Annotated in this window: 63 protein-coding genes (2 of these 63 cut by a window edge); 53 read left to right on the forward strand and 10 right to left on the reverse strand. The window is 46.0% G+C overall.

What is annotated here, in order from left to right:
* Positions 1–1,837 carry the 5' portion of a RemA C-terminal-like gliding motility protein gene (locus tag HZF10_RS07795; protein WP_176005639.1) on the reverse strand. 6,203 nt of this gene lie to the left of the window's left edge, so the window shows 1,837 of its 8,040 coding nt (coding positions 1–1,837); the start codon lies at positions 1,835–1,837; the stop codon falls past the left edge of the window.
* 370 nt (positions 1,838–2,207) lie between these two features.
* Between HZF10_RS07795 and HZF10_RS07800 the strand changes: the two genes are divergently transcribed.
* Both HZF10_RS07800 and HZF10_RS07805 read left to right on the forward strand, forming a co-directional pair.
* The gene (locus tag HZF10_RS07800) at positions 2,208–2,921 is read left to right on the forward strand and encodes a tetratricopeptide repeat protein (RefSeq protein WP_246282508.1); all 714 of its coding nucleotides are present in this window, start codon (positions 2,208–2,210) and stop codon (positions 2,919–2,921) included.
* Positions 2,921–4,279, forward strand: coding sequence for a UDP-N-acetylmuramate--L-alanine ligase (locus tag HZF10_RS07805; protein WP_176005640.1), 1,359 nt, complete (start codon positions 2,921–2,923; stop codon positions 4,277–4,279). Before HZF10_RS07800 ends, HZF10_RS07805 begins: the two co-directional genes overlap by 1 nt.
* A gap of 32 nt (positions 4,280–4,311) precedes the next feature.
* Here HZF10_RS07805 and HZF10_RS07810 read toward each other — a convergent pair whose 3' ends face one another.
* Positions 4,312–4,887 (reverse strand): DUF1287 domain-containing protein, encoded by a 576-nt coding sequence (locus HZF10_RS07810; RefSeq protein WP_176005641.1) that lies wholly within the window; start codon positions 4,885–4,887, stop codon positions 4,312–4,314.
* 206 nt (positions 4,888–5,093) lie between these two features.
* Between HZF10_RS07810 and radC the strand changes: the two genes are divergently transcribed.
* From radC to HZF10_RS07825, 3 genes are read left to right on the forward strand one after another with little or no spacing between them, the layout of a single operon-like run.
* Positions 5,094–5,789 carry a RadC family protein gene (gene radC, locus HZF10_RS07815; protein WP_176005642.1) on the forward strand — a complete coding sequence of 232 codons (696 nt, stop codon included), beginning with the start codon at positions 5,094–5,096 and terminating at the stop codon, positions 5,787–5,789.
* 51 nt (positions 5,790–5,840) lie between these two features.
* Positions 5,841–6,527: a YjjG family noncanonical pyrimidine nucleotidase gene (locus HZF10_RS07820; protein ID WP_176005643.1), complete on the forward strand. Its 687-nt coding sequence runs from the start codon at positions 5,841–5,843 to the stop codon at positions 6,525–6,527.
* Positions 6,528–7,295: a hypothetical protein gene (locus HZF10_RS07825; protein WP_176005644.1), complete on the forward strand. Its 768-nt coding sequence runs from the start codon at positions 6,528–6,530 to the stop codon at positions 7,293–7,295.
* On the opposite strand, the gene HZF10_RS07830 is transcribed toward HZF10_RS07825, so the two are convergent.
* On the reverse strand, positions 7,292–8,569 hold the full coding sequence (locus HZF10_RS07830; protein ID WP_176005645.1) for a replication-associated recombination protein A: 1,278 nt from the start codon (positions 8,567–8,569) through the stop codon (positions 7,292–7,294). The genes HZF10_RS07825 and HZF10_RS07830 overlap by 4 nt on opposite strands.
* A gap of 203 nt (positions 8,570–8,772) precedes the next feature.
* On the opposite strand from HZF10_RS07830, the gene HZF10_RS07835 reads away from it, so the two are divergent.
* Positions 8,773–9,579, forward strand: a complete 807-nt coding sequence (locus tag HZF10_RS07835; RefSeq protein WP_176005646.1) for a rhomboid family intramembrane serine protease — start codon at positions 8,773–8,775, stop codon at positions 9,577–9,579.
* A gap of 149 nt (positions 9,580–9,728) precedes the next feature.
* Here HZF10_RS07835 and rlmB read toward each other — a convergent pair whose 3' ends face one another.
* Both rlmB and HZF10_RS07845 read right to left on the reverse strand, forming a co-directional pair.
* Positions 9,729–10,466, reverse strand: a complete 738-nt coding sequence (gene rlmB, locus HZF10_RS07840) for a 23S rRNA (guanosine(2251)-2'-O)-methyltransferase RlmB (protein WP_176005647.1) — start codon at positions 10,464–10,466, stop codon at positions 9,729–9,731.
* A 111-nt stretch (positions 10,467–10,577) separates the two neighbouring features.
* Complete coding sequence (locus HZF10_RS07845; protein WP_176005648.1) at positions 10,578–12,242, reverse strand: BamA/TamA family outer membrane protein; 1,665 nt, start codon at positions 12,240–12,242, stop codon at positions 10,578–10,580.
* Positions 12,243–12,649: 407 nt separating this feature from the next.
* On the opposite strand from HZF10_RS07845, the gene rpsL reads away from it, so the two are divergent.
* From rpsL to rplQ, 32 genes are all read left to right on the forward strand, one after another.
* Entirely contained in the window at positions 12,650–13,033 is a 384-nt protein-coding gene (gene rpsL, locus HZF10_RS07850) for a 30S ribosomal protein S12 (protein WP_169528676.1), read from the forward strand.
* 25 nt (positions 13,034–13,058) lie between these two features.
* Positions 13,059–13,535, forward strand: coding sequence for a 30S ribosomal protein S7 (gene rpsG, locus HZF10_RS07855; protein WP_176005649.1), 477 nt, complete (start codon positions 13,059–13,061; stop codon positions 13,533–13,535).
* Between the two features lie 6 nt (positions 13,536–13,541).
* Positions 13,542–15,665 (forward strand): elongation factor G, encoded by a 2,124-nt coding sequence (gene fusA, locus HZF10_RS07860; RefSeq protein WP_176005650.1) that lies wholly within the window; start codon positions 13,542–13,544, stop codon positions 15,663–15,665.
* Positions 15,666–15,676: 11 nt separating this feature from the next.
* Complete coding sequence (gene rpsJ, locus HZF10_RS07865) at positions 15,677–15,982, forward strand: 30S ribosomal protein S10 (protein ID WP_169528673.1); 306 nt, start codon at positions 15,677–15,679, stop codon at positions 15,980–15,982.
* Between the two features lie 264 nt (positions 15,983–16,246).
* Complete coding sequence (rplC, locus tag HZF10_RS07870; protein ID WP_176005651.1) at positions 16,247–16,864, forward strand: 50S ribosomal protein L3; 618 nt, start codon at positions 16,247–16,249, stop codon at positions 16,862–16,864.
* Positions 16,864–17,493, forward strand: a complete 630-nt coding sequence (gene rplD / locus HZF10_RS07875; RefSeq protein ID WP_176005652.1) for a 50S ribosomal protein L4 — start codon at positions 16,864–16,866, stop codon at positions 17,491–17,493. Before rplC ends, rplD begins: the two co-directional genes overlap by 1 nt.
* 7 nt (positions 17,494–17,500) lie before the next feature.
* Complete coding sequence (gene rplW / locus HZF10_RS07880; protein WP_176005653.1) at positions 17,501–17,791, forward strand: 50S ribosomal protein L23; 291 nt, start codon at positions 17,501–17,503, stop codon at positions 17,789–17,791.
* Positions 17,792–17,803: 12 nt separating this feature from the next.
* Positions 17,804–18,628: a 50S ribosomal protein L2 gene (gene rplB, locus HZF10_RS07885; protein ID WP_176005654.1), complete on the forward strand. Its 825-nt coding sequence runs from the start codon at positions 17,804–17,806 to the stop codon at positions 18,626–18,628.
* A 6-nt stretch (positions 18,629–18,634) separates the two neighbouring features.
* Positions 18,635–18,913 carry a 30S ribosomal protein S19 gene (gene rpsS / locus HZF10_RS07890; RefSeq protein WP_176005655.1) on the forward strand — a complete coding sequence of 93 codons (279 nt, stop codon included), beginning with the start codon at positions 18,635–18,637 and terminating at the stop codon, positions 18,911–18,913.
* A gap of 6 nt (positions 18,914–18,919) precedes the next feature.
* A complete protein-coding gene (gene rplV / locus HZF10_RS07895; protein WP_176005656.1) occupies positions 18,920–19,333 on the forward strand; it encodes a 50S ribosomal protein L22 in 414 nt (137 codons plus the stop codon).
* 6 nt (positions 19,334–19,339) lie between these two features.
* Positions 19,340–20,104, forward strand: coding sequence for a 30S ribosomal protein S3 (gene rpsC, locus HZF10_RS07900; RefSeq protein ID WP_176005657.1), 765 nt, complete (start codon positions 19,340–19,342; stop codon positions 20,102–20,104).
* 23 nt (positions 20,105–20,127) lie between these two features.
* Entirely contained in the window at positions 20,128–20,553 is a 426-nt protein-coding gene (rplP, locus tag HZF10_RS07905; protein WP_176005658.1) for a 50S ribosomal protein L16, read from the forward strand.
* A gap of 18 nt (positions 20,554–20,571) precedes the next feature.
* Positions 20,572–20,763: a 50S ribosomal protein L29 gene (gene rpmC / locus HZF10_RS07910; RefSeq protein WP_176005659.1), complete on the forward strand. Its 192-nt coding sequence runs from the start codon at positions 20,572–20,574 to the stop codon at positions 20,761–20,763.
* Positions 20,764–20,775: 12 nt separating this feature from the next.
* On the forward strand, positions 20,776–21,036 hold the full coding sequence (gene rpsQ, locus HZF10_RS07915; RefSeq protein WP_176005660.1) for a 30S ribosomal protein S17: 261 nt from the start codon (positions 20,776–20,778) through the stop codon (positions 21,034–21,036).
* 2 nt (positions 21,037–21,038) lie between these two features.
* Complete coding sequence (gene rplN, locus HZF10_RS07920; RefSeq protein ID WP_007803649.1) at positions 21,039–21,407, forward strand: 50S ribosomal protein L14; 369 nt, start codon at positions 21,039–21,041, stop codon at positions 21,405–21,407.
* An 11-nt stretch (positions 21,408–21,418) separates the two neighbouring features.
* A complete protein-coding gene (gene rplX / locus HZF10_RS07925; protein WP_176006067.1) occupies positions 21,419–21,733 on the forward strand; it encodes a 50S ribosomal protein L24 in 315 nt (104 codons plus the stop codon).
* A gap of 2 nt (positions 21,734–21,735) precedes the next feature.
* Positions 21,736–22,287 (forward strand): 50S ribosomal protein L5, encoded by a 552-nt coding sequence (gene rplE / locus HZF10_RS07930; protein WP_176005661.1) that lies wholly within the window; start codon positions 21,736–21,738, stop codon positions 22,285–22,287.
* 5 nt (positions 22,288–22,292) lie between these two features.
* Positions 22,293–22,562: a 30S ribosomal protein S14 gene (gene rpsN, locus HZF10_RS07935; RefSeq protein ID WP_176005662.1), complete on the forward strand. Its 270-nt coding sequence runs from the start codon at positions 22,293–22,295 to the stop codon at positions 22,560–22,562.
* 132 nt (positions 22,563–22,694) lie between these two features.
* A complete protein-coding gene (gene rpsH / locus HZF10_RS07940; protein WP_176005663.1) occupies positions 22,695–23,093 on the forward strand; it encodes a 30S ribosomal protein S8 in 399 nt (132 codons plus the stop codon).
* Between the two features lie 19 nt (positions 23,094–23,112).
* Positions 23,113–23,655: a 50S ribosomal protein L6 gene (gene rplF / locus HZF10_RS07945; RefSeq protein ID WP_176005664.1), complete on the forward strand. Its 543-nt coding sequence runs from the start codon at positions 23,113–23,115 to the stop codon at positions 23,653–23,655.
* 11 nt (positions 23,656–23,666) lie between these two features.
* Entirely contained in the window at positions 23,667–24,020 is a 354-nt protein-coding gene (gene rplR, locus HZF10_RS07950) for a 50S ribosomal protein L18 (protein ID WP_176005665.1), read from the forward strand.
* Positions 24,021–24,026: 6 nt separating this feature from the next.
* Complete coding sequence (gene rpsE / locus HZF10_RS07955) at positions 24,027–24,551, forward strand: 30S ribosomal protein S5 (protein WP_176005666.1); 525 nt, start codon at positions 24,027–24,029, stop codon at positions 24,549–24,551.
* A gap of 11 nt (positions 24,552–24,562) precedes the next feature.
* Complete coding sequence (gene rpmD / locus HZF10_RS07960) at positions 24,563–24,745, forward strand: 50S ribosomal protein L30 (RefSeq protein WP_176005667.1); 183 nt, start codon at positions 24,563–24,565, stop codon at positions 24,743–24,745.
* Between the two features lie 10 nt (positions 24,746–24,755).
* Positions 24,756–25,208: a 50S ribosomal protein L15 gene (gene rplO, locus HZF10_RS07965; protein WP_176005668.1), complete on the forward strand. Its 453-nt coding sequence runs from the start codon at positions 24,756–24,758 to the stop codon at positions 25,206–25,208.
* 13 nt (positions 25,209–25,221) lie between these two features.
* The gene (gene secY / locus HZF10_RS07970; RefSeq protein WP_176005669.1) at positions 25,222–26,559 is read left to right on the forward strand and encodes a preprotein translocase subunit SecY; all 1,338 of its coding nucleotides are present in this window, start codon (positions 25,222–25,224) and stop codon (positions 26,557–26,559) included.
* Between the two features lie 4 nt (positions 26,560–26,563).
* Positions 26,564–26,779: a translation initiation factor IF-1 gene (gene infA / locus HZF10_RS07975; RefSeq protein ID WP_007136545.1), complete on the forward strand. Its 216-nt coding sequence runs from the start codon at positions 26,564–26,566 to the stop codon at positions 26,777–26,779.
* A gap of 14 nt (positions 26,780–26,793) precedes the next feature.
* Positions 26,794–26,910 carry a type B 50S ribosomal protein L36 gene (ykgO, locus tag HZF10_RS07980; protein ID WP_002987490.1) on the forward strand — a complete coding sequence of 39 codons (117 nt, stop codon included), beginning with the start codon at positions 26,794–26,796 and terminating at the stop codon, positions 26,908–26,910.
* 2 nt (positions 26,911–26,912) lie between these two features.
* Positions 26,913–27,287 (forward strand): 30S ribosomal protein S13, encoded by a 375-nt coding sequence (gene rpsM, locus HZF10_RS07985; RefSeq protein ID WP_176005670.1) that lies wholly within the window; start codon positions 26,913–26,915, stop codon positions 27,285–27,287.
* A gap of 9 nt (positions 27,288–27,296) precedes the next feature.
* Positions 27,297–27,680, forward strand: a complete 384-nt coding sequence (rpsK, locus tag HZF10_RS07990; RefSeq protein WP_169528651.1) for a 30S ribosomal protein S11 — start codon at positions 27,297–27,299, stop codon at positions 27,678–27,680.
* Positions 27,681–27,771: 91 nt separating this feature from the next.
* On the forward strand, positions 27,772–28,377 hold the full coding sequence (gene rpsD, locus HZF10_RS07995) for a 30S ribosomal protein S4 (protein ID WP_176005671.1): 606 nt from the start codon (positions 27,772–27,774) through the stop codon (positions 28,375–28,377).
* 20 nt (positions 28,378–28,397) lie between these two features.
* Complete coding sequence (locus tag HZF10_RS08000) at positions 28,398–29,390, forward strand: DNA-directed RNA polymerase subunit alpha (protein WP_176005672.1); 993 nt, start codon at positions 28,398–28,400, stop codon at positions 29,388–29,390.
* A gap of 32 nt (positions 29,391–29,422) precedes the next feature.
* Complete coding sequence (rplQ, locus tag HZF10_RS08005) at positions 29,423–30,013, forward strand: 50S ribosomal protein L17 (RefSeq protein WP_176005673.1); 591 nt, start codon at positions 29,423–29,425, stop codon at positions 30,011–30,013.
* A gap of 200 nt (positions 30,014–30,213) precedes the next feature.
* On the opposite strand, the gene HZF10_RS08010 is transcribed toward rplQ, so the two are convergent.
* Positions 30,214–30,864, reverse strand: a complete 651-nt coding sequence (locus tag HZF10_RS08010; RefSeq protein WP_176005674.1) for a hypothetical protein — start codon at positions 30,862–30,864, stop codon at positions 30,214–30,216.
* 185 nt (positions 30,865–31,049) lie between these two features.
* On the opposite strand from HZF10_RS08010, the gene carA reads away from it, so the two are divergent.
* Positions 31,050–32,156: a glutamine-hydrolyzing carbamoyl-phosphate synthase small subunit gene (carA, locus tag HZF10_RS08015; RefSeq protein WP_176005675.1), complete on the forward strand. Its 1,107-nt coding sequence runs from the start codon at positions 31,050–31,052 to the stop codon at positions 32,154–32,156.
* Here carA and HZF10_RS08020 read toward each other — a convergent pair.
* From HZF10_RS08020 to HZF10_RS08030, 3 genes are read right to left on the reverse strand one after another with little or no spacing between them, the layout of a single operon-like run.
* Positions 32,153–33,043 (reverse strand): hypothetical protein, encoded by an 891-nt coding sequence (locus tag HZF10_RS08020; RefSeq protein WP_176005676.1) that lies wholly within the window; start codon positions 33,041–33,043, stop codon positions 32,153–32,155. The two genes, carA and HZF10_RS08020, sit on opposite strands and share 4 nt — an antisense overlap.
* A complete protein-coding gene (locus HZF10_RS08025; RefSeq protein ID WP_176005677.1) occupies positions 33,043–34,473 on the reverse strand; it encodes an MBOAT family O-acyltransferase in 1,431 nt (476 codons plus the stop codon). Before HZF10_RS08025 ends, HZF10_RS08020 begins: the two co-directional genes overlap by 1 nt.
* Before the next feature lie 46 nt (positions 34,474–34,519).
* Positions 34,520–35,404 carry a hypothetical protein gene (locus HZF10_RS08030; RefSeq protein ID WP_176005678.1) on the reverse strand — a complete coding sequence of 295 codons (885 nt, stop codon included), beginning with the start codon at positions 35,402–35,404 and terminating at the stop codon, positions 34,520–34,522.
* 162 nt (positions 35,405–35,566) lie between these two features.
* Between HZF10_RS08030 and eno the strand changes: the two genes are divergently transcribed.
* The 13 genes from eno to HZF10_RS08095 all read left to right on the forward strand — a co-directional run bounded on the left by eno (position 35,567) and on the right by HZF10_RS08095 (position 54,758).
* Positions 35,567–36,859: a phosphopyruvate hydratase gene (gene eno, locus HZF10_RS08035; protein WP_176005679.1), complete on the forward strand. Its 1,293-nt coding sequence runs from the start codon at positions 35,567–35,569 to the stop codon at positions 36,857–36,859.
* A gap of 160 nt (positions 36,860–37,019) precedes the next feature.
* On the forward strand, positions 37,020–37,754 hold the full coding sequence (locus HZF10_RS08040; protein ID WP_176005680.1) for a leucine-rich repeat domain-containing protein: 735 nt from the start codon (positions 37,020–37,022) through the stop codon (positions 37,752–37,754).
* A 279-nt stretch (positions 37,755–38,033) separates the two neighbouring features.
* Positions 38,034–39,671, forward strand: a complete 1,638-nt coding sequence (locus tag HZF10_RS08045) for a T9SS type A sorting domain-containing protein (protein WP_176005681.1) — start codon at positions 38,034–38,036, stop codon at positions 39,669–39,671.
* Positions 39,672–39,843: 172 nt separating this feature from the next.
* A complete protein-coding gene (locus HZF10_RS08050) occupies positions 39,844–41,802 on the forward strand; it encodes a tetratricopeptide repeat-containing sensor histidine kinase (RefSeq protein WP_176005682.1) in 1,959 nt (652 codons plus the stop codon).
* A gap of 42 nt (positions 41,803–41,844) precedes the next feature.
* Positions 41,845–42,606 carry a LytR/AlgR family response regulator transcription factor gene (locus HZF10_RS08055; protein ID WP_176005683.1) on the forward strand — a complete coding sequence of 254 codons (762 nt, stop codon included), beginning with the start codon at positions 41,845–41,847 and terminating at the stop codon, positions 42,604–42,606.
* A gap of 65 nt (positions 42,607–42,671) precedes the next feature.
* The gene (locus HZF10_RS08060; protein WP_176005684.1) at positions 42,672–46,046 is read left to right on the forward strand and encodes a DUF7619 domain-containing protein; all 3,375 of its coding nucleotides are present in this window, start codon (positions 42,672–42,674) and stop codon (positions 46,044–46,046) included.
* Between the two features lie 124 nt (positions 46,047–46,170).
* Complete coding sequence (locus HZF10_RS08065; protein ID WP_176005685.1) at positions 46,171–48,495, forward strand: T9SS type A sorting domain-containing protein; 2,325 nt, start codon at positions 46,171–46,173, stop codon at positions 48,493–48,495.
* Positions 48,496–48,663: 168 nt separating this feature from the next.
* A complete protein-coding gene (locus HZF10_RS08070; RefSeq protein WP_176005686.1) occupies positions 48,664–49,947 on the forward strand; it encodes a citrate synthase in 1,284 nt (427 codons plus the stop codon).
* Between the two features lie 233 nt (positions 49,948–50,180).
* On the forward strand, positions 50,181–51,818 hold the full coding sequence (locus HZF10_RS08075; RefSeq protein ID WP_176005687.1) for a tail fiber domain-containing protein: 1,638 nt from the start codon (positions 50,181–50,183) through the stop codon (positions 51,816–51,818).
* Positions 51,819–51,902: 84 nt separating this feature from the next.
* Entirely contained in the window at positions 51,903–52,820 is a 918-nt protein-coding gene (locus HZF10_RS08080; RefSeq protein WP_176005688.1) for a dimethylarginine dimethylaminohydrolase family protein, read from the forward strand.
* Positions 52,821–52,824: 4 nt separating this feature from the next.
* Positions 52,825–53,400 (forward strand): hypothetical protein, encoded by a 576-nt coding sequence (locus tag HZF10_RS08085; RefSeq protein ID WP_176005689.1) that lies wholly within the window; start codon positions 52,825–52,827, stop codon positions 53,398–53,400.
* 73 nt (positions 53,401–53,473) lie between these two features.
* Complete coding sequence (ctlX, locus tag HZF10_RS08090; RefSeq protein WP_176005690.1) at positions 53,474–54,409, forward strand: citrulline utilization hydrolase CtlX; 936 nt, start codon at positions 53,474–53,476, stop codon at positions 54,407–54,409.
* Positions 54,410–54,446: 37 nt separating this feature from the next.
* Positions 54,447–54,758, forward strand: a complete 312-nt coding sequence (locus HZF10_RS08095) for a hypothetical protein (protein ID WP_176005691.1) — start codon at positions 54,447–54,449, stop codon at positions 54,756–54,758.
* Between the two features lie 383 nt (positions 54,759–55,141).
* Here HZF10_RS08095 and HZF10_RS08100 read toward each other — a convergent pair whose 3' ends face one another.
* Positions 55,142–56,044 carry a DUF6607 family protein gene (locus tag HZF10_RS08100; protein WP_176005692.1) on the reverse strand — a complete coding sequence of 301 codons (903 nt, stop codon included), beginning with the start codon at positions 56,042–56,044 and terminating at the stop codon, positions 55,142–55,144.
* Positions 56,045–56,170: 126 nt separating this feature from the next.
* On the opposite strand from HZF10_RS08100, the gene HZF10_RS08105 reads away from it, so the two are divergent.
* Positions 56,171–56,425, forward strand: the start of a protein-coding gene (locus tag HZF10_RS08105) for a TonB-dependent receptor plug domain-containing protein (protein ID WP_176005693.1). 1,869 nt of this gene lie beyond the right edge of the window; 255 of the gene's 2,124 nt are visible here — the first part of the coding sequence; it begins with the start codon at positions 56,171–56,173; the stop codon falls past the right edge of the window.

Consider the following 56,425-nt stretch of genomic DNA (forward strand, 5'->3'; position numbering starts at 1 on the left):
CCGAATTTACCGGATTACAAGGCGATGTTCCGCTTACGATACAATGATAGTTCGCCGATGCGTTTGAAGTAGCCACAGGATTCAACGTAAGTGTTGCGGTCGTCGCACCAGATATATTTCCGCCATCGCTCAAAAGCGTCGCGCCGTTATACCATTGATAGGTAAGTCCGGCTCCGGTCGCGCCAATAGTGAAACTTACCGAATCGTTTTCGCAATGGGTTTGGGTGGTAGCAGGTTGCGCGGTGATGATCACTCTTTCGGTAACGGTCAAACCGGCATTAGCCGAAGTTGCCGATGGTGAACACGTTCCGCTTACGACGCAATGGTAATTTGCGCTGGCATCCGATAAATTCACAGGGTTTATGGTAAGAGTCGTCGAAGTCGCGCCCGAAATGTTCCCACCATTAGACAAAAGCGTCGCGCCGTTATACCATTGGTAAGTCAATCCTGCTCCTGTAGCGCTTACGGTAAAACTGGCCGAATTGCCCGAACATACAGAAACCGGGTTCGGATCCGAAGAAATCGACGGTTGTGTATTGACCGTGATATTTCCGGTCGTAGCCGAACAACCCGTTGTGCTGTCCGTAAAAGTGAAAGTGGCGATTCCAGGTGTGATTCCGGTTACGACACCTGCGTTCGAAATCGTTGCGACACCAGGATTGTTGGCGACCCAGTTTCCACCCGATGACGGAGACAAATTGATCGTAGCGCCAGGACAAACCGAACTCGGTCCGGACAAAACCGGATTCGCATTTACAGTAACCGTAGTAGTGACCGCTGTCGTACAGCCGTTGCCGTTGGTCACCGAATATCGGATCGTCGCCGTTCCGCCGGCCACACCCGTTACCAATCCGGTGGTTGCATTTACAGTCGCGATTAACGGAGTCAAAGACGTCCATGTACCGCTTGGTGTCGTATTTGAAAGTTGTACCGTATTTCCCGGGCAAATCGGAGCAGATCCGGTTATTGGGTTTACGGTAGGATTCGAATATAAAGTGAAAGATCCGTTAGCTGTTCCGCCAGGCGTCGTGACCGAAACCGCACCGCTAGTCAATCCTACAGAAGGTGTCGCGGTAATTTGAGTGCTGCTAATGTTATTGAACGAAGTCGCAGGCACACCGTTAAATGAAACGGCTGTCGTTCCGCTGAGGTTCGTACCGTTTATGGTGACTAGAGGTGTCGTTCCTTGACAATATCCGGTTGGTGAGAAACTGGTGATGGTAGGTGTCAACGGTACGGTATAATAAACCGTAATTCTCATGCTATCGACATATCCAGTTCTGGTCGCGTCTGAGTCGACCATAATTCCTACTCCGAATCCGGCATTGTTGATTTCGGCCGGTGTCCAGGTGCTTCCCCAAAGATTAGTCGTTCCGCCATAATTTACATTTGTCCATGAGTTGTTCCAGTCCGTTGCAGGAACAGCAAGATTATTGCCTTGTAAAGTACCCGCCTTCATGAGTCGGACATTTACATCGTTGATATTTGCTCCATTGTTTGAAGAGCTTCCGCGACGAATTGTTACCAGGATTCCGTTTATTGTTGCAGTTCCGGGAATGGCAAATCCATATCCTGAACCCGTCAAATACCGGCTTGATTGTCCGCTATTGAGATTGACGGTGCTTGCGGTATTGTCCAAAACCAAAATTTCATTGGTATTTGCCCAGTTTACGTTAGCACCTTGAGTTCCAGATGTAGTTGGATTATTCGGGCCAGCTACTTGTGCGGTTGATGTCATCGAAAAAACGAAAAGGACGACAACGGCCAAAAACGCGCTCACCGTTTTCCGTTTTTCAGATAAACAACCGATATTCGAGGTTAGGTACTTTTTTTCCATAGTCTTGCTTTTTTTTCGATTCCGTGTCGCGATTTTTTGATGCTGATTGTAGCTACAAATTTACCTCGGCCTCAAAATTTTTATCCTTTTCATGGATGACGAGCACCAATAATCGATTAAAGGCATGTTTTGTGGATTTTCGTCGGAAAAAAACTTGCGAAACCCTATAAATACTGGTCTTTTAGGTGCTAAAACCTTGTGTTGTTCATCGATGAATTTGTGCCGTTTACGGAATTTCGGGCCTGTTTTGCAAACGGCTGTCCAAGGTTTTGCCGGGCACTTTTGCGTTCGGTTTTCAGGTCTCATAAATCGGGTTCGGAAAACCGCTTTTCTGTCGGATTTTTTTACTTTTGAAAACCAATTTCCGCTTATGTCCAAGTGTGTCGTTTTATTTCTTTTGGTTTTGCCGACTATGGGTTTTTCCCAGGCCGATTGCCAAAAGGCGCGACAGTTTTTCGCCCAGAAGAAATATGCCGAGGCGCACCGGGAATATCTGGCTTGTCTCGATGCCGATCCGAAAAGCAAGGAAGCTGCCGAGCGTTTGGGCGATTTGTGCGCTTTTTCCAAAAAATGGAAGCAGGCCGCGCAGTATTACCAAAAGTTGATCGCGATCGACCCTAAAAACGCCGAAGCGCATTACAAATACGGAGGCGCTTTGTCTATGGACGCGTCTTCGGGTGGGAAACTCAAGGCTTTGGGCATGATCGGCGACATCAGGAAATCGTTCGAGGCCGCGATTTCGTTGAATCCGAAACATGTTGAGGCACGTTGGGCTTTGGTAGAATATTACCTGCAAGTTCCCGGGATTTTCGGAGGAAGCGAATCCAAAGCCAACCGATATGCCGACGAGCTTGCAAAACTTTCGGCCGTCGACCATTATTTGGCCAAAGGTCGTATCGAAGAATATTTCGAACGTTATCCGAAAGCCGAAAAATATTACCTCAAAGCGCACGCCATCGGCAATTCGCGCACCACTTTAAACAAGTTGACTTCGGTCTATGCCAAAATGAAACGGCCCGACAAGGCAAAAGCCGCAACCGAAGCATTCGAATCCAATACACGAACAAAAACCACATCCATCTGATGAGAACCCATTTCATAGCCATAGGCGGAAGCGCCATGCACAATCTCGCCCTTGCACTCCATTCCAAAGGCTATCACGTAACCGGAAGCGACGACGCTATTTTCGAACCGTCGCGCACCCGATTGGAAAAGAAAGGACTGCTTCCTGCCGAAATGGGTTGGTTCGCCGAAAAAATCACGTCCGATATCGACGCCGTGATTCTTGGAATGCACGCCAAATCGGACAATCCGGAGTTGAAGAAAGCCCAGGAACTCGGTTTGAAGATTTATTCGTACCCGGAATTCCTATACGAACAATCGAAAAACAAAACCCGCGTCGTCATTGGCGGTTCTCACGGAAAAACGACGATCACGTCTATGATTCTGCACGTGATGCATTACCACAATATTGCCGTCGACTACATGGTGGGCGCGCAATTGGAAGGCTTCGACACGATGGTGCATTTGACCGAAAAGAACGATTTTATCGTTTTGGAAGGCGATGAATATTTGTCGTCTCCCGAAGATTTGCGTCCGAAATTCCACTTGTATCATCCGAACATCGCGTTGATTTCGGGCATCGCCTGGGATCATATCAACGTTTTCCCGACGTTCGAAAATTATGTCGAACAGTTCGAGATATTCATCAAAAAAATCACCAACGGCGGCATGCTCGTGTACAATGCCGAAGATCCCGAAGTGAAGAAAGTGGCCGAAGCCGCGACGAATCCGATCCGAAAAATCGCTTACGAAACGCCCGAATATTCGGTCGAAAACGGAAAGACGTTGCTACAAACGCCCGAAGGTCCAATGCCGATAGAGGTTTTCGGCAAGCACAACCTGAACAACCTCGCGGGTGCAAAATGGATTTGCCAGGCCATGGGCGTAGACGAAGCCGATTTTTACGAAGCGATCTCGACGTTCAAAGGCGCGTCCAAACGTCTGGAGAAAATCGCCGAGAACGACCGCAACGTCGCGTACAAGGATTTTGCACATTCACCAAGCAAGGTCGCCGCGACCACGAAAGCCGTCAAAGAACAATATCCCGACAGGAAATTGGTCGCTTGTCTGGAACTTCACACCTACAGTTCGCTCAATCCCGAATTCCTTTCGCAGTATGAAGGCGCACTCGATGCGGCCGACGTCGCCGTGGTTTTCTATTCGCCGGAAGCGGTGAAGATCAAGCGCCTCGAAGAAATCACTTCCGATCAGATCGCACAGGCGTTCAAACGCGACGATTTGGTCATTTATACGAATCCGGAAGCGTTCAAGGAATATTTGTTCCATTTGAAATTCGACACCGAAGGAATCGCTTTGTTGCTCATGAGTTCGGGCAATTACGGCGGTTTGAACTTCGACGAAATCAAGACGTTGATATAACCGTTCGTTTTAAGACGATTGGATTTTGGAAGTTACTTTTTATATGCGAAGTGACCGACGATTTCATATCTAAACAAACAATCCTCCAAAACCTGTCCGCCGCCTACGTTGTGAACGATCAGGTGACGCTTGCCATCGGAAGTTTTTCTGTTGGTGACGATGCCGATATGCGGTAGTTTGCCGTTGATCATCCACGTTACGATGTCGCCGGTTTTATAATCGGAGGCATTTTTCGTAAAGGCAAGTCGCTGTCCTTTTCGCGCAAAGAAAACCTCGAGGTTGGGCACGCGTCTGTGGTCGATGTTGGTATCTGGTTTTTTGAGTCCCCATTTTTGCGGGTATTTCGAGAAATTCTGTGTCATATCGAGGTGTACTTCTTTTTGAAGGTCGATGCCGAGTTTCCTGTAAGTCCGGATCACGACATCGGTACAAACCCCTTTCGTTTTATCTACATCTCCGTTCGGATAAGGAATAACCGTGTATTTCCCGTCGTATTTAACCGATGGGTCGACGATCGAGATCGCTGCGTCCGAAAGACGTGTCTCGAAGTTCTTGTCGACCGCGATTAAGAAGCTGGCCGAGAGCAATAGGGCGAAAAAGAATTTCATGTAAGTATTGTCTTAAAAAGTAACGTCAGGCAGGTTGAAAATATTTTGACTGATTCGAAGATGCAGGATTTACCGAATCGTTTTTTAACTTTTGATACAGATTTTCTGTAAACCGTTGCGTCAATGTCTTTTTAATTTAGTGATCGAAAGCCAATCCCATCCCGAAGCGTCGTAACCTAAATCATCAAAGCCATACACTTGAATTTATGTCCGAAACTACATCCTTTCCCATTCGTCAATGGTCCGAAGACGACCGACCGCGTGAAAAAATGCTGCTCAAAGGCCGGTCTGCGTTAAGCGACGCCGAACTCATCGCAATCCTCATCGGTTCGGGTTCCAGAAGCGAATCGGCCGTCGATTTGGGTAAACGCATACTGTCCAACGTCGGCAACAACCTAAACGAATTGGGACGGTTGTCGCTTGCCCAACTTACGGCTTACAAAGGAATCGGAGAGGCAAAGGCAGTGACCATTTCGGCTGCGTTGGAATTGGCGAGACGCAAACGCGAATCGGAAGCGCGCGAATTGTCCCGGATCGGCTCGAGCCATGACGTATTTTTGGTCATGCAGCCGTTAATTGGTGAACTCATGCACGAGGAATTTTGGGTGTTGTATCTCAATAACGCGAACAAAATCCTGCATAAAGTCCAGTTGTCCAAAGGCGGAATGACGGGAACGGTCGTAGATATACGGTTGGCATTCAAAATAGCCTTGCAGCATGCCACGACGGGCATCATACTCTGTCACAACCATCCGTCGGGAACGCTAAAGGCAAGTGATGCCGATCGTCAGATTACGCGAAAAATGAAATTGGCCGGCGAAAATCTCGATATCAAAGTACTCGACCATATCATCGTGACAGAAACGGCCTATTTCAGTTTTGCAGACGCCGGAATATTATGAATTCGCCAACAACTTAGGCACACATTTGTCGTTATATTTGCGAACATGAAAATGGCAGCCCACGTCCGCGACATATTTTTCGACCTCGATCACACGCTTTGGGATTTCGAGAAGAATTCCGCGTTGGCGTTCGAGACGATTTTTGAGCAACTTGAAATCGAAGCAGACCTCGAGGCATTCCTCAAGTTTTATGTGCCGATCAACCACGAGTATTGGGAAAAATACCGAAAGGATGAAATCACGCATGAAGAATTGCGCTTCGGACGATTCAGGAAAGCCTTCCACCTATTGGGTTTTGAAATTTCCGATGAACTCGTGATGCGTGTTTCTTCGGAATACATACAGTGCCTTCCGCTGAACAACCATCTTTTTGAAGGCACGATCGAAGTCCTGGATTATCTGAAAGCGAAATACAATCTGCACATCATAACCAACGGATTTCACGATGTCCAATCGCGCAAACTTGAGAATGCGGGCATCGGACATTATTTCGCGACGGTCACAAATTCTGAAAAGGCAGGTGTAAAAAAACCGAATCCGCTTATATTTGAACACGCTTTGTCATTGGCCAAAACAAAAAAAGAGCAAAGCCTTATGATTGGTGATTGCATTGATGCCGATGTACGCGGGGCATTGAATTGCGGAATCGACGCCATCTTATTTTGTCCCGATCCCGAGGTCAGTTATGAAGGAATCAAACAAATATCGAATCTCTCTGAATTAAAAAAATACCTTTAAATGAAAAATGTTTTCGCAGCCTTGTTGTTTTTTATGAGTGCGTTCTCTTTTGCTCAAAACGATGAAAACCCTAGGGAAACGATCAATAATTACAAGTTTGTGATTGTACCGTCTAAGTTCAGCTTTCTCAAGGAACCAGATCAATACCAACTCAACATGTTTACCAAAATGTACTTGGAAAAGTACGGTTTCAAAGTTTTTTACGACACCGATTTGTTGCCGCTCGAAGCCGCAGGCGACAATTGCAACAAGATGTTTGCCGACGTGGTTGCCGAGAAAAACAACATGTTCGTGACCAAGCTTAGCGTGACATTGCGCGATTGCATGAATGTCGAGTTGTTTAGGACTGAACTTGGCGTCAGTCGCGAGAAGGAATATAAGACCGCTTATCGCCAGGCATTGCGTGAAGCATTTAAGTCATTCGAGACTTTAGGGTATTCCTATAACGGAAAAGACGGTATTCGCGAAAGCATCGGAAAGCGACCAATGCCGGTTTCCACATTAAAAACAGCTCCTTCTAAACCAGTAGAAGAAATGGTTGTGGACAAGAATACGCTTTTTGCACAACCCGTCGAAAACGGATATCAACTCGTAGATACTACGCCCAAAGTGATTTTCAAAATCAAAAAAACATCGAGCGCCCAGGTTTTCCTTGCCGACAAAGACGGGCAAACCGGAACGCTTATCGAAAAAGGCAAAGGCAAATGGGTTTTCGAATATTATGTAGACGGAAAACTCATGACCGAAGAAGTTTCGATCAAATTCTAATAATCATAGCGGTCTTTCCAGCGATTCTTGAGAAATTCCCGTGTTGAATTTTCGCGGGAGTTGTTGCCGGGTTCGTAGATTTTCGTGCCGCGGATCGCTTCCGGAAGAAAATCCTGATCGATGAAATTATTGTCGTAACTGTGAGCGTATTTGTAATCGTCACCGTAACCTAATTCCTTCATCAATTTCGTAGGCGCATTTCTCAAGTGTAAAGGAACAGGCAAATCTCCGAATTGCTTGACCAATTGTTGCGCTTTTCCGATTGCTTCATAACTCGCATTACTTTTTGGTGAAGTTGCCAAATACACGGCGCATTGGCTCAAAATGATGCGACTTTCCGGATAACCGATGGTCGTCACGGCTTGAAATGTGTTGTTCGCGATCACAAGTGCTGTCGGGTTTGCGTTCCCGATATCTTCGCTGGCCAAAATCAGCATTCTTCTTGCGATGAATTTCACGTCTTCTCCACCTTCTATCATCCTTGCAAGCCAATAAACAGCGCCGTTCGGGTCGCTTCCGCGCATCGATTTTATAAAAGCCGAGATGATGTCGTAATGCTGTTCGCCCGTCTTGTCGTACAAAACCGTGTTCTGTTGCGCGATTTTGAGCACCATGTCGTTGGTCACGGTAATTGAGTCGCCTCCAACAGCATTGATGACGAGCTCGAATACATTGAGCAATTTTCGCCCGTCTCCACCCGAAAGTCGCAGTAATGCCTCGGTTTCCTTGAGTTTTATTTTTTTGGTTTTGAGGATGACGTCGGTTTTGATCGCACGTTGCAGAAGCGTCTCCAAATCCTCTTTCGAAAACGGATTGAGTACGTAAACCTGACAACGCGACAGTAATGCGGGAATCACTTCGAAACTCGGATTTTCGGTCGTAGCGCCGATCAAAGTCACCCAACCTTTTTCGACGGCCGCGAGCAATGAATCTTGTTGTGATTTGCTGAAACGATGGATCTCGTCTATGAACAAAATCGGGTTTTTGGCCGTGAACAGACCGCCCGATTGCTTGGCTTTGTCTATGACTTCGCGAACGTCTTTCACGCCTGCATTGATCGCGCTCAAAATATAGAACGGGCGTTTGGATTCCTCGGCTATGATTTGCGCGAGCGTGGTTTTTCCGGTTCCAGGCGGGCCCCAAAAAATCAACGATGGGACGATACCGCGCGCGATTTGCTGCGTGAGCGAACCTTCGGGTCCTACCAAATGCAATTGGCTGATGTAATCTTCTAGTTTTTGAGGGCGTATGCGTTCGGCGAGTGGAGCTTCCATATGACAAAAATAGCGGTTTTGGAGTTGATGGTTTTATATAGTTTGAAGTTTAAGATTTGAAATTTGGAGTTCCTCGACTGCGCTCGGAACTTCCCAAACCTGACAAAATTTCACTAAATTCCATTTGGTCGTATTTTTGACGAAACGCCGTCGACCAACCAACTCGTAAGTCGCAAGACTTTCGACTTTGACTTTTGACTATCATGAACGACAATTACTTCAAATACACGCCATCGGTAATCCTGTTTCCGCTTTTGTTCACGTTCGCCATCTGGACGGTTTACGGATTGGAGCAATATTACAATCTCGACTTGCATTTCCTCGCGATTTTACCGCGCACGGTTCAGGGATTGCCGGGTATTTTCACGAGTGCTTTCCTGCACGGAAGCCTTGAGCACATCGCCAATAACAGCATCCCACTTGCGATTTTGATGGCCGCACTTATTTATTTCTACCGCGAGCTTTCGCTTAAAGTGATCTTTTTCGGGATACTGTTTTCGGGTGCGTTCACTTGGATTTTCGGCCGTCAGGATTATCATTTGGGCGCGAGCGGACTGATTTACGTGCTGTTCAGCTTTATCTTTTTCAAAGGCATCATCACCAAATATTACAGGCTCGTCGCGCTTTCATTGGCAGTGATCATGAGCTACGGCGGAATGGTTTGGTATGTTTTTCCCGGAATTGAAGACTCGATCTCGTGGGAAGGACATTTGGGCGGTTTTCTCGCCGGATTGTTGTTCGCGATCGTTTACAAAACGCCCGAATACAAGGAAATGCTCAGGTATGATTGGCAGCAACCCGATTTTAATCCCGAGGAAGATGCGTTTATGAGAAGGTTTGACGAGAACGGCAATTTTGTCGATCCGCCGAAGCCTGAACCGGAAGTGCAAGAAGAGATCGCCCAGGCGACTAACAACGTAGTGCGCATCCATTACACATTCGTTCCTCAAATTCAGGAAATTCCGAAGCTCGATCCTGACAGCGAAACCAATTTGGAGCACAAATCCTAGCCCTGATGCAAGCGGTTAGCCTTTTGAAGGAAACGCCTCGATTTTGTTCCCGAAACCGAGCGACCGCAGGAAGCTCCTGTTTTGGGTTGCAAAAGGTGGCGTTTGCAAGAAAGCTAAAAGTGGGTCAGCAGGATTCGGCTTCTAAAAAATTAAACGGTTCTCTGTCGCACAGTCTCGTAAAGGAACGCGCCGCAAGCCACGGAAACATTAAGCGAGCCAATCGTTCCGTACATAGGCAGCTTCGCTTTCTCATCGACAATTTTCAAAACCGAAGGATTGATTCCGCGATCTTCCGATCCCATAATGATCGCCACGGGTTCGTTGAAATTGATGTCGTAAATGCTGTCTTCGGTCTTCTCGGTCGCCGCTACGGTCTTGATGCCCGAGCCTTGCAGATAGAAAATCGCGTCCTTGATGTGCTCGACTTTACAGATCGGAATGTTGAACACGGCTCCGGCCGACGTTTTGACAGTGTCTCCGTTCACGGGAGCCGAACCTGCTTTTTGCACGATGATCCCATTCACGCCAGTACATTCCGCAGTCCTGATGATCGCACCGAAATTCCTCGCGTCACTCAACTGGTCAAGGATCAGGAACAACGGCATTTTTCCGGATTCGGTGACCTGGTTGATCAGCGTTTCCATATCGTAGAACTTCACGGGCGAAATGCTAGCGATCGCTCCTTGATGATTGAGTTTGGTGATGCGGTTGAGTTTTTCGACAGGCACATACGAGAAATTGATGTTCTCCTTTTTTAGAGCTCCGAGCAAATCTTTCATCAAGTTACCCTGTGCTTCCTTTTGGATAAATACTTTGTCGATTTCCTTTTTGTTGCGGATGGCTTCGAGGATGGCGCGTATGCCGAAAATGTGGTGTTCTTGTTCCATGGCGCAAAGATAGGTTATTGAGGATTATCAGATCGTCAGATTTTCAGATTGTCAGAATTAATCGCAGAAATCTGTAAATCCGTAATCTGTAAATCTGACGATCTGTCAATCCTAAAAATTAGCCTTCAAGCTAAGGTGCACGATCGAATTCGACAGTTTAATCTCTTGGTCGCCCGTACTTCCGTTGGCGTAAACGAGGTTCAGAAGTCCGGTTTTGGTTTGCAGTCCAAAGCCGAAGCCAAGTCCTAGGAGCGAATCGCGCATATCGGACGTTTCATCTACGAAATAACCGTAATCGATGATCGAATGCACGTAAAGATTCGGGGCGAGCACATATCGGTATTCGGTCAAGATCGAACTCACGAAATTGGCCTGCAGGCTGCTCTCGTTGAAGCCACGTATGGAATTGATGCCGCCGAAACGGTACAATTCGTTGACGATATACACATCGCTGTTCAAGTAATAATTCTGGCTTTTGACGTTGACGATGTTCTTGTCGTTGAGATAGAAATTATGCCTTAAGCTGGCTTCGGCGAAAAACTGTCCGTTCTTTTGCAGGTTGGAATCGCGCGAACCGATACCGGCTTTGAGGTAAAGCCGCGTCTTTTCGGGAAACAGGAAATCGTCTACTTTGAAATCGACGAAATCGAGGTTGACCGTCGCGAACTTGTTCTTGTAGTCGTTGATCGAAAAGTTGTTCTGGTTTTGGATGTCGGACGATTCGGTGGCCTGATATCCCAAATACAATCGCGTGTTGTAGTTGAAATAATAGCCGATGTCGATCGCGGTTTTCGTATTCTGGAACGTCGAATCCTGCTTGAAGATGTTGAGCGCGGCCTTGACGCCGAAGCGCGATTTGAAAATGTACGGAAGCTCGATCGAGGCGTTGAACGTGCGTTGTTCCTTTCCGTCAGACTTCCAATACAATGAAAATTCTTCGCCCGTATTTACGAAATTCACGAGCAACAGGTCGAGATAACCGCTGAACACGATTTTGGAATTGGCTTCGTCGTTCGCAAACCCGACAAGCCCGTCGAAACGGGAAGGTTTGGCTTTTTCGATGTAGACGTAGACTTTGGTCGTGTCTGTCGTAAACAGGATTTCGGGATATTTCGTCTGGTTCACGAATCGGAACTTGTTCACGTCGTTGGACAAACTTTGCAGCGTTTCCTGGTTGAACGTCTTGTTTTTGTACAGTCGGCGGATGTTGCGTTTGTGGCCTTCGGGAAATTTGTCGTATCCGTTGAACACGATGTCGTTCAAAACGCGTTGCTTGCCCGTTTCGATCTTCAAATCGGCCACGAGCGAATTCCCTTTCCTGCGGAAGTTAACCAGCTGCAGTTTGGCAAGCGAATAGCCTTTCTTTTCGAGCGATTGCAAAGCGTTGTTGAGATAGGTTTCGGTTTGGGAAATCGGCAGCGATATCGTGTCTTTTTCTCCGGGGAAAACCATCTCTTTGAGTTCGGGATTTTTACCTATATATATATGTACGTTTTTGGTGCGTTTTCCGAGCGCGAATTTATAGACGAAAGTAGAATCGTTCGTTTTGGAGTTTTCAATGATTTCGGACGATAAAAATCCGATGCGTTCAAGCTTGGAAGAAAGCGCTTTGGTTTCGGTTTCGATCGCCCTGACGTTCGGGAATGTTTTTACATAACCGACGGAGTCGATGATCTTGGTTTCGGTTTCATCGTTCCCCGAAATGACCAAGCCGAGCTGTTGCGCATTTGCCGCAAAGCCAAAAAGCAGGAACAGGATAGGGAAGAGGCGTTTCAAAAGCAGTTTTTAGGTAAACGCAAAATAACGGAATTTAATATCAATGGAAATTTCAAATTCCAAAATCCAAACCCCAAATGCGTTGTTTAGAAGCTTCACTAGCCTGCCTGGTGCTTAACTTAATATAATAGTAACTTCAGTGCTTTTCCGGAATTGATTTTCCAGATTAATTTTGTCAACCTGATTCAAAAGTCGCAGTCGTTTTTTGTCGCATTCGAAACAAAACGAAGCTTTGCGAAGTCTTTTCGTGTCGCATTGGAATTTGGTTCCGAAGCGTCGGGATTATGCTTGGAATTTGTGTAGTTGAAAATTAATCAGTTAAGATTTGTTTCAATAAAATAATTGACTACCTTTGCGACCCCGTAAATAGCGGGAATTAGAATCATAAAATTTTTTTAGTAAACATTATGCCAACAATTCAACAATTAGTAAGAACTGGAAGAACCCAGATAACTAAGAAGAGTAAATCGGTTGCTTTGGATTCATGTCCTCAAAGACGTGGCGTTTGTACGCGTGTTTACACCACGACTCCTAAAAAGCCAAACTCTGCGATGCGTAAAGTAGCGCGTGTACGTTTGACTAACGGGAACGAGGTGAACGCATACATCCCAGGAGAAGGACACAACCTCCAAGAGCACTCGATAGTATTAGTTAGGGGCGGAAGGGTAAAAGATTTGCCAGGAGTTCGTTATCACATTGTGCGCGGTGCGCTTGACACTTCTGGTGTTGCAGGCCGTACACAACGTCGTTCGAAATACGGAGCAAAACGCCCTAAAGACGCAAAAAAGTAATTTAAAAACTTTTAAGTAAGAAGAAATGAGAAAAAGACAGGCCAAGAAAAGACCTCTTTTACCAGATCCGCGTTTCAATGACCAGTTGGTAACACGTTTTGTAAACAACTTGATGTGGGACGGTAAAAAATCGACTGCGTTCAAAGTATTCTACGATGCTATCGATATCGTGGAGTCTAAGAAGCAGGACGCCGAGAAATCGGCACTAGAAATTTGGAAAGACGCTTTGACTAACGTAATGCCGCACGTAGAAGTACGTTCGCGTCGTGTTGGTGGAGCTACATTCCAGATCCCAATGCAAATTCGTCCGGATCGCAAGATCTCTATGGCGATGAAGTGGATGATCCTTTACGCACGCCGCCGTAACGAGAAATCGATGGCTCAGCGTTTGGCTAACGAAGTCTTGGCTGCTGCCAAAGAAGAAGGAGCTGCTGTGAAAAAACGTATGGATACTCACAAGATGGCAGAAGCTAACAAAGCATTCTCTCACTTTAGATTCTAATCAGAAATGGCAAGAGACTTAAAATTTACAAGAAATATCGGGATCGCTGCTCACATCGACGCAGGAAAGACTACGACGACTGAGCGTATCCTATTTTACACCGGAAAATCGCACAAGATCGGTGAGGTTCACGACGGTGCTGCAACGATGGACTGGATGGCTCAGGAGCAAGAGCGTGGTATCACGATCACTTCTGCTGCTACGACTTGCGAGTGGGTATTCCCGACTCAGCAAGGAAAGCCGACTGCAGATGCTAAGCCTTATCACTTCAACATCATCGATACTCCGGGACACGTTGACTTTACCGTAGAGGTAAACCGTTCCCTTCGCGTACTCGATGGTCTTGTGTTCCTTTTCTCTGCTGTTGACGGAGTTGAGCCGCAGTCAGAAACAAACTGGCGTTTGGCGGACAACTACAAAGTGCCACGTATGGGATTCGTGAACAAGATGGACCGTCAAGGTTCGAACTTCTTGCGCGTTTGCCAGCAGGTAAAAGATATGTTGAAATCTAATGCTGTGCCAATCGTTTTGCCGATCGGTGAAGAAGAAGATTTCAAAGGTATCGTTGACTTGGTGAAAAACCAGGCTATCGTATGGCACGATGCAACTCAAGGAGCTACTTTCGACGTGATCGACATTCCTGAAGACATGAAAGAAGAGGCGCACCAGTACCGCGCAATGCTTATCGAAGCAGTTGCCGAGTACGATGAGTCTTTGATGGAGAAATTCTTCGAGGATGAAAACTCGATCACCGAAGACGAAATCAACAACGCACTTCGCAAGGCGGCTATCGATATGTCTATCATCCCGATGCTTTGCGGATCTTCGTTCAAGAACAAAGGCGTGCAGTTCATGCTTGACGCGGTTTGTAAATATCTTCCTTCTCCGCTTGACAAAGAGGCTATCGAAGGTACAAACCCCGACACGGAGCAAGCTGAATCGCGCAAGCCGGACGTTAAGGAGCCATTCGCGGCTTTGGCGTTCAAGATCGCAACTGACCCTTACGTAGGTCGTTTGGCGTTCTTCCGCGCTTACTCTGGTCGTTTGGATGCAGGTTCTTACATCTTGAACACGCGTTCAGGAAACAAAGAACGTATCTCCCGTATCTACCAGATGCACGCGAACAAGCAAAACCCGATCGAATTCATCGAAGCTGGTGACATCGGAGCGGCTGTAGGATTTAAGGACATCAAGACCGGAGACACGATGTGTGACGAAAAGCACCCGATCGTTCTCGAATCTATGGATTTCCCTGCGCCGGTAATCGGTATCGCTATCGAGCCTAAAACTAAGGCCGACGTTGATAAGATGGGTATGGCTTTGGCTAAACTGGCCGAAGAAGATCCGACGTTCCAGGTTAAGACCGACGAGGCTTCAGGACAAACGATCATTTCAGGTATGGGTGAGCTCCACTTGGATATCCTGGTTGACCGTATGCGTCGTGAATTCAAAGTCGAAGTTAACCAAGGCGAGCCTCAGGTTGAGTACAAAGAAGCGTTTACACGTGCTGCACAACACCGTGAAGTTTACAAGAAACAGACTGGTGGTCGCGGTAAATTTGCCGACATCGTGTTCAAGATCGAGCCTGCAGACGAAGGTTTCGTAGGTCTTCAGTTCGTGAACGAGGTGAAAGGCGGTAACGTTCCTAAAGAATACGTTCCGTCTGTAGAGAAAGGTTTCAAAGCCGCTATGAAACAAGGTCCTTTGGCCGGTTACGAAGTGGATAGCTTGAAAGTAACGCTTCTCGACGGATCTTTCCACCCTGTGGATTCCGATGCGCTTTCATTCGAATTGGCTGCTAAACTTGGATACAAAGAATCTGGCCGTGCTGCCGGAGCGGTTATCCTTGAGCCGATCATGAAATTGGAAGTCATCACTCCGGAAGAAAACATGGGTGATATCGTAGGTGACTTGAACCGTCGTCGCGGACAGGTCAACGACATGAGCGACCGTAACGGTGCCAAAGTTATCAAGGCATTCGTTCCGCTTTCTGAAATGTTCGGTTACGTGACTACATTGCGTACCCTTTCTTCAGGTCGTGCGACGTCTACAATGGAATTCGATCACTACGAGGAGACGCCATCGAACATCTCTGAACAGGTTATCAAAAAAGCAAAAGGTAACGCTTAATCTTTAAGAAAATGAGTCAAAAAATCAGAATAAAACTGAAGTCTTACGATCACATGCTCGTTGACAAATCGTCCGAGAAGATCGTAAAAACCGTAAAAAGCACGGGAGCTGTGGTAACTGGTCCGATTCCGTTGCCTACGAACAAAAAGCTTTTTACAGTACTACGTTCACCTCACGTAAACAAGAAAGCGCGTGAGCAGTTCGAAGTAATGTCTTACAAAAGACTTATCGATATCTACTCTTCTTCATCAAAGACAATCGACGCTCTAATGAAGCTTGAATTGCCTAGCGGTGTTGAAGTTGAAATCAAAGTCTGATAATTCAGAATAGATAATCAAAGGCAAATGATCGGATCATTCCGGTCATTTGCTTTTTTATTAAGGTTGCTGGATAAGGCTGAAATGCTTGTTTTTTGGGGAGTTTTTGATCGGATATCGCGAGTTTGTCGATGTTTTGAAATATTCTTCAGAAAACATGCTGATTACGTTTTGTTTAGTAAATCTTAATCTCTATATTTGCACGCTCAAAAAATAGCGTCTTTGCTATTTTGAAATCAATTGTTTAATAATTAATTAGTTTTTATGTCTGGGTTAATTGGAAGAAAAATCGGCATGACCAGCATTTTCGACGAGAACGGGAAGAACATCCCTTGTACCGTGATCGAAGCTGGACCATGTGTGGTTACCCAAGTCAGAACCAACGAGGTTGACGGGTATGAAGCGTTGCAACTTGGTTTCGATGACAAATCTGAAAAACATTCCAACAAAGCGGCCGAAGGTCACTTTAAGAAAGCGGGAACTGTTGCTAAGAAGAAAGTCGTCGAATTCCAGGATTTTGCAACAGAGCAGAAACTTGGTGACGTTATCGACGTTACTATTTTTTCTGAAGGCGAATTTGTAGACATCCAAGGTGTCTCTAAAGGAAAAGGTTTCCAAGGTGTTGTTAAACGTCACGGATTTGGCGGGGTAGGACAGTCTACTCACGGTCAGCACAACCGTTTGCGCGCACCTGGTTCTGTTGGAGCTTCATCTTATCCTTCACGTGTATTCAAAGGAATGCGTATGGCGGGAAGAATGGGTGGAGTTAATGTTAAAGTACAAAACCTAAGAGTTTTGAAGGTAGTTGCCGACAAAAACCTGATCCTTGTTAAAGGTGCGGTTCCGGGACACAAAGACTCTTACCTAATCATTCAGAAGTAATGGACGTAAAAGTTTTAAATATCAGCGGAAAAGAAACCGGACGTACAGTAAGCCTGGACGCTGCGGTTTTCGGGATCGAGCCTAACAAACACGCCGTTTACCTTGATGTGAAGCAGTATTTGGCCAACCAACGCCAGGGAACTCACAAAGCGAAAGAGCGTGCTGAAGTTACAGGTTCTACTCGTAAGATCAAGAAGCAAAAAGGAACTGGTACAGCTCGTGCGGGTTCTGTAAAGTCACCAGTTTTCAAAGGTGGTGGTACTATCTTCGGACCACGTCCAAGAAGCTACTCGTTCAAATTGAACAAAAACTTGAAGCGTTTGGCTCGTAAGTCGGTGCTTTCTGCAAAGGTTCAGGAGAACAATCTGGTAGTTCTTGAGGACTTCAACTTCGAGACTCCAAACACGAAAAACTTCATCAACGTATTGAAAGCGTTGGGCTTAGAGAACAAAAAGTCTTTGTTCGTGTTGGGTGATTCGAATAAAAATATATATTTGTCGTCACGAAATTTGAAGGCTTCAAATGTTGTAACATCTTCAGAATTAAGCACTTACGCGATTCTAAACGCGAACAATGTTGTGCTTCTTGAAGGTTCTGTAGAAGGAATTGTTGAGAATTTAAGCAAATAAGAAGGCGATGAGTATCATTATCAAACCTATCGTTACTGAAAAAGTAACCCGTGAAAGCGAGCTTTCGAACCGTTTCGGTTTCGTGGTGAACAAAAAAGCCAACAAGGTGGAAATCAAGAAAGCGGTCGAGGCTGCTTACGGAGTTACCGTTGTTGAAGTGAACACTATGAACGTTCGCCCTGACCGTTCCGTTAAATACACTAAAAGTGGATTGATCAGCGGAAAGACGAATTCTTACAAGAAGGCCATCGTCCAGGTTAAGGAAGGAGACACAATCGATTTTTATAACAACATCTAATAGAAGACGAAAATGTCAGTTAGAAAATTAAAACCTATTACCCCGGGCCAGCGATTTAGAGTTGTGAATAGCTTTGACACTATTACAACTGATAAGCCGGAGCGCTCTTTGCTAGCACCGATAAAAAAGTCCGGAGGTAGAAATAGTCAAGGAAAAATGACCATGCGTTATACAGGCGGTGGTCACAAGAAAAGGTATCGTATGATCGACTTCCAACGCACTAAAGCAGGAATTCCTGCTACTGTGAAGTCTATCGAGTACGATCCGAACAGAACTGCGTTCATCGCTTTGTTGGCTTACGCCGATGGTGCCAAAACGTATGTAATTGCTCAAAACGGATTGCAAGTTGGTCAGACGGTAATGTCTGGCGAGAACGCGCAGCCGGAAATCGGAAACACATTGCCACTTAGCAAAATTCCTCTAGGTACGGTTATCTCTTGTATCGAATTGCGTCCGGGTCAAGGAGCGGTTATCGCTCGTTCGGCTGGAACATTCGCACAGTTGATGGCTCGTGACGGAAAATACGCTACGATCAAAATGCCTTCAGGAGAGACTCGTTTGATTCTTTTGACTTGTTCGGCTACGATTGGTGCAGTTTCCAATTCAGATCACCAATTGGTCGTTTCAGGTAAGGCTGGACGTTCACGTTGGTTGGGCCGTCGTCCTCGTACGAGACCAGTTGCCATGAACCCTGTTGATCACCCGATGGGTGGTGGTGAAGGACGCTCTTCTGGAGGTCACCCACGCTCACGTAAAGGTCTTCCGGCTAAAGGTTACAGAACTCGTGCTAAGGCTAATCCGAGCAATAAGTATATTGTAGAACGCAGAAAGAAATAATAAGACATGGCACGTTCATTAAAAAAGGGACCTTTCGTTCACTATAAATTAGAAAAGAAAGTTCTTGAAAACGTAGAAAAAGGTGGAAAAGGAGTTGTGAAGACTTGGTCTCGCGCTTCAATGATCACTCCAGACTTCGTTGGACAGACTATCGCCGTACACAATGGTCGTCAATTCGTTCCGGTTTATGTTACCGAGAACATGGTTGGCCATAAACTAGGAGAATTTTCGCCTACCCGCTCATTCCGCGGTCACGCAGGTGCTAAAAATAAAGGTAAAAAATAAGAAGTCATGGGAGTTCGTAAAAGAGAAAGAGCAGAAGCTATCAAAGAAGCCAACAAGTCGTTGGCCTTTGGAAAACTGAACAATTGCCCTACTTCACCTCGCAAAATGCGCTTGGTTGCTGACTTGGTTAGAGGCCAAAAGGTAGGTCATGCATTGAACATCTTGAGATTCAGCCAAAAAGAGGCGTCTCGCAAGCTTGAGAAACTGGTTCGTTCGGTACTTGCCAACTGGCAGGCAAAGAACCCAGATGCAAGCATGGAGGATGCAGGCTTGTTCATCAAGGAGATCCGCGTAGACGGCGGGATGATGTTGAAAAGACTTCGTCCGGCTCCACAGGGTCGTGCACACAGAATTAGAAAACGTTCCAACCACGTAACTGTTGTTTTGGGACAAACCGATAACACACAAGTTAATTCATAAGTAAGCATGGGACAAAAGACTAATCCAATTGGGAATCGCCTTGGAATTATCAGAGGTTGGGATTCAAACTGGTACGGAGGAAACGATTACGGCGATAAACTAGCCGAGGATCACAAAATCCGTAAGTACGTTCATGCTCGCTTGAGTAAAGCTAGTGTGTCTAAAGTGATCATCGAGAGAACTTTGAAGCTTGTAACCGTTACTATCACCACTGCACGTCCTGGTATCATCATCGGGAAAGGCGGCCAGGAGGTAGACAAGTTGAAAGAAGAGCTTAAGAAGATTACCGACAAGGAAGTTCAGATCAATATCTTTGAGATCAAACGTCCGGAACTAGATGCTTTCTTGGTTGCATCAAGCATCGCCCGTCAAATCGAGAGCCGTATTTCTTACAGAAGAGCTATCAAAATGGCTATTGCTGCCTCTATGCGTATGAACGCGGAAGGTATCAAAGTTATGATCTCTGGTCGTTTGAACGGTGCAGAAATGGCGCGTTCCGAGAACTTCAAAGAAGGTCGTATTCCATTGTCAACTTTCAGAGCCGACATTGATTATGCTTTGGCGGAAGCTCACACAACCTACGGTCGTATGGGTATCAAGGTTTGGATTATGAAAGGCGAGGTTTACGGAAAGAGAGATCTTTCTCCGCTTGTTGGAATGGATAAGCAGAAATCTGGTGGAAAAGGCGGAGACGCCCCGCGTGGAGATCGCAAGTCTAACGACCGCAGAGGAGGAGACAACAAATCAGGAGGTCCTCGTAAAAGAAAGTAATTAACTTAAGGTAAAGTAGAAAAATGTTACAGCCGAAAAGAACCAAGTACCGCAAGGTACAGAAAGGCAGAATGAAAGGTCTTTCCCAAAGAGGGCATGAACTTTCTAACGGTATGTTCGGAATCAAGTCAGTACACGAAACAGGAATGTTCCTGACTTCACGCCAAATCGAGGCTGCCCGTATCGCGGCAACCCGTTACATGAAACGTGAAGGACAGTTGTGGATCAAGATTTTCCCGGATAAACCAATCACCAAGAAACCTCTTGAGGTACGTATGGGTAAAGGTAAAGGTGCCGTTGAATATTGGGCAGCCGTTGTCAAACCCGGAAGAATCATGTTCGAAGTCGGAGGAGTTCCTTTGTCAGTTGCGAAAGAGGCTTTGCGCCTTGCAGCCCAAAAGCTTCCGGTTAAGACTAAATTTGTTGTAGCAAGGGATTTCGAAGCTTAATCTTAATCTGTAGAAAAAATGAAACAATCTGAAATTAAAGATCTTTCTGCAGAGCAATTGCAGGAAAAGCTCAACGAATCAAAGAAATCTTACGCCGAATTGACTTCAGCGCACGCGATTTCCCCTATTGCGAACCCGCTTCAAATCAGAAGCCTCAGAAGAACAGTTGCAAGACTTCACACTGAGATCGCTAAAAGAGCACAACAATAATCTGCCCGAAAGATGGAAGAAAAAAGAAATTTAAGAAAAGAAAGAATCGGTGTTGTTACGTCAAACAAAATGGACAAGTCCATCGTTGTGGCGCAAACTACGAAAGTAAAACACCCATTATACGGTAAGTTCGTGTTGAAGACTAAAAAGTATCACGCACACGACGAGAAAAATGACTGCAACGTTGGTGACACCGTACGTATCTCTGAGACACGTCCTTTGTCTAAAACGAAATGCTGGAGATTAGTTGAAATCATTGAAAGAGCGAAGTAATTATGGTACAACAGGAATCAAGATTAAAAGTAGCAGACAACACAGGAGCGAAAGAAGTTCTTACAATCCGTGTTCTGGGTGGAACGAAACGTCGTTACGCCTCTGTCGGAGATAAGATCGTAGTTTCGATTAAGGATGCCACTCCAAACGGAAACGTGAAGAAAGGTGCCGTATCGACTGCAGTTGTTGTACGTACCAAAAAAGAGGTGAGAAGAGCCGACGGTTCTTACATCCGTTTCGACGATAACGCTTGTGTTCTTTTGAACGCAGCGGGCGAAATGAGAGGAACCCGTGTTTTTGGTCCGGTTGCAAGAGAACTTCGTGAGAAACAATTCATGAAAATCGTTTCACTGGCACCTGAAGTGCTTTAATTATTTTAATGATGACAAAGCTAAAAATTAAATCAGGAGATATCGTTCGCGTTATCGCAGGTGACCACAAAGGTTCTGAAGGCAAAGTCGTTCGCGTGTACCGTGAGAAAAACAAAGCGGTTGTTGAAGGCGTGAACATGGTGTCTAAGCACACGAAGCCTAGCGCGAAAAACCCACAGGGCGGTATCGTGAAAAAAGAAGCTCCTATCCACGTGTCTAACCTTGCTTTGGTTGACGCTAAGACGAAATCGACTACTAAAGTAGGTTTCCGTATGGAAGGAGACAAAAAAGTCCGTTTTTCTAAAAAATCTAATCAGGTAATCTAATCATGGCTTATATCCCAAGACTAAAACAGGAATACAAAGACCGCGTTGTCTCTGCCCTGAAAGAAGAATTCGGTTATAAAAACGTAATGCAAGTTCCTAAACTTGAGAAAATCGTTTTGAGCCGTGGAGTAGGAGCTGCCGTTTCCGACAAGAAATTGATCGATTACGCAGTAGAAGAACTTACAAAAATCACTGGTCAAAAAGCAGTTTCCACTATCTCTAAGAAAGACGTTGCTTCTTTCAAATTGAGAAAAGGGATGCCGATTGGAGCCAAAGTGACTTTGCGCGGAGAGCGTATGTATGAATTCCTTGATCGTTTGATCACTGCCGCTTTGCCACGTGTACGTGACTTCAACGGTATCAACGCTACAGGATTCGACGGCCGCGGAAACTATAACCTCGGTGTTACTGAGCAGATCATCTTCCCTGAAATCGACATCGACAAGGTGAACAAGATTTCGGGTATGGATATCACTTTCGTGACTTCTGCCAACACAGACAAAGAGGCTAAATCACTTTTGGCTGAACTAGGTTTACCATTTAAAAAGAACTAAAAGACATGGCTAAAGAATCAATGAAAGCCCGTGAGGTGAAGCGTCAAAAGACGGTCGAGAAATATGCAGAAAAACGTAAAGCTTTGATAGAAGCTGGAGATTACGTAGGTTTGCAAAAATTACCGAGAAACGCTTCGCCAGTTCGTTTGCATAATCGTTGCAAATTGACCGGAAGACCAAGAGGTTACATGCGTCAATTTGGTATTTCGCGTGTGACATTTCGTGAGATGGCAAATGCAGGTTTGATCCCAGGTGTGAAGAAAGCCAGCTGGTAATTTGTTAAAAATTTCCTTTTGAAGTGAGTAAAATCCTACAAAAGGAAATTTTAACATATTTTTAACGAGTTTAATTGGTTACAGGTTTGTCAGTGTGGTGCTGCCAAATACCATAACCGCAATTTTATAATAATGTATACAGATCCAATCGCGGACTACCTAACACGTGTCCGTAACGCTGTGGCCGCAAACCACAAAGTGGTGGAAATCCCTGCTTCTAAAATGAAGAAGGAAATCACCAAGATTTTGTTCGATCAAGGTTATATCTTGAGCTACAAATTCGAGGATGACAAAGTTCAGGGAACCATCAAGATCGCGCTTAAGTACGACAAAGACACTAAAGAGCCGGTCATCAAGGATATCCAAAGAATCAGTAAACCAGGTCTACGTAAGTACGCAGGTGCTTCAAACCTTCCTCGCATCCTCAATGGGTTGGGTATCGCGATCGTTTCCACTTCAAGAGGTCTTATGACTGGTAAACAAGCGAAACAGCTTAATGTTGGTGGCGAGGTAATTTGTTACGTATACTAATCTTAAATCCGGAAGAAAGATGTCAAGAATAGGTAAAAATCCAATCGCTATCCCATCGGGAGTTACGGTTGACGTAGCAAACAACGTAGTTACGGTAAAAGGAAAAATGGGTCAGCTTTCTCAAGATTTCGCCGATATTTCGGTAAAAATCGAAGAAGGGCAAGTAATCGTTGAGCGTTCTGCTGACGATAAAGACCAACGTTCAAAACACGGTTTGTACCGCGCTTTGATCAATAACATGATCACCGGAGTCTCTACAGGGTTCACAAAAGAACTTGAATTGGTAGGGGTAGGTTACAGGGCTTCAAACGCTGGCCAGAAATTGGACTTGGCGCTTGGTTTCTCTCACAACATCGTGATGGATATCGCTCCTGAAGTTAAAGTTGAAACAGTTTCTGAAAAAGGTAAGAACCCGATCATCAAGCTTACGTCTCATGACAAACAGCTTTTGGGTGCAGTAGCGGCGAAAATCCGTGGATTCCGTCGTCCGGAGCCTTACAAAGGAAAAGGTATCAAGTTCGTAGGTGAAGTATTGAGAAGAAAAGCAGGTAAATCAGCTTAATAAGTAAAATTATGTCATTAACAAAATCTGAGAGAAGACAAAGGATCAAGTTCAGAATCAGGAAGATTGTGAACGGAACTGCCGCAAAACCTAGACTTTCCGTGTTCAGAAGCAACAAAGAAATCTATGTTCAGTTGATCGACGACGTGAATGGTGTGACTTTACTGGCTGCATCATCCCGCGATAAAGGTTTCGACACGAAAGGAACGGCTATTGAAGTAGCTGCTGCCGTTGGTAAAGTCGTTGCCGAGAAAGCTCAAAAGGCAGGTATTACAGAAGTTACTTTCGACCGCGGAGGAAACTTGTACCATGGCCGTATTAAATCACTAGCAGAAGGCGCAAGAGAAGCCGGGCTTAAATTCTAAGAGATCATGTATCATACATACAAAAACGTAGAAATTGTAAAGCCAAGCGGACTTGAATTGAAAGACCGTCTGGTAGCTGTTAATCGTGTTACCAAAGTAACTAAAGGTGGACGTGCTTTCGGGTTCTCTGCTATTGTAGTTGTTGGAGATGAGAACGGTGTTGTAGGGCACGGTTTGGGTAAATCTAAAGACGTTTCTGAAGCAATCGCGAAAGCGGTGGAAGATGCTAAGAAAAACTTGGTGAAAATCCCATTGGCCGGACAATCTGTTCCACACGAGCAAAAAGGAAAATTTGGTGGTGCACGCGTGTTTTTGATGCCAGCGTCTCACGGTACAGGAGTTATCGCCGGTGGTGCGGTACGTGCGGTACTTGAGTCGGTTGGTGTACACGATGTATTGTCAAAATCACAAGGATCATCTAACCCTCACAACGTGGTTAAAGCGACTTTCGACGCTTTGCTTCAGATGAGAAGCGCGCACACAGTTGCAAAACAACGCGGTGTATCGCTTGAGAAAGTGTTTAAAGGTTAATAACAGGAATCATGGCAAAACTAGTAGTAAAACAAGTTAGAAGTCAAATCAACTGCCCGCTTACTCAAAAAAGAGGTCTCATCGCTTTGGGACTTAAAAGAGTAGGTCAAGTTGTGGAGCACGAGTCAAATCCTGCTATCCTTGGGATGATAAACAAAGTTAAACACTTGGTTTCCGTAGAGGAATCAAAATAACACCACTGTTATGAATCTAAGTAATTTGCAGCCTGCTGAAGGCTCAACTCATAATCAGAATAAGCGCGTAGGTCGCGGTGAAGGTTCCGGAAAAGGCGGAACTGCTGCACGTGGTCACAAAGGAGCCAAGTCTCGTTCGGGTTACTCCCGCAAGATTGGTTTCGAAGGTGGACAGATGCCATTGCAACGCCGTGTGCCTAAGTTCGGTTTCAAGAACATCAACCGTGTGGAGTATCAAGGTGTGAACCTTGACACGCTTCAGGCTTTGGTAGACAACAACATCGTTACGGATGCCGTAGATTTCACTACGTTCGTAACCAACCGTTTGGCTACTAAGAACGAAGTTGTGAAAATCCTTGGAAGAGGTGAATTGAAAGCAAAACTTAAAGTAAGCGCTCATAAATTTACTGCTGCCGCTAAAGCTGCTATCGAAGCTGCTGGTGGTGAAGCTGTAGAACTGTAATCAATCTGGCACGATGAAGAATTTTTTTGAATCACTAGCTAACGTCTGGAAAATCGACGAACTCCGCAACCGCATCACATTCACGTTGTTGTTGCTTTTGGTTTACCGATTCGGTGCGCACGTAACCCTTCCGGGAATCGACGCAACGGCTCTTGACGGTCTAGCAGGCCAGACAGAAAAAGGTATCGGATCGATCATTGATATGTTCACGGGAGGTGCTTTCTCTAAAGCGTCTGTGTTTGCACTCGGGATCATGCCGTACATTTCTGCCTCTATCGTGGTTCAGTTGATGGGAATCGCTATTCCTTATCTTCAGAAACTACAAAAAGAAGGCGAAAGTGGACGCAAGAAACTCAACCAGATCACACGTTGGTTGACTATCCTGATCACGTTCGTACAAGGTCCTGGTTATATCTATAACTTGTACCGTACGTTGCCGTCGCACGCATTCCTTATGGGATTTGACTCATTCTCTTTCCTTTTCTCATCGGTTCTTATCCTTACCACAGGTACCATCTTCGCGATGTGGCTTGGTGAGAAGATTACCGACAAAGGAATCGGAAACGGTATTTCCCTGTTGATCATGGTGGGTATCCTTGCGCGTTTGCCACAGGCATTCGTTCAGGAATTCACTTCCAGAATCACGAACAACAATGGTGGACCGATGATCCTTGTCATTGAAATCATCGTATGGTTGCTTGTCATCATCGCTTGTGTACTCTTGGTTATGGCGGTTCGCCGTATTCCGGTACAATATGCAAGAAGAACGGTTTCAGGCGAGTTCGAACAGGACGGAAACCGTCAGTGGATCCCGTTGAAGCTCAATGCTGCAGGCGTTATGCCGATCATCTTCGCCCAAGCGATCATGTTCATCCCGGCTGCGTTGGCAGGACTTTCACAGTCTGAGACTTCACAATCCATTGCAGGAGCGTTCAGTAACATGTTCGGTTTGTGGTACAACCTCGTATTCGGTTTATTGATCGTATTGTTTACGTATTTCTACACCGCAATCACGGTTCCTACCAACAAAATGGCCGATGATTTGAAAAGAAGTGGCGGTTTCATCCCAGGCGTTCGTCCGGGTCAGGAAACGTCCGATTTTCTTGATCACATCATGTCATTGATTACTTTCCCGGGTTCTTTATTCCTTGCTTTGATCGCGATTTTCCCTGCGATTCTGGTAAGCGTGCTGGATGTTCAGCAAGCCTGGGCAATGTTCTTCGGAGGTACTTCGTTGATCATCATGGTAGGTGTCGCTATCGATACCATCCAACAAATCAACTCGTACTTGCTGAACAAACATTATGACGGTTTGATGAAAAGCGGTAAAAATAGAAAAGCGGTAGCTTAATTTTATGGCGAAACAATCAGCAATAGAACAGGACGGATCAATCATCGAGGCATTGTCGAATGCGATGTTCCGTGTCGAATTAGAAAACGGTCACATCGTTATCGCACACATCTCGGGTAAAATGCGCATGCACTACATCAAGTTGCTTCCGGGCGACAAGGTGAAACTCGAAATGAGCCCGTACGATTTGTCCAAAGCAAGAATAACTTATAGATACTAATAGCTACTTGAGATATGAAAGTAAGAGCATCAGTTAAGAAAAGAAGCGCAGAGTGCATCATTGTGCGCAGAAAAGGAAGATTATACGTAATCAACAAAAAGAATCCTAGATTCAAACAAAGACAAGGTTAATTATGGCAAGAATAGCAGGGGTAGACATCCCAAAAAACAAGAGAGGCGTTATCGCTTTGACCTATATCTTCGGTATCGGTAAAAGTCGTGCGCAAGAGATCCTGGCTAAAGCCGGAGTTAGCGAAGACTTGAAAGTTCAAGAATGGAACGACGACCAGATCGGAGCGATCCGTGATGCCGTTTCTTACTACAAGATCGAAGGTGAACTTCGTTCTGAAACGTCTTTGAACATCAAACGTTTGATGGATATCGGTTGTTACCGCGGCATCCGTCACAGAGCAGGACTTCCGCTCCGTGGCCAACGCACGAAAAACAACTCACGTACGAGAAAAGGTAAGCGTAAAACTGTTGCTAACAAGAAGAAGGCAACCAAATAATAAGTAGAAATGGCTAAAGCAACAGCAAAAAAACGTAAAGTCATAGTAGAATCTACTGGCGAGGCTCACGTAAGTGCTACTTTCAACAACATCATCATTTCTTTGACAAACAAGAAAGGTGAAGTTATTTCTTGGTCTTCTGCAGGAAAAATGGGTTTCCGCGGATCTAAGAAAAACACTCCTTATGCCGCTCAGATGGCAGCTGAAGATTGCAGCAAAGTTGCAATGGAAGCAGGATTGAAGAAAGTGAAAGTGTATGTAAAAGGACCAGGAAACGGACGTGAGTCTGCAATCCGTTCTTTGCATAACTCAGGAATTGAAGTTACAGAGATCATCGACGTAACACCAATGCCGCACAACGGTTGTCGTCCTCCAAAGAGACGTCGCGTTTAATTTTATCGAGTATTAAGTATAACCGGAACGCGCAAAAGGTTATCGAAGGATTTGACCTGAATTCATAACCGCGCTTCCAAAATTTTTTAAAATGGCAAGATATACTGGTCCACAAACTAAAATCGCCCGTAAATTCGGTGAGGCGATCTTCGGAGACGACAAGTCTTTCGAAAAAAAGAATTACCCTCCAGGGCAACACGGCCTTGCAAAAAAGAGAGGTAAGAAATCAGAATACGCAGTACAGTTGATGGAAAAGCAAAAAGCGAAGTACACGTACGGTATTCTTGAAAAGCAATTCCGCGGATTGTTCGAAAAAGCGGCTGCTTCACGTGGTGTAACCGGTGAGGTTTTGATCCAGCTTTGCGAGGCACGTTTGGATAACGTGGTTTACCGTATGGGAATCGCTCCTTCTCGCCGTGCAGCCCGTCAAATCGTGTCACACCGCCACATCACTGTTAATGGCGAAAACGTGAACATTCCTTCTTATCACTTGAAAGCTGGCGACAAGGTAGCCGTTCGTGAGAAATCGAAATCACTCGACATCATCACCAACTCTTTGGCAGCGTCTTCTCACGTATATGAGTGGATCACTTGGAACCAAGCAACTCTAGAAGGTACTTTCGTTTCTGTTCCTGCGCGTCTTCAGATTCCTGAAAACATCAAGGAGCAACTAATCGTCGAATTGTACAACAAATAATAACTGACGTAGTCGAAATTATGGCAATATTTAATTTTCAGAAACCCGATAAGGTTATCATGATCGATTCAACCGACTCAGAAGGCAAATTCGAATTTCGCCCTCTTGAGCCCGGATACGGATTGACCGTCGGTAATGCTTTGAGAAGGGTGCTGCTTTCCGCACTGGAAGGATATGCAATCACTTCGGTTCGCATCGAAGGTGTTGATCACGAATTCTCCACTATTTCAGGTGTTGTGGAAGATGTTACGGAAATCATCCTCAACCTGAAGCAGGTGCGTTTCAAACGCCAGATTGAAGACGTAGACAACGAATCAGTTACCATCTCCGTTTCAGGAAAAGACCAACTTACTGCTGGCGATTTCCAGAAATTCATCTCTGGTTTCCAGGTATTGAACCCGGAACTCGTGATCTGTAACCTTGACAGCAAAATCAGCCTTAACATGGAATTGACCATCGAAAAAGGCCGTGGATACGTTCCTGCTGAAGAGAACAAAAAGCAAAACGCCGCTATCGGTACTATCGCGACAGACTCGATCTTTACACCTGTGAAGAACGTGAAGTACGCTATCGAGAACTTCCGCGTTGAGCAAAAAACCGATTACGAGAAACTGGTTTTCGAAATCAAGACAGACGGTTCGATCAGCCCAAAAGACGCGTTGACCGAAGCTGCGAAAGTTTTGATCCACCACTTTATGTTGTTCAGCGACGAGCGTATCACGCTTGAGGCCGACGAAATCGCACAGACAGAATCATACGATGAGGAATCGTTGCACATGCGTCAACTCCTAAAAACCAAATTGGTCGATATGGATTTGTCGGTTCGCGCCCTCAACTGTTTGAAAGCTGCCGAAGTGGATACTTTGGGAGACCTTGTTTCTTTCAACAAGAACGATTTGATGAAATTCCGCAACTTCGGTAAGAAGTCACTTACTGAGCTTGACGAACTCGTAGCTCAGAAGAACCTGACTTTCGGAATGGATCTTAGCAAGTATAAATTAGATAAAGACTAGTTCCGGAAGCACGGGATTAAAAACGAATAACAATGAGACACGGAAAAAAAGTTAATCACCTTAGCCGTCAGTCAGGACACAGAAAGTCCATGCTTGCGAACATGGCTTGTTCATTGATCGAGCACAAGCGCATCAACACGACTGTGGCTAAAGCCAAAGCGCTTAAGCAATTTGTTGAGCCGTTGGTAACAAAATCTAAAGAAGATTCGACGCACAACCGTCGTATCGTTTTCGCATACCTTCGCAACAAATACGCGGTTACTGAATTGTTCCGCGACGTTGCTGCCAAAGTTGGTGACCGTCCAGGAGGATACACTCGTATCATCAAGTTGGGTAACCGTTTGGGAGATAACGCTGATATGGCGATGATCGAACTTGTAGACTTCAACGAACTTTACAACGGAGGCAAAAAAGAAGAGAAAAAAGGCAGAAGCCGTCGTTCAAAAGCAAAAGGAGCTACTACAGCTGCTCCAAAAGCAGAGAAAGCAGCTCCGGTTGCTGAAGTAGAAGAACCGACAGTAGAAGCACCAGAAGCAGAAGCAGCTCCGGTTGCAGAAGCTCCGGCAACTGAGGCTCCTGAAGCTCCTGCTGCAGATGCGACAGAAGAAAAGAAAGAAGAATAGTATTTTTCTTTTTAATATAAAAAAGGGACAAGCGAAAGTTTGTCCCTTTTTTGTTGTTTGTATGGTTGTTCTTTCTGGATTTGGATTGCGGATTATGGACACGAGTAGATTTTGTAAGAAATAAATCCGACAAACCTTGACGATACGGTTTAGTCCGTTTCAAAAAGGCACAAAAAAAAGCGCTTTCGCGCCTTTCTTGATTATTGGAACTCCGAAAGTATCATCTTGAACTTTCCGTCCGTGACCTCAATCACATCGTTCGGATCTTCATCGTTATACAACTTGCACGAAAATGTTCCTTTGACGGTCATGGTTTTCGCTCCGTTGCTTGTGGTGCCTTGTGTGTAATTGCTTACAGAAAGCGTGCTTCCGGTCTGGCTTCCTCCTTTGCTTGAATAGAAAGTGCCATCCTGCGCTTCGTAAGTGATTTCTAAGCCCGGGTTGTGTGCATCGTCCTGATCGTAGTTCAGGAAATTCGAAGGTAAATCGCCAACTGTTTCGTAGAACGCTGCCGCTTCTCCCTCTTCATCACCGCCTTCTCCATAATACATATTGTTCCATGCAATAGTAAATGAAGGGGTGAAAACCGGTGGCGTAAACGTCATCATGCTTCCGCCGTAGTAATACCAACGGTCAAAACCTTCACCGCTGAAACCGGTGGCCGCATTATACAGGAAAGTATCGTTGGCCGTGTTATTGAACGTGTAATCGAACGCGACGTTGTCCATCTTTCCTTTGATGTAGGCAACCCCATTATCGTTGTTGTTACCACCGTTGTTTGACGATCCGCCATCGTCTGAGCTACACGAAAAAAGAAGTGCAGCAAATGCGCATAAAAATAACTTTTTCATTAATTGAATTTTGGTTAATGGTGGCAAATATAAAGTTAATTGTCATACTCAGAATCGAATCTCAAAAAAGAACAAAACATTTGTTGTGATTATGCCGTCCACAAAAAATACGCTAAATTTGCACCCCGATAACTACACAAAGTCAAGCAATCTTAAACCTTGCACTTTAGCAACATAACTGCTACATGAAGTACAACACACGACAAAAAGCCATTTTACTACTTGCGGACGGCACTGTTTTTTACGGAAAATCAATCGGAATCGAAGGCACGACCTTCGGTGAAGTCTGCTTCAACACCGGCATGACGGGCTATCAGGAAATCTTCACCGATCCGTCTTATTTCGGTCAGATCATGGTCGCCACCAATGCGCACATCGGTAATTACGGCGTCAACGACGAAGATATCGAAGCCGACAAGATCATGATTTCGGGATTGGTCGTCAAGAATTTCAGCTTCAACCATTCACGCGCCAATTCTACAGCGAGTCTTGAGGAATATTTCCGCAAGCAAAATCTGATCTGTATTTCAGATGTGGATACGCGTGCGTTGGTAAGTTACATTCGCGATAACGGTGCGATGAACGCGGCTATTTCCACAGACGGCAAATCGGTAGAGGAATTGAAAGCGCTATTGGCCGAAATCCCGGCTATGGAAGGTCTGGAACTCGCTTCGGTCGTATCTACGAAACAACCGTATTTCGTAGGCGACGAGAACGCGACTTACAAAATCGCCGCTTTGGATCTGGGCATCAAGAAAAACATCCTAAGGAATCTTGCCAAACGCGACTGTTACATCAAGGTGTTCCCTTTCGATACGTCATACGAGGAAATGAAAGCGTGGAATCCTCACGGATTTTTCCTTTCGAACGGACCCGGCGATCCGGAACCGCTTTTGGTTGCCCAGGAAACCGCAAAAGAAATCCTCAAGGCCAACGATCCGGTTTTCGGGATCTGCCTCGGACACCAAATTTTGGGATTGGCCAACGGCATTCCGACGTATAAGATGTTCAACGGTCATAGGGGAATCAACCATCCGGTCATGAACACGGTTAGCGGACACGGCGAAATCACGTCACAAAACCACGGATTCGCAGTCAACAAAGAAGAATTGCTCAAGAATCCCGATTTCGAGATCACGCACCTACACATCAACGACGGAACGGTTGCGGGAATGCGAATGAAGAGCAAGAACGCGTTTTCGGTTCAATATCACCCCGAAGCAAGTCCTGGTCCGCACGATTCGACGTATTTGTTCGACCAGTTCATAGAGAATATAAAAAGCGCCAATTAAGGCGCTTTCTTTTTTAATTCGTTTCGGATGAATTGGGTCGTGAATTCCCGCGCTCCAACGTCATTTAAGTGAAAGTGGTTGGCGAAAGACATGGTGTCGCGGATGCTCTGCGAATAATCGCGCAGGTTCGGAATTTTGCCTTTGAGTAGTTTGACATAGCCGATATTTTTGGTTTTCGTGTCGAAAGGTGCGCAAAAATACGTCACGTCCAACCTGTTCTTATCGGCGAAAGACCGTATGCTGTCAAAATAGGGATTGCTTTTCCATATCGTATCCGGCAAAGTGTTGTGGTTTTCCTTTTGTTCATGCCCGAAAACCGGATGATAACCTCCCGAAAGCGCCAAAGCCGTGCGTTTGTGCAATACATTCATCATCATTTCCCTGAATCCGATCTTGAAATCGTAAGCCGCATATCGGTAAAAAGGAACATAATACAAGGCATCGTGATCGGGAAGGACAGCAAAATGGCGGCGTGTCACTTCATTGTCTCGTATGAACGGCAAAACTTCGTGCAGCATCATATTGGAATGTCCGCCCGCATTGAAGGTGTAATCCATTTGTACGAAAACCCTATCCGATTGCACGTCGTATTCCTTGAGAAGCCGCAATATCGTATGGATATCATACATTTTGGATGCCTGAAACCCTAAATTGAGCGATTTCTTTCCCGTTTCCTGTTCGATCAATTCGGGAACTATGTCGTTATCGACACGTGAAGATCCCAAAAAGGCATATCCGATCTTTTGTCCCTTTAAATTTCTGAGCAACTGGAATTTCGATCGAGGCGGAGACGTTTCGAAAATCTGCGTATAGCAAACATCCAAAACTGCCATCATCGCGACCGTTGCGATCAAAAAAAGTAGAATGTGTCGTAGAAACTTGCCCATCAGAATTGGAAATATATGAAATCGCCAACGTTCGAAAAAGCACCTAATGTAATGATGCCAAGGATGATAAGGATTGCTTTAAAGAATTTCCATCTTCCGAAAACGGGATGTTCATGCTCGCGCGAAAACCATTCGGCCAACATGAAAATGCCGATCAACAGCAGCAATTCGGGTGTGTAACGGTCGATTTTGAGGAATTGTATGCCTCCGTCAAAATTGAAAATGCCGATTCCCTTAATATAAGCGATGGCTTCGGAAACGGTTTTGGCCCGGAAGAAAATCCACGCAAAAACGGTAAGCGAAAATGTAAGCAGTATTTTCAGCACGTCTTTTATCGATGGGAAAAAGCGCCCTTCGGCAACGATGTGCATGTTGTTGCGGTTCGAATTCCGGATCAATAACGGCAAGAAATACAGCGCGTTCAATCCGCCCCAAACGATGAACGTCCAATTCGCGCCATGCCAGAATCCGCTCACAAGGAAAATGATGAACGTGTTGCGGATCTTGCTCCACATACCGCCTTTGCTTCCGCCAAGCGGAATGTACAGATAATCGCGAAACCAGCTCGACAGCGAAATGTGCCAACGTCTCCAGAATTCGGCGATGTCGCGCGAGAAATAAGGATAGTTGAAGTTCCGAAGTAAATCGATGCCGAACATTTTCGAAGTTCCCAATGCGATGTCTGAATATCCCGAAAAATCCCCGTAAATCTGGAACGCGAAATACACGGCACCCAAAATCAATGAAAACGAGTTCATCTGACCCGAATTGTTGAAGATTTCGTTGGCGTACTGTGCGCAACTGTCGGCGATCACTACTTTTTTGAACAAGCCCCACAAAACCTGGTAGAATCCGTCCATGGCTTTGTCATAGTCGAAGTTGCGCTTGCGTTTTATTTGCGGCAAAAGATGCGTCGCGCGTTCAATCGGACCGGCGACCAAAAGCGGGAAATAGCTTACGAAAAGCGAATAGGTCACGAAGTTTTTCTCGGGTTCGATACGGTTCTTGTAAATATCGATCACGTACGAAAGCCCGTGGAACGTGTAAAATGAGATCCCGACAGGCAAAATCACCTCAAGCGTGGCCAAATGCACGCGAAACCCGAAAGATTCGAGTAATCCTGCGAACGATTCCGCAAAGAAATTGTAATACTTGAAAACACCGAGGAATCCAAGGTTGACGATGATGCTGAGCCAGAACCAGAATTTTTTCCCGAAGCCGTCATTTCCCGACACTTTGAGTCCGGTGAAATAATCGAGGCCTGTCGAAAACATCAGCAAAAACAGGAATCGCCAATCCCAGCACGCATAAAAGAAATAGCTCGCCCCAAGCAACAGCATGTTTTGGAACTGCAATTTTTTGTGCAGCATCCAATACAAAGCGAAAACGATCGGCAGGAACAGGGCGAACTCCCAGGAGTTGAAAAGCATGTCGGTCAGGTTAATTAAAAGCCAAATATAGGCATTAGCAACTGTTTTAACGTTTGGTGAGCAGGTCGGATAGGAGCAATTCCGTAAAAACCGCCGCGCCTTTATTGTTCAAGTGCGATTGGTTTCGGAAAAGGCTGTCACTTGCTATCGCTCTCGAATAATCGTGCAAACCCGGAATTTTCTTTTTGAGTTTGGACATAAAATCTTTGGTTTTGACCGACAGCATAAAAGGAGAAGTGAAATACACGAGATGAAGATTGTGGATTTTCGCGAATTTTTCAAGTTCTTCGCAATAGCGATTTTGCACGGAAATGGTTTTCGGCATCGTGTATTCGTCAAGCAATTGTTGGCCGCGAAGCAACATGCAGCCCGAAGTTTTTTCAAGGTTGGAAGGTGATTTTCTGCGCAATGCGGCAAATGTCGAATGCAGTCCGATCTTCCGCTCATAAACGGCATACCGATAAAATGGAATGTGCTTCAAAGCCCACGCATCGGGCAAATACGACATGTGATTGCTCAAAATCGAATCCTGCCGCAAGTAAGGCATCGCCTGGAATTCCAAGAACGTAGAACTTTCGAGATGGTTGAAGCCGTAATCGGCCTGCACGAAAACCGAGTCGCATTTCACGTTGCTGGCCACGAGCAATTTCACCAACGTCAATATATCGTGCGGGCGTGCCGATTCGACGCCCAAATTCAAAGACGTCTTTCCCGTCTCTTTTTCGATTATCGACGGTATGATACAGTTGTTCACGCGGGACGAGCCGACGAAAACGTAATTGAATTTACGGCCCGAAGACCTTTTGATCAGCGTGATTTTGTCGTTGGCGGGCGCATGCGTGAGAATCCGGGTATAGACGAGGTCCAACACCACTAAGGTTAACAACGTCAACCCCAAAAGGATCAGGATATTTCGTATGAATCGGGTCAAGATGCGCGAAAAGTCGAGAGCGCAAATATAACCATTATCCGAACCGAAAAAACTTTGCGAATTATAACGTTTGCGTTGATAACATACCCGATTTTGCCCTGTTTTTAAGTATACTTCTGATTATATTTGCATTATTCATTAACCAAAATCAAGAAAAACGAAATGAGTATTATCGTTAGAATTCACGCAAGGCAAATCCTTGATTCCAGAGGAAACCCTACTATCGAAGTCGATGTCGTTACAGAAACCGGAGTTTTGGGCCGCGCGGCCGTTCCATCAGGAGCTTCCACAGGCGAGCACGAAGCCGTGGAATTGCGCGACGGCGGAAAAGCCTACATGGGCAAAGGTGTGAGCACTGCCGTGAAGAACGTAAATACGCGTATAGCCGAAGAGCTTGTCGGAACTTCTGTTTTCGAACAGAACCTGATCGACCGCAAAATGATCGAGCTCGACGGAACATCGAACAAAGGAAACCTTGGTGCAAACGCAATCCTCGGTGTGTCTTTGGCCGTGGCGAAAGCTGCCGCGAACGAACTGGGATTGCCATTGTACCGCTACGTGGGCGGCGTTTCAGGAAATACGCTTCCGGTTCCTATGATGAACATCATCAACGGCGGTTCGCACTCCGATGCGCCTATCGCATTCCAGGAATTCATGATCATGCCGGTAAAAGCGAAATCTTTTACGCACGCGATGCAAATGGGGACCGAGATTTTCCACAACCTCAAAAAAGTGTTGCACGACCGCAATCTGTCTACAGCCGTAGGTGACGAAGGTGGTTTCGCCCCGAATTTGGCCGGCGGAACGGAAGACGCTTTGGATTCGATCAAGCTCGCGGTCGAAAAAGCAGGTTACACATTCGGAGACGACGTCATGGTCGCTCTTGACTGCGCCGCTTCTGAATTCTACGTGAACGGAAACTACGATTACAAAAAGTTCGAAGGCGAAACCGGGAAAATCCGTTCGTCTAAAGAGCAAGCCGAATATTTGGCGGAACTCGCTTCGAAATACCCGATCGTCTCTATCGAGGATGGTATGTACGAAGACGATTGGGACGGCTGGAAATACCTTACCGACCTTATCGGAGACAAAGTGCAGCTTGTAGGAGACGATTTGTTCGTGACCAACGTACAACGTTTGTCTACGGGAATCGAGAAAGGCATCGCAAACTCGATCTTGGTCAAAGTGAACCAAATCGGAACGTTGTCTGAAACGATCGCCGCCGTGAACATGGCGCACAATGCAGGTTATACGTCTGTAATGTCGCACCGCTCGGGCGAAACCGAAGACAACACGATTGCCGATCTTGCCGTAGCGCTTAACTGTGGGCAAATCAAAACCGGTTCGGCATCGCGATCAGACCGTATGGCCAAGTACAACCAATTGTTGCGCATAGAGGAAGAATTGGGTGAAACCGCTTATTTCCCTGGAAAGAAAGCGTTCAAAGTGAAATAATCTATCTTTTTATATTTTGATGGAAAAACCTGGCCTTGCGGTCGGGTTTTTTTATTTGTGCTCATACGAAAGGGGCGAATGCTCAATTTTGTCGTGAAACCGTCACTTTTTTCAGTACATTCACACGGCTTTTAAAGCTTTATCCAAAACAAACTGCGCTATGAAAAAACTTTTACTCGGATTTATTTTCGTTTCCTGTATCGCGAATTCGCAAAACATCAATTTTCCCGATGCGAATTTCAAAGCCAAATTAGTATCGGCATCCCCTTCCAACAACATTGCGAGCAACGCTCAGGGAAATCACTTTAAGATCGACGTCAATAACGATGGCGAAATCCAACAATCGGAAGCCGTATTGGTTTATAGCCTCAATATTATTGGCGGCGGAATAACTTCGATCGCGGGAATAGAATATTTTTCGGAATTGCGTAACCTGGATATTACGGCCAATACGATAAGTGCGAATTCCTTGCAAGGATTTCTGAATTTACAATCGCTAACCCTTCAAAACAATCAAACGACGTCCGTCAGTCTCGCAAATTTGCCGCAACTTCAATCACTTACGATCCAGGAAAATTCGTTGTCTTCTTTTTCGGGTGTGATTCCTTCGGTTGGAGCAATGACTTTCAAGTCAAACAATTTGACGAGTCTCGATTTGACCGGATGGACTTCGTTGGGACTGCTTTATGTTGGAGGCAATCAGTTACAGGCGCTCAATCTCGATAACCTGACATTGCATACGTTACATGTTGCTGCCGATACACCTATCGATACACTTGATTTGTCTGGAAATACGATGCTAGACGAGGTAGATTTGGACTCATCCGATGTCAAGCACCTCAATTTGTCGGGCTGTTCCAGTCTGTATATAGTCGAATTGATGAACACTTCATAATTGGAAACAGTCGACTTTACAGGCTGTACGTCACTGAATAATCTCAGTACGTCACATACGGCGTTGCCTGCTTTGGAGTTGCATGACTTGCCATCTTTGGAGACTGTCATGGGATTACATACTCCTGAGATCGGTTTGGGACCAAGTTCGGTCCATATTTCCAATTGTCCTTCCCTCACTAATTTTAGCAATAGGTTGGGGATTATATCGGATTTTTCAATAACCGGCTGTCCGGCGCTGGCCACACTCGATTTAGATAGTAATGAGATTTCTGGCGACATGACACTGCCTTACTTGCCTGTTTTACATAATCTTATAGTTGCAGGCAATCAGATTACGACGCTCGATGTCTCCCAATGCCCGTCATTGTTTTATTTGAATGCTGGAGGCAATCCTATGGAATCGGTTTTTGCGAAGAACGGCTCAATAGAGACTTTTTTGAGTGTCTTTTCAATCGACCCGACCACATTAAAATTCATTTGTGTCGATGAGGATCAACTCGCATCGGTACAGCAGCAGTATTATGATCCGGAGTGGGCAGACCTTGTGATCAGCTCCTATTGCACGTTTACGCCCGGAGGAACCTTCAATACCATTTCGGGACAGGCGAAAATCGATATAGATGCGAACGGTTGTGACGCTTCCGATCCGGCCATGCCGTCGCTTAAGATCAAGATCGACGACGGTTCGCAAGTAGGATACAGTTTTGTGAATAGTGAGGGCGGTTTCAGTTTCTATGTCGGGGAAGGCGACCATACGCTGACCCCAATTTTTGAGAATCCGACGTATTTCAACGCAGCACCTGCATCCGCGACGGTAAATTTCCCCGCTCAGGACGGTACGGTGAATACGCAGGATTTCTGTATTACCGCGAACGGCTCGCATCAGGATCTCGAGGTGACTTTCGTACCGATTGGTGGTGCGCGTCCCGGTTTCGAGGCCTTTTACCAGGTCGTGTTGCGCAACAAAGGCAACCAGAGCATGTCGGGTAATGTGGCGATCTCGTTCGAGGAAAATGTGCTCGATTTTGTAGAAGCTTCCGAAACCTTGATCCAAAATCCAGGCAATCTCACTTGGAACTTTACCGGTTTGCAGCCTTTCGGTTCGCAGGTCGTGGGTATGATGTTCAACGTGAATGCGCCAACCGCGACACCGCCCGTGAACATCAATGATGTTTTGACTTTTACGGCCGTGGCCTATCCGCTCGCGTCCGACGAGATGCCGCAAGACAATACCTCTGTTTTGGATCAGGTCGTGGTAGGTTCATTCGATCCGAACGACAAACAATGCGTGGAAGGCAATGTCGTTTCGGCACAAAAAATCGGGGATTACCTACATTATGTGATCAACTTTGAAAATACAGGAACTTTTCCGGCCGAAAATGTCGTGGTTGCCGATTTGATCGATACTGCGAAATTCGATCTGTCGACGTTCCAACTTTTGTCGGCATCGCATCCGAACAGTACGCGAATTACGGGCGCTAAAGTCGAGTTCATTTTTGAAGGCATCGATTTAGGTGTGAACGAACACGGAAATGTCGTCTTTAAGATCAAGACCAAAAACACGCTCACGACGGGAAGCACGGTCACCAATAAAGCCAACATCTTCTTTGATTACAATTACCCGATCGAGACGAATCTGGCGAGTACGACGTTCCAGAATCTGCAGACGGGCGATTTCGTTCAGGATGCTTCGGTTGTCGTTTCTCCGAACCCGACTTCGGGAATGGTGCGCATCAAAGCCGATTCGGACATACATTCGGTTTCCGTTTACGATATGCAGGGTCGCATCGTGAGTGCCGAATTGCCTTCCGCTAATGATTTCGTGTTGGATATGGGCCGAAATCAATCGGGAATCTATTTCCTCAAGATCATCACCGCAAAAGGGATTTCTATCGAGAAAGTGATGAAAAAATGATAATTCCTATTCCAAGAATCCAATTGGCGCGTATCTCACGGATCGCGCCTTTTTTATCGCCGAACGCACCAATTGTCGCATAAACACTCGTATTCTCAGCCGTAAAGCACAAATTCTAATCGCTTCTAGGTGTTAAAGATCTAAATCTTACATTTGCTTCAGTCATAAGGCCATGAAACAAAACCTACTCGCATTTTTGCTTTTCATTTGCACTTTGGCGTCTGCCCAATCGGTAGATAGCCTGGTAGCGCAATTGCCTAAGAGCAAGAACGATATAGATCGGGCCGATTTGCTCAATGCGGTTTCGGACGGTTACAAGACTTCCGATGCTTCAAAAGTGACCGAATATGCAGGCAAGGCACTCGATTTGTCGCGACGCATAAAATACAAGACGGCCGAAGGAAATGCGTTGCTCAACCTCGGGACGGCCGGAATTCTTACAGGGAATTATCCGAAAGCGCTCGAATACTTCACATCGGCCCAAACCCTTTTTGAAAACGAGTATTCGGCGAATCCGAAAGATGTCAAGGTGAAAGCCGGTTTGGCCAAAGCTTACGGCAGTATCGGTATCGTCTTTTCGGAACAAAGCAATTACGCACGTGCGCTTCAGTTTCATTTGAAGGCCGCACCGCTTTACGAGACGATGGATGAACCGTTGCGATTGGGTCGCGTCTACAATAACATCGGGATCGTATACCAGTCGCTTCACAACGATTTCAAGGCGTTGGAATATTTCGTGAAAGCACAAAAAATCCAGGAAAAATCGGCAGATCCGACGGTAGGCATTACGGCTACGAACATCGGAAATATCTATTTGGGTCAAAAGAATTTCGCCAAAGCGTTCGAATATTACAGCAAGGCGCGCAACATGTTCACCGGTTTCCCGAATCCTCGTGGATTGGGTGAATTGCTCAACAACCTCGGCTCGTATTACCAACAGACCGGAAATACACTGAAAGCACGTGAAACTTGGGATGAAGCCATCAAGGTTTTCAATTCCATAGAAGATAAATTCGGAACGGCCGACACCTATGCGCATTTGGCCAAATATTACTTCTCTGCCGACAATCTCGACGAATCGCTCAACTATGCCAACCGTTCGCTCGCTTTGGCGAAAGAGCTCGATATTCCGGAACAGGTCGTGATTGCCGAGAAAATGCTCAGTGACATCTACACCAAAAAGAACGATCCGAAAATGGCGTTGCTGCATTTCCAGAATTACAGTATCGCAAAAGACAGCCTGAACATAAACGAGAACATCCGCAAAAGCGTACAGGCCGAAATGAATTATGAATTCGATAAGCGCGAGGCATTGCAGAAGAAGGAAAGAGAGAAACGCGAACTCCTTTTCAGCGAGCAATCCAAGCGCCATATCATGCAAACTTTCTTCATTGTGCTGTTCATCCTGTTGTTGTTCGGGATCGTTTTCCTGATATACAACAGGTTGCAGCTCAAGAAGACGCTCACGCTCGAAAAAGAGTTGGCCGAATACGAGCAAAAAGCGCTGCATTTGCAGATGAATCCGCATTTCGTGTTCAATTGTCTGGGGTCGATTTCGAGTTTCATCGTACAAAACGGCACCGATTCGGCGATCAAATACCTGTCGAAGTTCTCGAAACTGATGCGTCTCACGTTGGAATATTCGAAAGAATCCCTGATCCCGATCGACAAAGAAATCGAAGGATTGCGCAACTATCTCGAATTGGAGCAGCTTCGTTTCAACCAAATTTTCGAATTTAGCATCAATAAAAGCAGCGATATAGAAGACGACACGGCTTTGCCTCCGTTATTGTTGCAACCTTTCGTCGAAAATGCCATCATACACGGACTTGTTCCGAAGAAAGGGCAGGGCAGGATCGACATCAGTTTCGAATTGTCTGGCGATAATTTGATCTGTACGATAGTAGACGACGGGATCGGGATCGACAAATCGCGTCAAATGAAAGAACAATCGGTATCTGTTCATAAATCGATGGCACTCGATATCACAAAAAAACGTCTCGAAATGATAAAAGCCTTTACTTCGCGTAAGGCCGACGTCGATATTACCGAAAGAGCCGACAACGAAGGTCATGTAATTGGAACACAGGTGGTTTTGACGCTTCCGGTGCAATACATAAACGACAAATAAACCGTCTTGCCAATAGAAAATAATAATTAAAATAGAAAATAAATGATATCCGCGCTGCTCATAGACGACGATGCCAACCTTAGAAACGGAATGAAAAGCCTTCTGGAACGTTATGCTCCGGATTTTGACATTTTAGGGGAAGCCGATAGCGTCGAATCTGGAATCAAGGCGATGGATACGTTGCGTCCGCAAGTGGTTTTCCTCGACATACAACTCGCAGACGGCACCGGTTTCGATATTTTGGAACAACTCGCCCAAAAACACGGGAGTTCTACGGCTCATATCGTGTTCATCACGGCCCATGAGCAGTATGCGATCAAGGCGTTCCGTTTCAGTGCGCTCGACTTTTTGCTCAAGCCCGTCGATCCCGAAGATTTGGAAAAAGTCATCGGCAAGATCCGCAGCGTCGTGACCAAGAACGAAGGCTTCGCGCACATCGATTTGCTTTTGGAGAACATCCGCAAGAAAGTCGACAATTTCAAGAGGATTGCGCTTTCGACTTCGGAAGGTATCCATCTGTTCGAAATCAGCGATATCCTAAGATGCGAAAGCGAAGACAATTACACCAAATTTTACATAAAAGGAAGCAAGCCGGTGTTGATTTCCAAGACATTGAAAGAATACGAGGATATGTTGACCGAGCACGGTTTTGAGCGGATCCATCAATCGCACCTGATCAATCTTTCGTATCTCAAATCATACATCAAAAAAGACGGAGGCTACGTCATCATGAGCGATGGCAGCCATTTGCCGATTTCCCAACGGAAAAAGGAAAGGCTGCAGGAACTTTTGAGGACGATTTAATTTTTTCAACCAAATACCAAAAACACCACAACCACGCGCCAGCCGCAAACTTAAAATTACCGACCATGAAAAAACTATACTTTCTGTTGTTGCTTTGTTCAGGACTAGCTTTGGCTCAGCCCGACATCAACGCGAGTCCGCAGCCATTGGCCGTTTGCGACGACAACGGCGATGGGTTTGGAATGTTCGACCTTACAATGACCATTCCCGAGATTTTGAATGGTCTGAACCCTTCCGAATATACGGTCACATTCCATCAAACCTTATCTGATGCCAATTCGGACGGATCATTTATAACCATTCCCTCTGCTTATTCAGGTTCCGACAACCAGATTTTATATGTAAGGGTCGAGGAAATCGCCAACCCTACGGAATTTGCCGTGGCCCATCTGGACCTCGTGGTTTACCTGCCGCTTACCGGTACGATTTCGGCAGCCCAAACCAATGTGTGCATGGGCAGCGGAAGTGGCGCAATACAGCTTCAAGGATTTGGAGGAGCAGGCTTTCCGTACACATTCACCTACTCGGTCAACGGAGGTGCTAACCAAACCGTCACGACGACAAGTGGCGATACGGTGTATATATCTTTACCCGATAACTTGATCGCGACTTACGACTTCTATCTTTATAGTGTGGTCTCGGGTTGCGAATCGTTCCCGAACCAGAATTTACAGGTCAATGTCGTAGAGCCGGCTTTCGCTTATCCAGCGTCCGATATTGTGGTTTCAGAAAGCCCTAACGACGGATACGCCACTTTCGATTTGACGACAAACAACACGGCTTTGGTCGGTGGGCAATCGAACGTGACGGTATCTTTTTATACCAGTGAAGCAGATGCGCAAAACGGAAATAACCCCATAGTTCCGGTAACGGCGTGGCCTAACGGATCGAATCCCGAGACCATTTGGGCACGCGTCCAGTCTAATTCGAGCACTTGCGCAAGCGTCACGAGTTTTGATTTGGTCGTTATGGATACCGATGTCGTGTACATTCCGGATCCCGTGTTTAAAAATGCGTTGATTACGGCAGGAATCGATACGAATACCGACGGCAACATCCAGTTTTCGGAAGCGGCCGTCGTAACTACGCTTACGGTCGACAACCTCAATATACAGGATTTGACGGGAGTCAAAAGCTTCACGTCTCTGATCAATTTGTATGCGATGGACAATATGCTGACTTCTCTCGATTTGTCAGGCATGACGACATTGCAGCTTGCGTATTTGGGAGGAAATGAGCTTACATCCATCAACTTGTTTGGTGTGAGCAACCTCGAAGACCTCGTACTCGACCAAAACCACTTGACGTCGCTTTCGTTACAGAATATGCCGAACCTCGATAGGTTTTCGATCATGTACAACCAAGTTTCGAACCTCGTGCTGTCGAACATTCCGCAAGTGCGCGAAATCAATGTATATGGCAACCAATTGACGAGCCTCGACGTAAGCACGTTCACGAATCTCGAGATTTTGAGTTGTGCCGCTAACGATTTGGCGACTTTGAACGTCATCGGGGCGACAAGTTTGAAGACGCTCGATTTTTCATCGAACAACGTCGCTAATGTCAACGTGGCCGGAATGTCGAGCTTGCAAACCTTGTATTTCAACGACAATCCGGTGCAATCGCATGACTGGACAGGTTTGTCTTCGCTTAAATATCTACAATTCGGCAATACGGGTATTTCGACTGTCGATTTACCGCCATCGTCTACACTGCTGACGTTGGATTGCCGAGGGAACGCAATCGCGAACCTCGATGTTTCGGTCTATCCGTCGGTTACGAATCTCGATTGCCGCAACAACAATCTCACGACGTTGGACGTGACCACTCTCGAAGATTTGGTATTCCTCAATTGTTCCGACAACAATATAACAGGCAATTTAGATTTGAACAACAATACGAATCTGGAAGGCGTGTCTATTTTCGGCAATAACATAGAAATGCTTTTCGCCAAGAACGGAGCCGAGGAAAACCTCACGGTTGGCGATCTTACCGAAAACAGTTTGGTTTATGTATGCGCCGATGAAGATCAGGTTGCGTCCTATCAAGCTATGGCCGGAGTCGCGGTTCAGGTAAATTCGTACTGTTCGTTCGTACCCGGAGGCGTTTACAATACGATTACCGGAAACGTGAAATTCGATTCGGCGGGCAACGGATGCGATGCTTCCGATAGTGCGCAATCGCTTATCAAGGTACACATGACGCACGATTCCGATGAGTTCGACGTGTTTACCGACAACCAAGCAGCGTATAACTTTTATGTAGGCGATGGCGATTATACCGTGAATCCGGTTTTCGAGAACAATTACTTCAATACAAGTCCTTCTGCAGCCAACGTGAATTTCGCAGCGGTCGACGGGACAATTTCCACGAATGATTTCTGTTTGACGGCCAACGGAATCAATCCCGACGCCGAAATCGCGGTTTTCCCGGTCATTCCGGCACGACCTGGTTTCGACGCCGTGTACCGCATCGTCATCCGAAACAAAGGCAACCAGACGTTGAGCCAAACCTACGGCATATCTTTCTTCTATGACGACAGCGTGATGGACTTCGTGTCTTCTACGGTTACTCCGGCATCATCTGGTACGGGTTCACTAAATTGGAACTATGCGAACCTGCAGCCTTTTGAAAGCCGGAGCATAGAAGTGACCGTAAACATCAACGCGCCTACAGATTCGCCCGCGATCAACATAGACGACCAGTTGACGTTTACCGCAAACATCAATGCGACGGGCGATGTGGACAGCGCAGACAATACGTTCGCATATACCGAAACGGTCGTGGGTTCTTTCGATCCGAACGACAAAAAATGTCTTGAAGGCGAAATCGTTTCCCCGATGCTGATAGGCGATTACCTGCATTATGTGATCAATTTCGAGAACACGGGCAACGCGCCTGCCGAGAACATCACGATAAAAGACGTGATCGACCCTACGATGTTCGACCGTTCGAGCCTTGTGATTATGGGCAGTTCGCATCACGTCGTGGCCAAATCGGGCGACGACGGTACGATTTTCATTTTCCAAAGCATCAATCTCGATTCGGGCGGACATGGCAATATTTTGCTAAGGGTTCGTACACTTGGCTCGCTTCACGAAGGCGATGTGGTGTCGAACAAAGCCGACATTTACTTCGATTACAACCATCCGATCATCACCAATACGGCACACACCACGTTCCAGTCACTTTCGGTCGACGATCCTAAAGATGTTTCGGTCGAGTTGTATCCGAATCCGGTCGACGATTCGTTTACGGTGAAAGCCGATAACGAAATCAGGTCGTTGCAGCTTTTCGATATACAGGGAAGATTGCTTCAGGTGAAAATGATCGATGCGAACCAAACGACTATGAATATTTCCGACAGGCAAACCGGTGTGTATTTCGTGAAAATCACGACCGACAAAGGCGTCAAAGTCGAAAAAATCGTCAAGAAGTAATAGGGGAAATTGCAAGACGTCCGTTCAACGGATGCAAAATATTGAAAAAGAATAGTTTTTAGTAGTTATGGAAAGGCCCGCGCAACCGTTGCGGGCTTTTTGAATCTTTAGGAAAACCAAACCGATGAGGAATCTTTACTTTTTATTTTTTGTGCTTTGCTATGCCGGATTGTCGGCTCAAATCGTGAACATTCCCGATCCGGCGTTCAAGCAGATATTGCTTGAGCATTTCGACTTCGACAACGATGGGGAAATCATGGCGCCCGACGAAACGTATTGTCAATGTTTCATAGATGTCGACAATCCCGCAATTACCGACCTGACCGGGATAAGTGCTTTTTCTGCAAGTGAATGGCACATCAGTAATACGAGCATCACTTCTATTTATACCAATAATCCACAGGGCAACGATGGGATCTCTAATTTGAATTTCATCCTTACCGATAATCCTCTATTGCAATCGGTAGATCTCTCCGAAAGCTCCTTCCAATATTTGCGAATATGGGATTCGCCTTTAATGACGACGTTGAACCTGAATCCGTCTCAAATGCATTCACTCGATTTGAACAACACGGGTTTGTCTGTATTGAATCTTACCGGCTTCCCTGATTTAATAGATTTATGGTGCGTGAACAACGTTCAGTTGGCATCGGTTGTCATCGACGCGCCACTCCACACACTTGAGTGCAATTTCAATCCGAATCTCGAATCGCTTTCAATGATGAATACGTTTATAAGCATTCTCAATTGCCATCACAACAAATTGCACACCTTGACGGTGAATAGCGCAGAGACGATTAACGCTAACGACAATGAACTTGTAGAATTGAATATCGTGCAGGATTATTATTTGTCTTCTCTCTATTTGGATGTCTCAAACAATAATTTGACCCATTTGGATTTGTCGCAGGCAGGAACGCTGTTTCTATTGGATGCTTCAAACAACCAATTGGAGAGTATCAATCTTAAAAACGGACGTGAGGAATACCCTTGGAGTTGGGTTTTAAGTGGAAATCCCAATTTTAAATATTTATGCGTCGATGCTAACGAACTTGAAGGTTTTGTCAATCTGACCAACGGCGATTGTATGGTGAACACCTATTGTTCATTCACACCCGGAGGCGAATATAATACGATTGCAGGCTCATTCACATTCGATGGGGCAAACGACGGATGCGATGCTTCGGATGCCCATTTTTCGAATGTAAAGCTCCAGGTGGCCAACGGCACATCCACCGAGGATGTTTTTACGAACAACAACGGCGAATTCGGTTTTTTTGTCAATACGGGCAATTACACGCTTTCGCCTGTATTGGAAAATCCGGAGTATTTTACGGTTTCCCCGAATTCCGCAACGGTAAACTTTACCGACGTGAACAATGTTTCCGATCACGATTTCTGTGTGACGGCAAACGGCAACCATCCCGATCTTGAAGTGCTGACATATGCAAACATACTGGAACCGGGTTTCGATACCAATCGTTCGGTAATCATCAAAAACAAAGGAAATCAGGTGCTTTCGGGCACGGCGACGTTGAGCTTTGACGATACCAGACTTGACTACGTTTCGGCAACTCCGGCTTACTCAAACCTCGCGACGGGTTCAATTTCTTGGGATTATGCGAACTTACAACCGTTTGAGAGTCGCCATTATACAGTTGTCCTAAACGTCAACTCGCCTATGGAAACGCCGGCCGTCAATATTGGGGACGTTTTCGAATTCAACGCTTCGTCTGCCATCGCCAACGACGAAACTCCAAACGACAATACGTTCACGTATATCGAGACGGCTGTGGGCTCTTTCGATCCGAACGACAAGACTTGCCTTGAAGGCGCTGTGGTTTCTCCCGAAAAAATCGGCGAATACCTGCATTACCTGATCCGATTCGAAAACACTGGAACGGCAGTCGCGCATAACATCGTCGTCAAAGATGTGATCGATGCGACGAAATTCGATGTTTCAAGCCTTCAGGTTTTGGATAATTCGCACGCGGTCAATACACGAATAAACGGCCAAAACGTCGAATTTATATTCGAAGGCATCGAATTAGGCGCAGAAGCCGACGGGTATGTGCTTTTCAAAACCAAGACGCTCCCGACGTTGACCGAAGGGACGACCGTGTCCAACAAAGCCGATATTTTCTTCGACTACAATTTCCCTGTAGAAACGAACGACGCCGAGACGACGTTCCAGGCGTTGTCCACCGATGATTTCAATGTGGCCTCGGTTGCGCTGTATCCGAATCCGACCAAAAACGAGTTTACCGTTAAAAGTACTTCCGATTTGAAATCGGTACAGATTTTTGACGTTCAGGGCAGGCTTCTCGAAACCCATGTCGGGTCGTCGTCTGAAATGCAAGTCAGTCTTTATTCGAAATCGAAAGGCGTGTATTTCGTCAAGGCGATTTCCGAAAAAGGAAGTGCCGTGATCAAAATCGTAAAAGAATAAAAATCACCATCGATTTGAGAAACCCGCAATTTTGAGTTGCGGGTTTTTGTTTGCCTCGCTTTTTATGTTGAATTTTAATAATTATTAACGAAATCGTTACCGTATCCGTTTTTTAATTCCTCTAAAATTGCCTAGTTTTGTGACTCTTATTAAACTTCCAAACATATCATGTCTAAAACTGCAATATTAGAACTCGACGGCAAAAAGTATGAGTTCCCTGTTATCGTAGGGAGCGAAAACGAGGTAGCCGTCGATATCAGCAAACTACGCGATGTGACCGGCGCGATCACGTTCGATCCAGGTTACAAGAATTCGGGCGTCTGCAAAAGCGACATCACGTTCCTCGATGGTGAAGAAGGGATTTTGCGTTACCGCGGATACGCCATCGAAGACCTTGCCGACAAAGCAAGCTTCCTTGAAGTTTCGTACCTGTTGATTTTCGGCGAGTTGCCAAGCGCGAAGACTCTTGAGCAATTCGAGAACGACATCCGCAAATACACGTTGGTGAACGAAGAGATGAAGAACATCATCGACGGTTTCCCGAAAACGGCTCACCCGATGGGCGTGCTTTCTGCCTTGACGAGCGCGCTTACGGCTTTCAACCCGAAATCGGTAAACGTAGAGAACCAAAGCGATTTGTACGAGGGCGTTTGCAAAACCATCGGTAAGTTCCTTGTGATCGCCACTTGGACGTACCGCAAATCTATGGGCTACCCGCTCAACTATTACGACAATACCAAAGGCTATGTAGAGAATTTCATGAACCTGATGTTCTCTTTGCCGACAGGACCTTATAAAATCAACCCGATCGTGGTGGATGCACTCGACAAGCTTTTCATCCTTCACGCCGACCACGAGCAGAACTGTTCGACGTCTACCGTGCGTATGGTAGGCTCGTCCCACGCCGGATTGTTCGCTTCTATCTCTGCCGGAGTTTCTGCACTTTGGGGCCCGCTTCACGGAGGTGCGAACCAAGCTGTTCTTGAAATGCTCGAGGAAATCAACAAGGCCGGAGGAGACGTAGACAAATTCATCCTTAAAGCAAAAGACAAAGAAGATCCGTTCCGTTTGATGGGCTTCGGGCACCGCGTCTACAAGAACTTCGACCCGCGCGCCAAAATCATCAAGAAGGCCGCCGATGAGGTGCTTTCTTCGCTTGGCGTGAAAGATCCGCTTCTCGATATCGCGATGAAACTTGAAAAAGCGGCGCTCGAAGACGAATACTTCAAATCGCGCAGCTTGTACCCGAACGTAGATTTCTATTCGGGAATCATTTATCGCGCTTTGGGAATCCCGACCGATATGTTCACGGTAATGTTTGCCATCGGACGCCTTCCGGGCTGGATCGCGCAATGGAAAGAAATGCGTTTGAACAAAGAGCCGATCGGAAGACCTAGACAGGTGTACACGGGAAGTCCTTTGAGAGATTTCGTCGCTGCCGACAAACGATAATACAAGCCTCCTTCGGGAGGTTTTTTGTGTAAAATACTGAGATAGAGTCTATATAATACAAAAATAAATTATTCGCACTACGCGATTTTTATATTTTTATCACCACTTTAAATACGCAAAACGTACTAATTTTATGACATAAGATAATACCGCCCCAGCCTTATCCGTTTCATTTCCAGATAACTGATTACCCTCTGTTTTGGTCAACCTGTAACCAACTAATCAGTTATATTATGAAAACAAACTTCTTTTTGCTCGGCGCGCTTTTCTGTGCGATTGCCGGAAATGCTCAAGCCAACTACATGGTGATCGGCACTGCGACTTCCCCAGGGAACAACAACACTTTGGTAGGTGCCTCATCTGCTGCCTCACCGCCCCAGAACTGGGTAAGCGGATTTACGGGAACCCTTAATTCCGCCTATGGCTACCAAGCGCTGCGCCGAGGAACTACGGGCTCAGAAAATACGGCTGTAGGCGCATCCGCCCAAGATAATACCACGACGGGTAACCAAAATACGTCGGTTGGGCGTGCCGCTTTGTTCAGCAACCAGATCGGAGAGCAAAATGTTGCTCTAGGGGCGAGCGCATTGCGTACTTCGATAGACCACTATAACACAGGTTTGGGTACGCAAGCGGGCATGTCGCTGGCTTCGGGCAGCCGGAACGTGTTCGTCGGAACGAATTCGGGCTCGGCTTTGGTTACCGGAACAGGTAATATTTTTGTCGGAACTGCTGCGGGATCGACGTCATCGACGAATTATTCGCACAGGCTCTACATCGACAACCAGTCTACGGACGATCCGTTGGTTTACGGCGAATTCGACAACAGAAAATTGCGTTTCAACGTCAAAACCGTCGGAGGTTCACCTTTTTCGTCTTATGTTGAAATCAACGGAAGAGGTGGCGAATCGGGCCTCAAGTTTTCTAACCTGACCAGCGCAAGCACTCCGGGAGCGGCTTTGGCCAACGGAGGCGTACTTTCGCTCAATTCTACCGGCGATGTAATCTTGGTCAAGGATACCGGAATTACCAACAGTTGCACGAACAACTACAACATCCCAAGAAGCAACGGCACTACCGGCAATTTGGCCTGCGGCATCATGTGGGACAACGGCTCTACGGTTTCGTTGGGAACGCAACTTACGAACACCACACCGGTAGGCTATACTTTGGCAGGTGCACCGCCGTTTTCGGGAGGAACCGTAGCCATGCCGAGCGGCAATTTAAGATTTGACGTGAACGGAACGATGCGTACCGTCGGGATTTTCGCTACTTCGGATAAGAGATTCAAAAAAGACATAACACCTATCAAAAACGCGCTCGAAACAGTTTCGGCACTTAACGGCACGACCTATACATGGGACAAGAATGCTCACATGGAAATGGGATTCGACAATGCCGCACATAGCGGATTCATCGCACAAGAATTGGAGAAAGTGCTTCCGCATGTTGTCGCAACCGACGATAAAGGCAACAAATCTGTAAATTACCTCGAAGTGATCCCGTATCTGGTCGAAGCGATCAAAGAACAACAAACGCAAATCGAGGACCTCAAACTTCAGATCAGCGAAAATTTCAAAGCCCAAAATGCCGAACTCATCGGATTGACGAATACCAAGATCATCAGTGTTTCCCCGAATCCTTCAAAAGACGTCATCACGGTTTTGCTTAACATCGACAAGTCGGCAGCATCGGCCAAACTTATGGTGCATGACCTTAAAGGTACGCTTGTGAGTAGCCTCAACGTGAACGAAAGAGACAACAACATTTCGAAAACGTTCCAAAAAGACAACTTCGGTGCGGGTGTTTACATCGTGAGCCTTGTGGTCAACGGTAAAAACATCGACAGCAAAAAAATCATTTTCAATTAATACAAAAGTTACCTCAACTTATCCACAAAGCCGCCTCAATCGGGCGGCTTTTCCTATCTTTGCCGCGCAACGAAAACGTTTTCTATGCTATCCTTGAATGTAAAAAATGAATCCTCGCGACTTCGCGCCGTGGTACTTGGAACTGCGGTCAACAACGGCCCGACGCCTAAAGCCGAAGACGCCTACGACCCGAAATCCTTAGAACACATCCTCGCCGGAACGTATCCTGTCGAAAAAGACATGGTAGCCGAAATGGATGCGTTCAACGCGGTGTTCGAAAAATACGATGTCAAGGTTTACCGACCGCAGATCGTCGAGAACGAGAACCAAATCTTCACGCGCGATATCGGCTTCGTGATCGACGACGTCTTTTTCCAGGCGAACATTTTGCCCGATCGCGAAAAGGAATTCCCGGCAATCCGATACATCGTCGACCAAATCGACCCGAAGAAATTCGTGCATATCGAAGACCAAAGCATCCATATTGAAGGCGGCGATGTGATTTTGTGGAACGACTATATTTTTATCGGCACGTATTGCCGCCCCGATTATTCCCAAATCAAGACCGCGCGCACCAACGAAAAAGGAGTAGAGTTTATCCGTAACTATTTCCCGAACAAGAAAGTCATCGATTTCGATCTCGTAAAATCTACGACCGAAGCCCGCGACAATGCGCTGCACCTCGATTGTTGTTTCCAACCCGTCGGTGTCGACAAAGCCATCATTTACAAAGACGGTTTCTGCGATGTCGAAGATTACGAATACCTGCGCGATTTGTTCGGAGAGGAAAACCTGTTCCACATCACACGCCAGGAAATGTACGACATGAACTCGAACGTGTTTTCGATTGCGCCCGATGTAGTCGTGTCCGAAATGAATTTCACACGCCTGAATACCTGGCTTCGCGAACGCGGATTCACCGTCGAGGAAATCCCGTATGCCGAAATCTCAAAACAGGAAGGTTTGTTGAGGTGTTCGACTTTGCCTTTGATCCGCGATTGATCGTATGAAAAAACTGTTGTTGCTGATATCCGCGATGGCGATTTCATGCCAAAAATCGGATCCGCCCCAAAAACCGGAACAGGACATCCAATCTCAATCGCAGGAAAAAACCGAGACGGTCCTTCCGATTTGTTCCGATGGCTTCGACTATTCCAATAAAGACGAAAACGGGTATTTCATTTACGGAAATGACTTCGGCAAGTCGGACTTCGGGCCAAAATCCGCAAGATTGCGAGCTTCATTTTCAGATGGGGAAATCTTGGTTTCCATTTTGGAGACAAAACCGCAAGGAGATGAGCACACGGAGCCGGTTGTCAAGCTTTTTACGTCGATCGGGAAAAGCGTGAAAGATTCGCTTTCGGTTCATGAAACCATCGATTGGGAAGGACATTACCACAAACGCTTCTGCATCTCGAAAGACAGGACTATTTCGGTAAATGAGGAGCAGATCGCGCCCGATGTCGAAAATATTGACGAGCAAGGAAATTCGCCCATCGACAGTTCGTTCGCCAAAGCCACTTATCGTATCCAAAAAGACGGGAAGTTCAAGAAAATCAGCTCGTCCGGAAATATAGATTGATATACGTTCCTCGATTAAAATTCCGACCTTTGCGCTATCAAAATCATCCGATTTTGGAAATATACATTCAACTATGAAACAGACTACCAATTCGATACTCATGATACGTCCCGTCGCGTTCCGCATGAACGAGCAGACGGCCGTCAATAATTACTACCAAAAAGTCCTCGACGGATTATCGCCGGAAACCGTGAACGCCAAAGCACAGGAAGAATTCGACACCTTCGTGCAGAAACTCAAAATGGTAGGCGTGAACGTAGTTGTGGTCGACGACACCAAAAATCCCGACACGCCCGATTCGATTTTCCCGAACAACTGGATTTCTTTTCACGAGAACGGAGATGTTGCGCTCTATCCGATGTTTGCCGAAAACCGACGTGCCGAAAGACGCGAAGACATTCTGGATATGCTCGAGGAAAAAGGGTTCCAAATAGAGAATATCGTAGATTATACCGAAGCCGAATTGGACAGCCTGTTTCTTGAAGGCACCGGAAGTCTGCTTCTTGACCGCGCCAACGGAAAAGCCTATTGCGCCTTGTCGCCAAGAGCCGACGAGGAGTTGCTCATCGAGTTTTGCGAGGATTTCGACCTAGGCCCGATCATTTTCCACGCGTACCAAACCGTGAACGGAAAGCGCGAACTCATTTATCACACGAACGTGATGATGTGCCTGGGTGAAACGTTCGCCGTGATTTGCGCCGACTGTATCGATGACAAACAGGAACGCAAAGCCGTTCTTGACAGCCTTAAACAAGACGGAAAAGAAATCATCCTGATCACCGAAGACCAGGTCAACCAATTCGCGGGCAACATGCTCGAGGTAAAAGGTACAGACGGCAAACGCTTTTTGGTGATGAGTGCGGCGGCGCATCAAAGTCTTACAAGTGACCAAATCTCAAAACTTGAAAAACATGCCACTATCCTAAGCTCGAGCCTTGATACGATTGAGGCGTGCGGCGGTGGAAGTGCGAGGTGTATGATGGCGGAGATTTTTTTGCCAAAAGGATAAGAGAAAAGCGAAACTCATGTTTCGCTTTTTTTATTTCATGAAAGCTGCGCTTTCTTTTGTCTGGCAACAAAAGAAACAAAAATGCCTTTGGCGCGACCGCGCAGGCGACCTGACAGCCACGCGGTTTGGAGGCGAAAAGAACTCGCTGCGCTCAAACAGCTTTTCGCTTTTTTCCAAACCATCGTGGTGTCAGGTGCCCGCCTGCGCGCTCATGGCGCTGAAATTCGGAAGTGTTTATTGGCATTTCCCACCGCTGCGCTTTAGGAAATGCGTCTCCGGAAGAACCTTTTGTGTTTTTGGAAAGTATTTGCTTCGAAGGACGTTTGATTTCGACGAAGGAGAAATCTGAAGGCACTTCCGTCAAAGACATACGACAGATTTTCTTAGAAGGTTTTTTGGCGCAGCTTGCAAGCCAAAAATCAATAAAGACTTCCGATTAGTCGCGCCGTCATAAAATTGGCGTCAAGAAAAACGGCTCAGGATGCCGCAAAAAGCCAAATACTGTCTGAGCGTAGCGAAATCGAAGATTCACGAATACCTTAAAAAAAACAATATTAGCGCGTGAGTAGTTTATTTGGCTTGCGCAGACGTGCCGGTTTTTAGCCGATTTTGTGCGTCGCTACGCCTTTTTGCTTCTTTTGCGGCGAAGCAAAAGAAGGCCTGCGGCAGCGAAAAACATGAAACGAAGTTTACACAAAAAAAAGCGCCTCATTCGAGGCGCTTTAAACTGTCTTAAGATTTCTTGATATACTTCTCAATCAAAGCATCAGTCTCCGCTTTCGTCGCCGTTGGTTTCAAATCGAACAACGCCATGAAAAGCGTTTGCCCTTCAACTTTTAGTGACAGATCGAGATTTTTGTTTTGGGCGAATACCGTGGCCCATTTGTCGCGTACATTTTTCCACATCGCCTTGTTGGTCGCCCAATATTTGCGTGCGCCGGCACATTTCGAATCGTCTACTTTGCGGTAGTGGTCGAATCCTTTTTCTTTGGCTACCAAAACGTCTTTGCCGTCTGCACCGCGTTGGATTTTGACGTTGTCCTGATCGTGGATCCAACCGTCTTTCACGATTTCGTGTGTGTTGTTGCGTTGCAAAACGTTGTAATCGTTGCGGATTGTGTGTTCGCGTCTCGGTAGAGGCGCATCGGTCACGTTGTTCCAGTAATGGCGTCCGTCGACGTGTACCCAAGTAGCGGTTCCTTCGTAACGCGGGCTGTCGTCCACTTGGAAAACACGCTGTGTCCATTGGCCTTTTACCTGATCTTTCGGAAGCGTCACATATTTCCAGGAATTGTCCTTGTTGTACACATAAAGCCTGTTGTTCTCGAATTCCCAATCCTGGCGCCAGTGCTTTACGATCATCGTATCCGAAACCTGAAGCAAATGCTGCATCACGATCTTGTTCGGGGTATCCTCGACAAGCTCTACCCATTCAAGACCCGTTTCGTGTTTGGTAGGAGACGGCTTGTAGTCGGCGTTGGTCGCGTATTTGAACGTTTCGGCAAAATTGAATTCGACCTCATAACAGCCGCACATCGATTTGATGGCTTTGATGTCTTCTTTCTTTTTAGCGTCTTGTGCATTGATTCCCAAGGCGAATAGCAGGGAAGCGGATAGTAGAATTCGAGATTTCATATCGTTGATTGAATTTAACACAGCAAAAATAGAATATTTATTTAGAACAATTAAAAATAGCGTTATATATTTGCGCATCAAATTATTAAGATTTAGTCTAAATAAATTAAAAATAGCCTCAATTCGATGTCAATCAAAACTTTACACTTCCCATTTTTCTTACTGCTAACGATCGGGGCTTTAGGCCAGCAAGACAGCATTCCGCAGGAAAAATTGAAAGAGGTTGTCATCACGGGTCAATACAATCCGCAATCGGTAAAGAAATCGGTGTATCAGGTTGAGGTGATTTCACGCGCCGACATCGACCGACAAGCCGGAAACAATCTCGCCGACCTGCTCAACCAATCGCTAAACATTACGGTCATGCCGAGTTCGTCTACC

Source organism: Flavobacterium agri, from assembly GCF_013401995.1.
Taxonomy (GTDB): domain Bacteria; phylum Bacteroidota; class Bacteroidia; order Flavobacteriales; family Flavobacteriaceae; genus Flavobacterium; species Flavobacterium agri.

Bases quoted from the DNA above. Each gene is read 5' to 3' on its own strand.
- HZF10_RS07800 (WP_246282508.1), top strand. From the start codon at position 2,208: ATGTCCAAGTGTGTCGTTTTATTTCTTTTGGTTTTGCCGACTATGGGT.
- HZF10_RS07805 (WP_176005640.1), top strand. From the start codon at position 2,921: ATGAGAACCCATTTCATAGCCATAGGCGGAAGCGCCATGCACAATCTC.
- HZF10_RS07810 (WP_176005641.1), bottom strand. From the start codon at position 4,887: ATGAAATTCTTTTTCGCCCTATTGCTCTCGGCCAGCTTCTTAATCGCG.
- radC (WP_176005642.1), top strand. From the start codon at position 5,094: ATGTCCGAAACTACATCCTTTCCCATTCGTCAATGGTCCGAAGACGAC.
- HZF10_RS07820 (WP_176005643.1), top strand. From the start codon at position 5,841: ATGGCAGCCCACGTCCGCGACATATTTTTCGACCTCGATCACACGCTT.
- HZF10_RS07825 (WP_176005644.1), top strand. From the start codon at position 6,528: ATGAAAAATGTTTTCGCAGCCTTGTTGTTTTTTATGAGTGCGTTCTCT.
- HZF10_RS07830 (WP_176005645.1), bottom strand. From the start codon at position 8,569: ATGGAAGCTCCACTCGCCGAACGCATACGCCCTCAAAAACTAGAAGAT.
- HZF10_RS07835 (WP_176005646.1), top strand. From the start codon at position 8,773: ATGAACGACAATTACTTCAAATACACGCCATCGGTAATCCTGTTTCCG.
- rlmB (WP_176005647.1), bottom strand. From the start codon at position 10,466: ATGGAACAAGAACACCACATTTTCGGCATACGCGCCATCCTCGAAGCC.
- rpsL (WP_169528676.1), top strand. From the start codon at position 12,650: ATGCCAACAATTCAACAATTAGTAAGAACTGGAAGAACCCAGATAACT.
- rpsG (WP_176005649.1), top strand. From the start codon at position 13,059: ATGAGAAAAAGACAGGCCAAGAAAAGACCTCTTTTACCAGATCCGCGT.
- fusA (WP_176005650.1), top strand. From the start codon at position 13,542: ATGGCAAGAGACTTAAAATTTACAAGAAATATCGGGATCGCTGCTCAC.
- rpsJ (WP_169528673.1), top strand. From the start codon at position 15,677: ATGAGTCAAAAAATCAGAATAAAACTGAAGTCTTACGATCACATGCTC.
- rplC (WP_176005651.1), top strand. From the start codon at position 16,247: ATGTCTGGGTTAATTGGAAGAAAAATCGGCATGACCAGCATTTTCGAC.
- rplD (WP_176005652.1), top strand. From the start codon at position 16,864: ATGGACGTAAAAGTTTTAAATATCAGCGGAAAAGAAACCGGACGTACA.
- rplW (WP_176005653.1), top strand. From the start codon at position 17,501: ATGAGTATCATTATCAAACCTATCGTTACTGAAAAAGTAACCCGTGAA.
- rplB (WP_176005654.1), top strand. From the start codon at position 17,804: ATGTCAGTTAGAAAATTAAAACCTATTACCCCGGGCCAGCGATTTAGA.
- rpsS (WP_176005655.1), top strand. From the start codon at position 18,635: ATGGCACGTTCATTAAAAAAGGGACCTTTCGTTCACTATAAATTAGAA.
- rplV (WP_176005656.1), top strand. From the start codon at position 18,920: ATGGGAGTTCGTAAAAGAGAAAGAGCAGAAGCTATCAAAGAAGCCAAC.
- rpsC (WP_176005657.1), top strand. From the start codon at position 19,340: ATGGGACAAAAGACTAATCCAATTGGGAATCGCCTTGGAATTATCAGA.
- rplP (WP_176005658.1), top strand. From the start codon at position 20,128: ATGTTACAGCCGAAAAGAACCAAGTACCGCAAGGTACAGAAAGGCAGA.
- rpmC (WP_176005659.1), top strand. From the start codon at position 20,572: ATGAAACAATCTGAAATTAAAGATCTTTCTGCAGAGCAATTGCAGGAA.
- rpsQ (WP_176005660.1), top strand. From the start codon at position 20,776: ATGGAAGAAAAAAGAAATTTAAGAAAAGAAAGAATCGGTGTTGTTACG.
- rplN (WP_007803649.1), top strand. From the start codon at position 21,039: ATGGTACAACAGGAATCAAGATTAAAAGTAGCAGACAACACAGGAGCG.
- rplX (WP_176006067.1), top strand. From the start codon at position 21,419: ATGACAAAGCTAAAAATTAAATCAGGAGATATCGTTCGCGTTATCGCA.
- rplE (WP_176005661.1), top strand. From the start codon at position 21,736: ATGGCTTATATCCCAAGACTAAAACAGGAATACAAAGACCGCGTTGTC.
- rpsN (WP_176005662.1), top strand. From the start codon at position 22,293: ATGGCTAAAGAATCAATGAAAGCCCGTGAGGTGAAGCGTCAAAAGACG.
- rpsH (WP_176005663.1), top strand. From the start codon at position 22,695: ATGTATACAGATCCAATCGCGGACTACCTAACACGTGTCCGTAACGCT.
- rplF (WP_176005664.1), top strand. From the start codon at position 23,113: ATGTCAAGAATAGGTAAAAATCCAATCGCTATCCCATCGGGAGTTACG.
- rplR (WP_176005665.1), top strand. From the start codon at position 23,667: ATGTCATTAACAAAATCTGAGAGAAGACAAAGGATCAAGTTCAGAATC.
- rpsE (WP_176005666.1), top strand. From the start codon at position 24,027: ATGTATCATACATACAAAAACGTAGAAATTGTAAAGCCAAGCGGACTT.
- rpmD (WP_176005667.1), top strand. From the start codon at position 24,563: ATGGCAAAACTAGTAGTAAAACAAGTTAGAAGTCAAATCAACTGCCCG.
- rplO (WP_176005668.1), top strand. From the start codon at position 24,756: ATGAATCTAAGTAATTTGCAGCCTGCTGAAGGCTCAACTCATAATCAG.
- secY (WP_176005669.1), top strand. From the start codon at position 25,222: ATGAAGAATTTTTTTGAATCACTAGCTAACGTCTGGAAAATCGACGAA.
- infA (WP_007136545.1), top strand. From the start codon at position 26,564: ATGGCGAAACAATCAGCAATAGAACAGGACGGATCAATCATCGAGGCA.
- ykgO (WP_002987490.1), top strand. From the start codon at position 26,794: ATGAAAGTAAGAGCATCAGTTAAGAAAAGAAGCGCAGAGTGCATCATT.
- rpsM (WP_176005670.1), top strand. From the start codon at position 26,913: ATGGCAAGAATAGCAGGGGTAGACATCCCAAAAAACAAGAGAGGCGTT.
- rpsK (WP_169528651.1), top strand. From the start codon at position 27,297: ATGGCTAAAGCAACAGCAAAAAAACGTAAAGTCATAGTAGAATCTACT.
- rpsD (WP_176005671.1), top strand. From the start codon at position 27,772: ATGGCAAGATATACTGGTCCACAAACTAAAATCGCCCGTAAATTCGGT.
- HZF10_RS08000 (WP_176005672.1), top strand. From the start codon at position 28,398: ATGGCAATATTTAATTTTCAGAAACCCGATAAGGTTATCATGATCGAT.
- rplQ (WP_176005673.1), top strand. From the start codon at position 29,423: ATGAGACACGGAAAAAAAGTTAATCACCTTAGCCGTCAGTCAGGACAC.
- HZF10_RS08010 (WP_176005674.1), bottom strand. From the start codon at position 30,864: ATGAAAAAGTTATTTTTATGCGCATTTGCTGCACTTCTTTTTTCGTGT.
- carA (WP_176005675.1), top strand. From the start codon at position 31,050: ATGAAGTACAACACACGACAAAAAGCCATTTTACTACTTGCGGACGGC.
- HZF10_RS08020 (WP_176005676.1), bottom strand. From the start codon at position 33,043: ATGGGCAAGTTTCTACGACACATTCTACTTTTTTTGATCGCAACGGTC.
- HZF10_RS08025 (WP_176005677.1), bottom strand. From the start codon at position 34,473: ATGCTTTTCAACTCCTGGGAGTTCGCCCTGTTCCTGCCGATCGTTTTC.
- eno (WP_176005679.1), top strand. From the start codon at position 35,567: ATGAGTATTATCGTTAGAATTCACGCAAGGCAAATCCTTGATTCCAGA.
- HZF10_RS08040 (WP_176005680.1), top strand. From the start codon at position 37,020: ATGAAAAAACTTTTACTCGGATTTATTTTCGTTTCCTGTATCGCGAAT.
- HZF10_RS08045 (WP_176005681.1), top strand. From the start codon at position 38,034: ATGACACTGCCTTACTTGCCTGTTTTACATAATCTTATAGTTGCAGGC.
- HZF10_RS08050 (WP_176005682.1), top strand. From the start codon at position 39,844: ATGAAACAAAACCTACTCGCATTTTTGCTTTTCATTTGCACTTTGGCG.
- HZF10_RS08055 (WP_176005683.1), top strand. From the start codon at position 41,845: ATGATATCCGCGCTGCTCATAGACGACGATGCCAACCTTAGAAACGGA.
- HZF10_RS08060 (WP_176005684.1), top strand. From the start codon at position 42,672: ATGAAAAAACTATACTTTCTGTTGTTGCTTTGTTCAGGACTAGCTTTG.
- HZF10_RS08065 (WP_176005685.1), top strand. From the start codon at position 46,171: ATGAGGAATCTTTACTTTTTATTTTTTGTGCTTTGCTATGCCGGATTG.
- HZF10_RS08070 (WP_176005686.1), top strand. From the start codon at position 48,664: ATGTCTAAAACTGCAATATTAGAACTCGACGGCAAAAAGTATGAGTTC.
- HZF10_RS08075 (WP_176005687.1), top strand. From the start codon at position 50,181: ATGAAAACAAACTTCTTTTTGCTCGGCGCGCTTTTCTGTGCGATTGCC.
- HZF10_RS08080 (WP_176005688.1), top strand. From the start codon at position 51,903: ATGCTATCCTTGAATGTAAAAAATGAATCCTCGCGACTTCGCGCCGTG.
- HZF10_RS08085 (WP_176005689.1), top strand. From the start codon at position 52,825: ATGAAAAAACTGTTGTTGCTGATATCCGCGATGGCGATTTCATGCCAA.
- ctlX (WP_176005690.1), top strand. From the start codon at position 53,474: ATGAAACAGACTACCAATTCGATACTCATGATACGTCCCGTCGCGTTC.
- HZF10_RS08095 (WP_176005691.1), top strand. From the start codon at position 54,447: ATGAAAGCTGCGCTTTCTTTTGTCTGGCAACAAAAGAAACAAAAATGC.
- HZF10_RS08100 (WP_176005692.1), bottom strand. From the start codon at position 56,044: ATGAAATCTCGAATTCTACTATCCGCTTCCCTGCTATTCGCCTTGGGA.